The 57,120-nt window shown below is 58.5% G+C and carries 44 protein-coding genes and 4 tRNA genes (1 of these 48 cut by a window edge); 27 read left to right on the forward strand and 21 right to left on the reverse strand.

Features of this window, described 5'->3' with window-relative positions; all coding sequences use genetic code 11:
- The 3 genes in view from HDE75_RS25520 to HDE75_RS25530 are tightly spaced (at most 60 nt apart) and all read right to left on the reverse strand, a layout consistent with a single transcriptional unit that may run on beyond the window.
- A protein-coding gene (locus tag HDE75_RS25520) for a hypothetical protein (RefSeq protein WP_183682590.1) crosses the window boundary here: on the reverse strand, positions 1 to 395 show its 5' portion. 94 nt of this gene lie to the left of the window's left edge; 395 of the gene's 489 nt are visible here — the first part of the coding sequence; its start codon is at positions 393 to 395; the stop codon falls past the left edge of the window.
- A 60-nt stretch (positions 396 to 455) separates the two neighbouring features.
- A complete protein-coding gene (locus tag HDE75_RS25525; protein ID WP_183682593.1) occupies positions 456 to 4,625 on the reverse strand; it encodes a DEAD/DEAH box helicase in 4,170 nt (1,389 codons plus the stop codon).
- A 33-nt stretch (positions 4,626 to 4,658) separates the two neighbouring features.
- Positions 4,659 to 6,608 carry a dipeptidyl-peptidase 5 gene (locus HDE75_RS25530; RefSeq protein ID WP_183682596.1) on the reverse strand — a complete coding sequence of 650 codons (1,950 nt, stop codon included), beginning with the start codon at positions 6,606 to 6,608 and terminating at the stop codon, positions 4,659 to 4,661.
- Positions 6,609 to 6,805: 197 nt separating this feature from the next.
- Between HDE75_RS25530 and hemE the strand changes: the two genes are divergently transcribed.
- Together hemE and HDE75_RS25540 are read left to right on the forward strand one after the other, a co-directional pair.
- The gene (gene hemE / locus HDE75_RS25535) at positions 6,806 to 7,903 is read left to right on the forward strand and encodes a uroporphyrinogen decarboxylase (RefSeq protein ID WP_183682598.1); all 1,098 of its coding nucleotides are present in this window, start codon (positions 6,806 to 6,808) and stop codon (positions 7,901 to 7,903) included.
- 788 nt (positions 7,904 to 8,691) lie between these two features.
- Complete coding sequence (locus HDE75_RS25540; RefSeq protein ID WP_183682601.1) at positions 8,692 to 10,731, forward strand: primosomal protein N'; 2,040 nt, start codon at positions 8,692 to 8,694, stop codon at positions 10,729 to 10,731.
- Here the strand turns inward: HDE75_RS25540 and HDE75_RS25545 are convergent, their stop codons facing one another.
- Entirely contained in the window at positions 10,732 to 11,619 is an 888-nt protein-coding gene (locus HDE75_RS25545) for an ArgP/LysG family DNA-binding transcriptional regulator (protein ID WP_183682604.1), read from the reverse strand.
- Between the two features lie 133 nt (positions 11,620 to 11,752).
- Here HDE75_RS25545 and HDE75_RS25550 point away from each other — a divergent pair, with 133 nt between their 5' ends.
- Both HDE75_RS25550 and HDE75_RS25555 read left to right on the forward strand, forming a co-directional pair.
- Positions 11,753 to 13,201, forward strand: a complete 1,449-nt coding sequence (locus HDE75_RS25550; protein ID WP_183682607.1) for a dihydrolipoyl dehydrogenase — start codon at positions 11,753 to 11,755, stop codon at positions 13,199 to 13,201.
- A 209-nt stretch (positions 13,202 to 13,410) separates the two neighbouring features.
- Positions 13,411 to 14,010, forward strand: coding sequence for an FxDxF family PEP-CTERM protein (locus HDE75_RS25555; RefSeq protein ID WP_183682610.1), 600 nt, complete (start codon positions 13,411 to 13,413; stop codon positions 14,008 to 14,010).
- Between the two features lie 20 nt (positions 14,011 to 14,030).
- Here HDE75_RS25555 and HDE75_RS25560 read toward each other — a convergent pair whose 3' ends face one another.
- Positions 14,031 to 14,516, reverse strand: a complete 486-nt coding sequence (locus tag HDE75_RS25560; RefSeq protein ID WP_183682613.1) for an SRPBCC family protein — start codon at positions 14,514 to 14,516, stop codon at positions 14,031 to 14,033.
- A 209-nt stretch (positions 14,517 to 14,725) separates the two neighbouring features.
- Between HDE75_RS25560 and HDE75_RS25565 the strand changes: the two genes are divergently transcribed.
- A complete protein-coding gene (locus tag HDE75_RS25565) occupies positions 14,726 to 16,786 on the forward strand; it encodes a UvrD-helicase domain-containing protein (protein ID WP_183682615.1) in 2,061 nt (686 codons plus the stop codon).
- 2 nt (positions 16,787 to 16,788) lie between these two features.
- On the opposite strand, the gene HDE75_RS25570 is transcribed toward HDE75_RS25565, so the two are convergent.
- The 3 genes from HDE75_RS25570 to HDE75_RS26625 are packed head-to-tail and all read right to left on the reverse strand — an operon-like array spanning position 16,789 to position 17,548.
- The gene (locus HDE75_RS25570) at positions 16,789 to 17,142 is read right to left on the reverse strand and encodes an addiction module antidote protein (protein WP_183682618.1); all 354 of its coding nucleotides are present in this window, start codon (positions 17,140 to 17,142) and stop codon (positions 16,789 to 16,791) included.
- Positions 17,139 to 17,363, reverse strand: a complete 225-nt coding sequence (locus HDE75_RS26620) for a hypothetical protein (RefSeq protein ID WP_311735164.1) — start codon at positions 17,361 to 17,363, stop codon at positions 17,139 to 17,141. The genes HDE75_RS25570 and HDE75_RS26620 overlap by 4 nt, the downstream gene beginning before the upstream one ends.
- 8 nt (positions 17,364 to 17,371) lie before the next feature.
- The gene (locus HDE75_RS26625) at positions 17,372 to 17,548 is read right to left on the reverse strand and encodes a hypothetical protein (protein WP_221292004.1); all 177 of its coding nucleotides are present in this window, start codon (positions 17,546 to 17,548) and stop codon (positions 17,372 to 17,374) included.
- A 161-nt stretch (positions 17,549 to 17,709) separates the two neighbouring features.
- Here HDE75_RS26625 and HDE75_RS25580 point away from each other — a divergent pair, with 161 nt between their 5' ends.
- The 15 genes from HDE75_RS25580 (at position 17,710) to ahpF (ending at position 34,981) form a co-directional block, all read left to right on the forward strand.
- Complete coding sequence (locus tag HDE75_RS25580) at positions 17,710 to 17,928, forward strand: SlyX family protein (protein ID WP_183682711.1); 219 nt, start codon at positions 17,710 to 17,712, stop codon at positions 17,926 to 17,928.
- Between the two features lie 154 nt (positions 17,929 to 18,082).
- A complete protein-coding gene (locus tag HDE75_RS25585; protein WP_183682621.1) occupies positions 18,083 to 20,242 on the forward strand; it encodes a M3 family metallopeptidase in 2,160 nt (719 codons plus the stop codon).
- Positions 20,243 to 20,493: 251 nt separating this feature from the next.
- The gene (locus HDE75_RS25590) at positions 20,494 to 22,650 is read left to right on the forward strand and encodes a M3 family metallopeptidase (RefSeq protein ID WP_183682624.1); all 2,157 of its coding nucleotides are present in this window, start codon (positions 20,494 to 20,496) and stop codon (positions 22,648 to 22,650) included.
- A gap of 120 nt (positions 22,651 to 22,770) precedes the next feature.
- Positions 22,771 to 22,983 carry a VF530 family protein gene (locus tag HDE75_RS25595; RefSeq protein WP_183682627.1) on the forward strand — a complete coding sequence of 71 codons (213 nt, stop codon included), beginning with the start codon at positions 22,771 to 22,773 and terminating at the stop codon, positions 22,981 to 22,983.
- Between the two features lie 11 nt (positions 22,984 to 22,994).
- Positions 22,995 to 23,282: a DUF4404 family protein gene (locus HDE75_RS25600; protein ID WP_183682630.1), complete on the forward strand. Its 288-nt coding sequence runs from the start codon at positions 22,995 to 22,997 to the stop codon at positions 23,280 to 23,282.
- Between the two features lie 225 nt (positions 23,283 to 23,507).
- Positions 23,508 to 25,763 (forward strand): YgiQ family radical SAM protein, encoded by a 2,256-nt coding sequence (locus HDE75_RS25605; protein ID WP_221292005.1) that lies wholly within the window; start codon positions 23,508 to 23,510, stop codon positions 25,761 to 25,763.
- Between the two features lie 316 nt (positions 25,764 to 26,079).
- Entirely contained in the window at positions 26,080 to 27,039 is a 960-nt protein-coding gene (locus HDE75_RS25610; RefSeq protein ID WP_183682635.1) for a sugar ABC transporter substrate-binding protein, read from the forward strand.
- Positions 27,040 to 27,114: 75 nt separating this feature from the next.
- Positions 27,115 to 28,677 carry a sugar ABC transporter ATP-binding protein gene (locus tag HDE75_RS25615; RefSeq protein WP_183682638.1) on the forward strand — a complete coding sequence of 521 codons (1,563 nt, stop codon included), beginning with the start codon at positions 27,115 to 27,117 and terminating at the stop codon, positions 28,675 to 28,677.
- Between the two features lie 19 nt (positions 28,678 to 28,696).
- Positions 28,697 to 29,668, forward strand: a complete 972-nt coding sequence (locus HDE75_RS25620) for an ABC transporter permease (protein ID WP_183682641.1) — start codon at positions 28,697 to 28,699, stop codon at positions 29,666 to 29,668.
- Positions 29,669 to 29,685: 17 nt separating this feature from the next.
- Positions 29,686 to 30,738: a LacI family DNA-binding transcriptional regulator gene (locus tag HDE75_RS25625; RefSeq protein WP_183682644.1), complete on the forward strand. Its 1,053-nt coding sequence runs from the start codon at positions 29,686 to 29,688 to the stop codon at positions 30,736 to 30,738.
- A complete protein-coding gene (rbsK, locus tag HDE75_RS25630; protein ID WP_183682647.1) occupies positions 30,735 to 31,640 on the forward strand; it encodes a ribokinase in 906 nt (301 codons plus the stop codon). Before HDE75_RS25625 ends, rbsK begins: the two co-directional genes overlap by 4 nt.
- A gap of 9 nt (positions 31,641 to 31,649) precedes the next feature.
- The gene (gene rbsD / locus HDE75_RS25635; RefSeq protein WP_183682649.1) at positions 31,650 to 32,042 is read left to right on the forward strand and encodes a D-ribose pyranase; all 393 of its coding nucleotides are present in this window, start codon (positions 31,650 to 31,652) and stop codon (positions 32,040 to 32,042) included.
- 86 nt (positions 32,043 to 32,128) lie between these two features.
- Entirely contained in the window at positions 32,129 to 32,530 is a 402-nt protein-coding gene (locus tag HDE75_RS25640) for a DUF3597 domain-containing protein (RefSeq protein ID WP_183682654.1), read from the forward strand.
- Positions 32,531 to 32,721: 191 nt separating this feature from the next.
- Complete coding sequence (gene ahpC, locus HDE75_RS25645) at positions 32,722 to 33,285, forward strand: alkyl hydroperoxide reductase subunit C (protein WP_183682657.1); 564 nt, start codon at positions 32,722 to 32,724, stop codon at positions 33,283 to 33,285.
- A gap of 100 nt (positions 33,286 to 33,385) precedes the next feature.
- Entirely contained in the window at positions 33,386 to 34,981 is a 1,596-nt protein-coding gene (ahpF, locus tag HDE75_RS25650; protein WP_183682660.1) for an alkyl hydroperoxide reductase subunit F, read from the forward strand.
- A 58-nt stretch (positions 34,982 to 35,039) separates the two neighbouring features.
- Here the strand turns inward: ahpF and HDE75_RS25655 are convergent, their stop codons facing one another.
- From HDE75_RS25655 to HDE75_RS25690, 8 genes are all read right to left on the reverse strand, one after another.
- Complete coding sequence (locus HDE75_RS25655; protein WP_183682663.1) at positions 35,040 to 35,384, reverse strand: CzcE family metal-binding protein; 345 nt, start codon at positions 35,382 to 35,384, stop codon at positions 35,040 to 35,042.
- Positions 35,385 to 35,508: 124 nt separating this feature from the next.
- Positions 35,509 to 36,135 (reverse strand): ABC transporter ATP-binding protein, encoded by a 627-nt coding sequence (locus HDE75_RS25660; protein WP_183682665.1) that lies wholly within the window; start codon positions 36,133 to 36,135, stop codon positions 35,509 to 35,511.
- Entirely contained in the window at positions 36,126 to 37,229 is a 1,104-nt protein-coding gene (locus HDE75_RS25665; RefSeq protein ID WP_183682669.1) for a hypothetical protein, read from the reverse strand. Before HDE75_RS25665 ends, HDE75_RS25660 begins: the two co-directional genes overlap by 10 nt.
- A 105-nt stretch (positions 37,230 to 37,334) precedes the next feature.
- Positions 37,335 to 37,411, reverse strand: a tRNA-Asp gene (locus HDE75_RS25670).
- A 53-nt stretch (positions 37,412 to 37,464) separates the two neighbouring features.
- Positions 37,465 to 37,540, reverse strand: a tRNA-Val gene (locus HDE75_RS25675).
- A gap of 208 nt (positions 37,541 to 37,748) precedes the next feature.
- Positions 37,749 to 37,825: transfer RNA gene (locus HDE75_RS25680), tRNA-Asp, on the reverse strand.
- Between the two features lie 54 nt (positions 37,826 to 37,879).
- Positions 37,880 to 37,955: transfer RNA gene (locus HDE75_RS25685), tRNA-Val, on the reverse strand.
- 110 nt (positions 37,956 to 38,065) lie between these two features.
- On the reverse strand, positions 38,066 to 40,219 hold the full coding sequence (locus tag HDE75_RS25690; RefSeq protein WP_183682672.1) for a S9 family peptidase: 2,154 nt from the start codon (positions 40,217 to 40,219) through the stop codon (positions 38,066 to 38,068).
- 190 nt (positions 40,220 to 40,409) lie between these two features.
- Between HDE75_RS25690 and dinB the strand changes: the two genes are divergently transcribed.
- Positions 40,410 to 41,609: a DNA polymerase IV gene (gene dinB / locus HDE75_RS25695; protein ID WP_260174408.1), complete on the forward strand. Its 1,200-nt coding sequence runs from the start codon at positions 40,410 to 40,412 to the stop codon at positions 41,607 to 41,609.
- Between the two features lie 129 nt (positions 41,610 to 41,738).
- Positions 41,739 to 42,635 (forward strand): recombination-associated protein RdgC, encoded by an 897-nt coding sequence (locus HDE75_RS25700; RefSeq protein WP_183682674.1) that lies wholly within the window; start codon positions 41,739 to 41,741, stop codon positions 42,633 to 42,635.
- A gap of 113 nt (positions 42,636 to 42,748) precedes the next feature.
- Here HDE75_RS25700 and HDE75_RS26630 read toward each other — a convergent pair whose 3' ends face one another.
- From HDE75_RS26630 to HDE75_RS25715, 3 genes are all read right to left on the reverse strand, one after another.
- A complete protein-coding gene (locus HDE75_RS26630; RefSeq protein ID WP_221292006.1) occupies positions 42,749 to 43,426 on the reverse strand; it encodes a PEP-CTERM sorting domain-containing protein in 678 nt (225 codons plus the stop codon).
- A 442-nt stretch (positions 43,427 to 43,868) separates the two neighbouring features.
- Positions 43,869 to 46,646, reverse strand: coding sequence for a TonB-dependent receptor (locus tag HDE75_RS25710; RefSeq protein WP_183682677.1), 2,778 nt, complete (start codon positions 46,644 to 46,646; stop codon positions 43,869 to 43,871).
- A gap of 574 nt (positions 46,647 to 47,220) precedes the next feature.
- The gene (locus tag HDE75_RS25715) at positions 47,221 to 47,706 is read right to left on the reverse strand and encodes an asparaginase domain-containing protein (protein WP_034781194.1); all 486 of its coding nucleotides are present in this window, start codon (positions 47,704 to 47,706) and stop codon (positions 47,221 to 47,223) included.
- 148 nt (positions 47,707 to 47,854) lie between these two features.
- Between HDE75_RS25715 and HDE75_RS25720 the strand changes: the two genes are divergently transcribed.
- Entirely contained in the window at positions 47,855 to 48,628 is a 774-nt protein-coding gene (locus HDE75_RS25720) for an L-asparaginase (RefSeq protein ID WP_183682680.1), read from the forward strand.
- On the opposite strand, the gene HDE75_RS25725 is transcribed toward HDE75_RS25720, so the two are convergent.
- Positions 48,616 to 49,629, reverse strand: a complete 1,014-nt coding sequence (locus HDE75_RS25725; RefSeq protein WP_183682683.1) for a D-2-hydroxyacid dehydrogenase family protein — start codon at positions 49,627 to 49,629, stop codon at positions 48,616 to 48,618. The genes HDE75_RS25720 and HDE75_RS25725 overlap by 13 nt on opposite strands.
- A gap of 357 nt (positions 49,630 to 49,986) precedes the next feature.
- Here HDE75_RS25725 and HDE75_RS25730 point away from each other — a divergent pair, with 357 nt between their 5' ends.
- Both HDE75_RS25730 and HDE75_RS25735 read left to right on the forward strand, forming a co-directional pair.
- Positions 49,987 to 51,858: a phosphoenolpyruvate carboxykinase (GTP) gene (locus HDE75_RS25730; RefSeq protein ID WP_183682686.1), complete on the forward strand. Its 1,872-nt coding sequence runs from the start codon at positions 49,987 to 49,989 to the stop codon at positions 51,856 to 51,858.
- A gap of 168 nt (positions 51,859 to 52,026) precedes the next feature.
- Entirely contained in the window at positions 52,027 to 52,557 is a 531-nt protein-coding gene (locus HDE75_RS25735; RefSeq protein WP_183682689.1) for a hypothetical protein, read from the forward strand.
- Between the two features lie 84 nt (positions 52,558 to 52,641).
- On the opposite strand, the gene uvrA is transcribed toward HDE75_RS25735, so the two are convergent.
- Positions 52,642 to 55,491 (reverse strand): excinuclease ABC subunit UvrA, encoded by a 2,850-nt coding sequence (gene uvrA / locus HDE75_RS25740; RefSeq protein ID WP_183682692.1) that lies wholly within the window; start codon positions 55,489 to 55,491, stop codon positions 52,642 to 52,644.
- Positions 55,492 to 55,870: 379 nt separating this feature from the next.
- On the opposite strand from uvrA, the gene ssb reads away from it, so the two are divergent.
- Positions 55,871 to 56,377, forward strand: coding sequence for a single-stranded DNA-binding protein (gene ssb / locus HDE75_RS25745; protein WP_183682695.1), 507 nt, complete (start codon positions 55,871 to 55,873; stop codon positions 56,375 to 56,377).
- A 128-nt stretch (positions 56,378 to 56,505) separates the two neighbouring features.
- Positions 56,506 to 57,030 carry a hypothetical protein gene (locus tag HDE75_RS25750; RefSeq protein ID WP_183682698.1) on the forward strand — a complete coding sequence of 175 codons (525 nt, stop codon included), beginning with the start codon at positions 56,506 to 56,508 and terminating at the stop codon, positions 57,028 to 57,030.
- Positions 57,031 to 57,120: the final 90 nt, after the last annotated feature.

Genomic DNA, 57,120 nt, shown 5'->3' on the forward strand with positions numbered 1-57,120 from the left:
ATTTCAGTCTCCTTGGTATAGCGCTGGCTGATGCGTACCGTATAAGAGCGGAACAGCCAGCTCCAGAAATTGCTTTCGTAGCTAGCCTCATCCATGTCGCGCCACTTCACGCCGTGCAGCTTTTTCTTCCACGGCAAGATGCCCGAGGCCAGCCATACGCCTGCTTCGTCGTAATACAGCTGCACGCTGCGGATCACCAGCAGGCGGTAGCCGACGATCAGCGCCGAGCCGATTAGCACCACCAGCGCGGCCCGCGAGTTGTACTTGAAGGCCAGCGGCAGGGCGGCAAAGAAAAGCAGCACGGCCAGCACGAAAGTGCCGGCGTAAGCTGTCCAGGATTTACCGCAAAGAAAAGTGGCGCGCTGGCCGGAAGTGGTGGCGATATAGTCGGTCATGGTGCTGGAAAGAAAAAAGGAAAATCATCATCGCATGGAAGGGGTTTGCCCTTGTGTTTTTTACTTCTTCAGCCCTTCCTGCAACATGCCCAGCATATCGCTGGCCGACATGCGCGCGGCTGCGTCGCTGCCTTCCAATAAACTGTCGGCCAGGTCGCGCTTGTGCTGGTGCAATTCGACGATGCCTTCCTCGATCGTATGTTTCGCTACCAGGCGGTAAATCGTCACCGGGCGCAATTGTCCCATGCGGTGGGCGCGATCCGAGGCCTGGTCTTCCACGGCTGGGTTCCACCACGGGTCCATATGGATCACGTAATCGGCTGCAGTCAGGTTGATGCCCATGCCGCCTGCTTTCAGGCTGATCAGGAAGACTTCGCCTTCGCCCGCCTGGAAGGCATCGACCCGGCGCTTGCGCTCCTGCATGGGCGTGGCGCCATCGAGATACTGATAGCTGACGCCATGCTGTTCCAGATGCTGGCGGATCAGGCTCAGGTGATCGACGAACTGGCTGAACACCAATACCTTGTGGCGGTTTTCCAGCAAGCCCGACAGTAGTTCCGCGAAGGCTGCCAGCTTGCTGCTGGCCAGGCCCAGTTCCGGCGCCACCAGTTGCGGGTTGCAGCAGGCACGGCGCAGCTTCATGATTTCGGCCAGGATCTGGATGGCTTTTTTCGAAGCCGGTCCTTCCACCATGGCCAGCTTTTCCAGCGCTTCGCGGCGCAGCGATTCGTATAGCGCTGTTTCCTGCGGCGACAGTTCCACTTCCAGCACGATTTCCGTGCGTGATGGCAATTCCGACAGCACTTGCGTCTTTGTCCGGCGCAAGATGAACGGTGCGATCAAACGCCGCAAACGCAGGCGCGCACCAGCTGCCGCGCGCTTGTCCTGGTCTTTCTCGATCGGCCCGGCAAAGCGCAGGTTGAACTGGTCCAGCGTACCCAGCAAACCGGGGTTGATGAAGCGGAACAGATTCCACAATTCGCCCAGATGGTTTTCCAGCGGCGTGCCGCTGGCCACCATGCGGAAGTCGCCTTGCAGCGCCATCACCGCTTGCGAGCGCTTGGTGGCCCCATTCTTGATCGCCTGCGCTTCATCGAGCACGATGCTATGCCAGTGCACGCCGGCAAACATGGCCGCCTCCTGTTGCAGCAAGCCATAACTGACCACCACCAGGTCGAAAGCTCCCACATTGTCGAGCATGCCGGCGCGGTCGCCGCTGCCGAACAGTTTGACCTTCAAGGTGGGCGCAAAGCGCTGCGCTTCGCTGATCCAGTTCATGCACACGGAGGTGGGCGCGACCACCAGCGTGGGTCCATTCGGCGCGCGCGCCAGGATCAAGGCCAGCGCCTGCAAAGTCTTGCCCAGGCCCATGTCATCGGCCAGGCAGGCGCCCACGCCCCAGTGCGCCAGGCGCGCCAGCCATGTGAAACCGGCCAGCTGATAGTCGCGCAAGTCCGCCTGCAAGGTGCTGGGCAATTGCGGCTGGTACTCGTCCAGTTCGCGCAGGCGCAGCAAGTGCTCGCGCCACAGCTTGTCGGCTTTCACGCCGCCCGCATCATGGGCCAGCTCTTCCAGCGCGAACGCTGCCAGCGGATGCACGTGTACACCATCGTCGTGGGTTTCGCCATACGCTGCCAGTTCCGATAAACGGCGGTGCAATTCATCGCTGAGGGCCAGGAACTGGTTGTCGCCCAGGGCTACGAAACGGCTTTTGTTGTTCTGCATCAAGTCGAGCAGGGCGCGCAAATCCATCACCTTGTTTTCATCGATCTGCACTTCGCCGCTGGCGGCAAACCAGTCTTTCTCGCTCTTGATGTTCAGGCGCATCTGGCCGCTCTCGATACGCTTGGAGACGCGGAACGATTCTCCTTCGGGCCAGGCCAGCACGATGCCGGCCGGATCCAGTTCCTGCAGTTCCACCAGCAGCTGCAGGCACAGCGAAGGCTGGCCCAGCAGCCACTCGCCGTGCTCTTCCTCGGCCTCTTCCAGCACCAGGCATTTTCCGATCAGCTGGCGCTGCGCTTCGCGTTCCGCATTGAGGTCGCGGCGCGCCTGCACGGCCCGCCCTGCCACGTCGGCAAACACGCTTTCGGCGCCGCTGCCGGGCGCGTAATAGGCGCCATTGTCGAGCAGCGGGCGCACCAGGATTTGCATCTTCAGCCCCTGGCTGTAGGGCAGCAGATGCACGTGCAGGCGCGGGTCGGCCGTGATGACTTCGGCGTCACTGGCGCCGCCGCCAATATCGGATTGCACGGTCACCATCGATGAGATGGCGCTGATCGCCTGCAATACTTGTTTTTCCGCATGCAGCGGCACGGACAAGCCTGTGCCGACGATGGCGCCGATGCGCCGGTGCTCGTCCAGTATGTGCACCACGCGCAGCCGGGTCGGCGTTTCCTTGGACACCACCACGCTGCTGCCATTGTCGGGCAGCGGCGGCTGCAAGCCCAGCCACAGCTGGCCGCCATGCGACTTGATCAAGAGTTCAGGTGCGCCGGCCAGCAATTCCACACGCGTCTCGGGCGCATCGAGCCAGAATACCAGCGGGTGGCCGACCAGCAGCACGGCCGCCTTGTCGGGCTCGATTTCATAGCGGGGCGCCGACGAATAATATTGTTTGAAGGGCGAAATGCTGCCAGCCGCGCGCGCGTCTTGTGGCGACAGGAAATCGATCTCGTTAGCTTCTTCGGCCAGGCGCTTCAAGCCCATGGCGCGGCCCTTGCTCCAGCCGCCGCGGGCATCGCGTTTCTGCTCGCGTACTTCCACTTCCGTGATGCCATGGCGCGCATCGAACGCTACCAGCCACACCAGGCGCGAGATATTGGCCGGCGTTTCAAGTGGGGCGTTTTGCTGCAGATTGATCAGGGCGCTCAGCTGGCGCTGCCAAGCTTCCTGGCGCTCGAACCAGGGCGCCATGTCCGTCAAGCCGTGTTGCGCCCGCTTGGCCGTGGCATAACGCTCCTGTACCGGTTCACCCATCAAGCCCAGCAGGCCGGCTGCTTGCGCCGCGATCAAGTCATAGCCGGCGCTATCGGCGTGCTGCACCAGCGCATGCAACTGGGCTTTGCGCTCGCTCAATTGCGGCAGGGCCAGCCAGTAGTACAGCAAGGCCTGGAACAGTTGCGCCTGCAGCCCCGTTTCCCAATTACGCGTAGGAATGATGTCCGCCTGCATGGTACCGGCGCGCACCTGGCGCAGCATGCTTAGTTGCTGGTAGACCACGCTGTCATGGTTGGGCTGCGCGTGCAGGGCGATATCGAGATAGCTTTCCGCCGCTTTCAAGGCCTTGGCGTCATTGCTGCGCAACAAGGCCAGCACATACAGGTGGCCGCCTATGCCCGTAAAACACAGCTTGCGTTTGCCGCTTTCCTTGCGTAGTCCCTTCAAGGCTGTTTCAAAGCCCGCCATGGCGTGCATGTGTTCGCCGCGCAAGACGGCAATGCTGCTATCGATAAACAGCGCCTGCGGCCCTTGCTGGCCTGCCAGGTATTGTGCTGCACTGTCGAGCTCACCGCACAGCATGGCGTCTTCGGCCAGGGCCAGCGGCAGGGCGGCGGCGATATGGTCGCCCGCGTCGGTCTGGTGTGTGTAATGTGTACGTGCATAGCTGCGGATGGCTTGCGCCGTTGCCGGTTCGCGCGGTGCATGGGCCAGCAGCACGGCCAGGATTTCATCTTGCAGCTGGGGCACGACGAAGGACAACATGTCCGGCTCGAATGGACGGCCGAAAATCTCGATCAGCGGATGCAGTTGCTGCGCTTCATAACAGGCCATGCACGCGGCCAGGATGGCGGCCACCTGGCGTCTCTCGTCATTGCGCAGCAATGCAATGCGCAAACGCGCCACGCCTTGGCGGTAACTGCGCAATTCCACATAACCATCCCAGTTGCGGCGCACGGGATTGATCAGCTCGATAGCCTGGCACAGGTCGCGAAACACCAGGTGTTCGATAGCGGCGTGCATGGCGGGCCAGCGCAGCCTGGCAGCGCAGGCAAAACCGCGTCCCACCACTTCTTCCGCATACGCCAGACGGGCCAGGCGCTGCAGCATGCCGGTGACGACCGCCAGGGTGAATGGCGTGCCGTCCGGTTCGACCACATTGGCGCGCTGCAAATGTTCATACACGGCATGCTTGCCGACCGGCTCGCCAGCGATGGCCAGCAAGGCCAAAATCATTTTGTCGTGCTGTTCCAGCGCGTTAAATTCGGTGAGCAAATGCTGGTCGGTCATGCGGCTTCCGCGTTGGTGTGACGGTGAAAAAAATCAGGCAGGCAGATTATCGATGTGCACAGGCGCCTCGCCGGCAGGCGTGGTCAGTTTCAGCACGCGCTGATAAAAATACAGCTCCGCGTCCAGGGTGCGCACGATGTTTTCTGCCTTGCGGAAACCATGGCCTTCGCCTTCCAATGGCACATAGGCTACCGGCACGCCGCGCGCCTTCAAGGCGTCGACCATCAGCTCGGATTGCTGCGGCGGCACTACCTTGTCATCGAGGCCCTGCAGGAAAATCATGGGACGCGACAATTTATCCGTGTGGTGTATCGGTGAGCGCTCGCGGTACAGCACTTCGGCTTGTGGCTGGGAAGCGATCAGGTAATCGGTATAGCGTGCTTCGAACTTGTGCGAATCGAGGTCCAGCCCCTTCAGGTCGGATACGCCGTAATAGCTGGCGCCCACCTTGAACACATCGTGGAAGGTGAGGGCGCACAGGGTGGTGAACCCGCCCGCGCTGCCACCACGGATGATCAGGCGTTCCGGGTCGGCCAGGCCATGGGCGGTCAGGTAGCGTGCGCCGGCGATGCAGTCTTCTACGTCGACGATGCCCCATTGCCCCTTGAGCGCATCGCGGTATTCGCGGCCGAAACCGCTGCTGCCGCCGTAGTTGACGTCCAGCACGCCGATGCCGCGGCTGGTCCAGTACTGCGTCGCCAGTTTCAAGGTGTTGCTGGCCATGCTGGTCGGGCCGCCATGGCTGATGACGATGACAGGAGGCAAGGTGCCCTCGGGCGCCTGCACGTCCACATTGTGCGGCGGGTAAAAGAAGGCGTGCGCCGTGCGGCCGTGATTGCTGGGGAAACTCAGGCTGCGCGGCACGGACAGGTAGTCGAGCGCAGGCAACTCGGTAATCGACTGGGCCAGCACTTCCAGTTCATTGTTCGACAAGTCGATACGGGCCAGTTCCAGCGCGATGGTAGGGCTGCCACCCAGCAAGGCCACAAAGCCCGGTCCCACGCGCAGTTCGCGGATCTCCTGGTACGGGTGGGCAATGGTTTCCAGCTTGGCGCTGCCTATGGTTAATTGCCCCAGGTGGCTGACCCCTTGCTGGATATAGGTGCAGATGATCTCGTCGGACGACAGGAAACCGTACATGGAGCCGCCGAAGGTCCAGTGCGGCGTGGCAAATTCCGCTTCCATCGGGCACAGCGCCTCGATATCGGCGCCATGCAACCGGTATAGATTCCACCAGCCGCTGCTGTCGGAAACAAAGTGCAGCAAGCCATTCGGCGACCATTCCGGCTGGCAAATCGATTCACGCTCGCCACCGGCGATAAGGCGCGGCGAACCCAGGCTGCCATCGGCGTGCACGTCGGCCAGCCACAGCTCCGTGCCTTGCCACGGCAGGCGCGGATGGTCCCAGCTGATCCAGGCCAGCTGGCTGCCATCGGGCGACAAACGCGGCGCCGCATAAAAATCGTGGCCGCGCGCCAGCACCGTTTCGCTGCCATCAAACTGTACGGCGGCCAGGCTGTTTTCAGGATGGGCGTGGCCTAGCTCGGGATGCTGTTCGCGCACGGCGATCAGGCGGCTGCGCGCATGGTCGACGATGAAGTCGGCATGCCGCGTGGTGCCGCCGGCGCTGAACGCTTCGGGCGCACTGTCGCCGGCCTGGCGATACAGGCGGTTATCGGCAAAATGTGAAAAATACACGGTATCGCCATCGACCACGTAGGCACCGCCGCCATATTCATGCACGCGCGTGCGCACATTGAACGGCACCGGTGTCAATTCATCAACCCGCGCGCCGCGCTGGCGCAGCAAGGTATTACGGCCCGCTTCGCTGGCGCGGCCAGCGAGCCAGTAAACATCGCTGCCATCCGCGCCGCCCAGGGCCAGTTGCGTCAGTGGCGAGGCGCCAGCGGCCACCAGCGCGGCGCTGATCGGCGAAGGCCAGGCGCCGTAAGGGGCGGTCGTACGGGATGGGATCGATGTCATGCAGGCTCCGTGTGGTGGTGGGCGAGAACGCCGCCCGGCGGCGTGGTGCAGCGTGGCGGCGTTCATCATCATAATGGAAGGGACGGGACAGTGAAAGCTATTGTCTATGCGGCAAATGCTGCAAACGAGCACTGGAATCAATGATTCAGCATCGATTGGATGCGATAATACTGCTTCTTCAAGCCCGATTGCCCGCTATGCCACAATTTGCTCCGCTCCAGAACGATACTTTCTTGCGCGCCTTGTTGCGCCAGCCGACCGAGCACACGCCCGTGTGGCTGATGCGCCAGGCGGGCCGCTACCTGCCCGAATACCGCGCCACGCGCGAGCGGGCCGGTTCCTTCCTGGGCCTGGCAAAGAACCCCGATTACGCCACCGAAGTCACCTTGCAGCCCCTGGAGCGCTTTCCGCTCGACGCCGCCATCCTGTTTTCCGACATCCTGACGGTGCCTGATGCGATGGGCCTGGGCCTGTATTTCGCCGATGGCGAAGGCCCCAAGTTCGAGCGTCCGCTGCGCACCGAGCAAGACGTCAAAGCCTTGCAAGTGCCGGACCTGGCCTCGCTCGATTACGTTTTTAATGCCGTCACGCAAATCCGCACGGAATTGAACGGCCGCGTGCCGTTGATCGGTTTTTCCGGTAGCCCATGGACTCTGGCTTGTTATATGGTGGAAGGCGGCGGCTCGAAAGAGTTCCATACCATCAAGAAGATGCTGTACAACCGCCCGGACCTGATGCACCACATCCTGGCGATCAACGCCACCTCGGTGGCGCAATACCTGAATGCGCAGATCGATGCCGGCGCGCAAGCCGTGATGATTTTTGATTCCTGGGGCGGTGCGCTGGCCGATGGCGCCTACCAGGAATTTTCGCTGGCCTATATGCAGCAAGTGGTGGCGCAATTGAAACGCGACAAGGATGGCGTGAAGATTCCCGCCATCGTATTTACCAAGGGTGGTGGCCAGTGGATCGAGCAGATCGCCGACATCGGCGCCGACGCCGTGGGTCTGGACTGGACAGTCAACCTGACACGTGCGCGCCAGCTGGTGGGCCATAAAGTCGGTTTGCAGGGCAACCTCGACCCTGCCATCCTGTTCGCCAGCCCGGACCAGATCCGCGCCGAAGTGGCTAAAGTGCTCAACGCCTTTGGTGCGCCAGCGGAAGGCAACGGCCACGTATTCAACCTGGGCCACGGTATTTCCCAGTTTACGCCGCCGGAATCGGTGGCCGCCATGGTCGAGGCCGTGCACAGCATGAGCCGCGCCATGCGCAGTGGCCAGGCAGTGGCCAAATAAGCAAGCCGTTCAGCACGGGCGCCGGCGGCGCCCGGCGATGCCAAGGCAGGTTTTCCCTCGGGAAGCCTGCTTTTTTATTTGGCACTGCAACATGCAAGGGCGACTTATGCACAATTTTTTTTACTGCGGAAATAATAGGCAGTGAAAAATCCTAGCCCGGGGAGGTGTTGCAAGTGTTTGATTTGTAAGGCGTAATTTTTTATTGTCCGGGCATGTCCGGCGGTATCTGGCAAGGTTGTTCTCCGGGCTAGATGCCTTATTCCTTCCTTGTCCACAAAGTTATCAACAGATTCTGTGGATAAAAAAGAAAAGTATTTTGTTAACCGGCACTTAGCGTCACTGTTAAGGTTTCACTTGAGGTTTATGTTGCATTGCATGATGATTTTGGCAAGCTTTTGCTTTCCATAGTTGCAATCGATTGCCGTCATTATGGCGTAAAAATTTTTAAGAATAGTTCAGTTATGCACAGAAGCCGGCAGAGTCCAGTTATTTTTCCTCTCCGGGGAGTGGATTTTCAAGTGACTGATTTTAAAGGCTTAATTTTTATTTCGTGCCCCCCTTGACGCGGATGAAAATTTTATATCCACATTATTCTGGAAGTTAATTTTGCTTTGTCCACAAAGTTATCCACAGAATTATCTTCAGGCGGCGGGTGGCCTGTTTTTCCCCGGCGCAGCTGCCAGCACGCGTACTTGGGTATTCGATGGATAGACCAAGTATCATGGCCGGCTGGCGCGTGGACCGTGGCATCGCCGTGCGCGATTTTTTTATCAAGATAGGCAAGACTCATGACGCAGGGCATATTCAGGCAGTGCATCCTTCAAATCGCGCTCGATACGCCCCTGAACGCCGTGTTCGACTATCGTTGGCGTAGCGACGGTGATGCGCCGCTGCCGCAGGTGGGCCAGCTGGCGCTGCTGCCGTTTGGCCGCCGCGAAGTGGCCGGACTGATCGTCGGCATCGCCGATAGCACGGATGTGCCCGATGCAAAGCTGAAGGAGGTGCTGGCCGTGCGCTCGCAGCTGGCGCCGCTGTCGCGCGAATGGCTGGCGCTGGCTGCCTTTGCCGCCGATTATTATCAGCGTCCGCTCGGTGAAGTCGCCTTGCCCGGATTGCCGAAAAACTTGCGCGTCCTGACCACCGTGGCGCTGGACCGCGCCATCAAGAAGCTGGCCAAGTTGCCCGACACCCATGACGGCACGCCCTTGAACATGCCGGCCCTGAACCCGGCCCAGCAGGAAGCGGCTGACGCCATCGGTGGCGCGCAGGGGTTCAAGCCGACCTTGCTGTATGGCGTGACGGGCAGCGGCAAGACGGAAGTCTATCTGCAAGCCTGCGCACAGGTGCTGGCGCGCGAAGACGCCGCGCAGATCCTGATCCTGGTGCCGGAAATTAACCTCACGCCCCAGCTGGAAGGCAATATACGCGCACGTTTTCCCGGCGTCATGCTCGCTACCTTGCACAGCAGCCTGTCGGAAGGCGAACGCATGCTGCACTGGCTTGCCGCGCACCAGGGCCAGGCGCGCATCGTGCTGGGCACGCGCCTGGCCGTGCTGGCTTCCTTGCCGAAATTAAAATTGATCGTGATCGACGAAGAACACGATCCTTCCTACAAGCAGCAGGAAGGCTTGCGTTATTCGGCGCGCGATCTGGCCGTGTGGCGCGCCTGGCAATTGCAGATTCCTATCGTGCTTGGTTCGGCCACGCCGTCGCTGGAAAGCTGGCACCACGCGCAGACAGGACGCTACCGCAAGCTGGAATTGCGCGAACGGGCCGTCAAAAATGCCGTCTTGCCACGCGTAAAAGTGCTCGACATGGAGCGCGACAAGCCGAAAGACGGCCTCACGTCGCACCTGGTGGCAGCCCTGAAGTTGCGCATGGAACGCGGCGAGCAATCGCTGCTGTTTTTGAACCGGCGCGGCTACTCTCCCGTGATCTGCTGCGAATCGTGCGGCTGGATCAGCAATTGCACGCGCTGTACCTCGTTCATGGTGCTGCACAAGCCCGAGCACCGTTTACGCTGCCATCATTGCAGCCTGGAATTGCGGATTCCCCGTCATTGCCCTACTTGCGGCAACGTCGATCTGCAGCCGCTGGGACGCGGTACGCAGCGGGTGGAAGAGGGGCTGCAGCAACTGTTTCCCGAAGCGCGCATCCTGCGCATCGACGCCGATTCCACGCGCAAGAAGGGCAGCGCGCAAGAGGCCTTCGACACCGTGCACCGCGGCGAAGTCGATATCCTGATCGGCACGCAAATGGTGGCCAAGGGCCACGATTTTAAAAAACTGACCTTGGTGGGAATTTTGAATCCCGATACGGCCCTGTTTTCACAGGATTACCGGGCCAGCGAGCGTTTGTTTGCGCAGCTGATGCAGGTGGCGGGCCGGGCTGGCCGCGCCGCGCAGACGGAAGGCGGCAGCGTTAGCGAAGTGCTGATACAGACGCGCTATGCGCGCCATCCGCTGTACGACGCCGTGGTCAACCACGATTACGATCATTTCGCCACCAGCCTGCTGGAAGAACGGGCCCAGGCAGCGCTGCCGCCGTATCTGTTCCAGGCCCTGCTGCGCGCCGAAGCGCCGGAACTGGCCACCGCCATCGAGTTCTTGCAGGCGGCCAAGGATTGCATGGTCCATCCGCAGATCACCATCAATGATCCGATTCCGATGAGCATGACGCGCGTCTACAATGTGGACCGTGCCCAGCTGCTATTGGAGTCCGCTTCCCGGCCGGCGCTGCAAGCGTTCCTGAAAGAATGGCTGACGGTGCTGCGGGCCATGAAGACGCGCGTGAAATGGTCGCTGGAAGTCGATCCGCTCGATATTTAATCAGTCCAGATAATCGCGGCCAGCCTTGATGATCTGTTCCGACAGCAACTTGGTAAATGGCGTATCGAGCGCCCAGGCATGCCAGCTCAGGGGCAGGTCCAGCGTACGTCCCGGCAGCAAGTTCACCAGCCTGTCCGTGGCCAGCGCCTGCGCGGCCAGCCGCTGCGGCATCAAGCCATAGGCCAGGTTATTCTGGAGGCAGGCCCGGCGCGCGCTTTCCACCGGCAAGGTGTGATGCGGGAAGGGCTCGCGCATGCCCAGTTGTTCGCTGAGGAAACGCGCCAGCAAGCCATGCTGGCCCACCACGGCTGGCGCCAGCAATACCGCCTCGCGCGAAAAACCATCACCGAACCAGTGCCCCGCAAATACGGGCGTTGCTACGCAGACATACGACAAGGTGCCCAGCGGCGTCACGCTGGTAGCCGCCGCGGCATCGGCTGGCGTGCTGGCCGCCGCCACGCAGCCAAACACGCTACCGTCGCGCACCATTTGCAGGGCGGCATCGCTGTCGGCCAGGCGCACGTCGAGCTGGCAGCGGGGCGGCGCCAGCAGCGCGGGCAAGGTGTCGGGGAACCAGGTAGCCAGGCTGTCGGCATCGATGGCGATGGCGATTTCCGGCATGCTGACGCTATTGCCCAGGTCGATATCGAGCGATGCTTCCATCAATTTCACGTTGCGGTGATGCACGATCAGGCGTTGGCCCAGACCCGTCGGCACGGCCGGCTGGCCACGGATGATCAGCAAGCGCCCGCTGGCGTCTTCCAGCGCCTTGATGCGCTGCGAGACGGCGGACTGGGTGATGCCCAAAGCCAGGGCGGCCTTGTCGAAACTGCCATGGCTGGCAACGGCGTCCAGCACGGCCAGCGCGCGATAATCGAGTGATCCCATTAGCGGTGCTTATAAATTTTGAGAATGATTAGTAATACTAATGCATGTGTTGCCGTAAAGTAAAACCTTATTTTCGGCAAAAGAGTAGTATCGATGCTCGCAAACACACCAACACAGCGGGATGGGCAGAGACATGAAGACGATACAAGTGGATGTGGCCGTGATCGGCGGCGGTACGGCAGGCATGACGGCCCACAGGGCGGCGCGCCTCGATGGCAAGCGTGTGGTGATGATAGAAAGCGGCCCCTACGGCACGACCTGCGCGCGCGTGGGCTGCATGCCCAGTAAATTACTGATCGCCGCCGCTGAAGCGGCACATGCGGTGGCAGCCGCGCCCGCGTTTGGCGTATATCCTGGCCCCGCACGTATCGATGGCAAGCAGGTGATGGCACGCGTGCGTAGCGAGCGCGACCGCTTTGTCGGCTTCGTGCTCGAAGGGGTCGAAGCGATTCCCGATGTTGAAAAACTGCAGGGCCATGCGCGCTTCCTTGCGCCAAACAAATTGCAGGTGGATCAACATACCATCGTCGAAGCGGGCAGCGTGGTGATCGCTACCGGTTCCACGCCCATCGTGCCGCCCGAATGGCAGGTCGCGGGCGAGCGCGTGATCAACAGCGACGCCGTGTTCGACTGGACTGATTTGCCCGCTTCGGTGGCGGTAGTGGGCAGTGGCGTGATCGGCCTGGAACTGGGCCAGGCGCTGGCCCGACTGGGCGTGCGCGTGACGGTGTTTGCGCGCGGGAGCAAGCTGGCGCAATTGACTGATCCGCTGGTCTTGCAGGAAGCAGCCACGGTGCTGGCAAAAGAACTCGACATCCGCTTCCAGACCAGCGTGGCCAAGGTGGAAAAGGCGTCAGACGGCATCGGCGTGCTGGTCACCAGCCGCGATGGCGAGGGGCAGGAAAAAACCGAGTCTTTCGAGTACTTGCTGGCCGCCATCGGGCGTAGCCCGAATGTGCACAATATTGGCCTGGAAAAGGCGCAGATTGAGCTCGACCGTCATGGCATCCCCGTGTATGACAAGCACACCATGCAATGCGGCACTAGTTCGATTTTCATCGCCGGGGATGCCGACAACGAGCTGCCGCTGTTGCCGGAAGCGGCCGACGAGGGGCGCATCGCGGGCGACAATGCAGCGCGTTATCCGCAAGTGACGCCGGGCCTGCGGCGCACGCCGCTGGCGATTGCTTTCAGCGAGCCGCAGATCGCTACCGTGGGCGCCACTTACCAGCAATTGTCGATCAGCCATTCGGGCCACTTTGCCATGGGCAGCGTGTCATTCAGCAACCAGGGCCGCAGCCGCGTGATGCTGCAAAACCAGGGGCTGCTGCGCGTCTACGCGGAGTTCGGCAGCAAGCGTTTCCTGGGCGCCGAGATGATCGGTCCGCGTGCTGAAAACCTCGGTCATTTGCTGGCGTGGGCTTGTCAGGCAGAACTGACGGTACCCGCCATGCTCGACATGCCGTTTTACCACCCCGTCATCGAAGAAGGCGTACGTACTGCGCTGCGCACGCTGGTGGTACATCTCGATACGGAACCTGAGCATGTGGCTGACTGTGCCGATTGCACGCCGGGACCTTGATGATTGCTCGTCGTTTAAGTTTCCAGTGTCGTTGTATTAATGGTAATTTATTTGTGTAAATAGCCAGTGCACAGTTGTTTTTGTTGTCAAAAATACTTACTATTATTTACAGAAATACGATTACCATGGATGGCAAATATCTGCGCGCTTGCGCTAGTTTTCCGTTTTTCAGACATAGGCTATGACTACAATCTCATTGGAGCTTAGCGATGAAAAAACTGATCTGCCTGATAGTGTTGCTGGCCGCTACCGTATCGGCCAAGGCCACTTCGTTTCCCTACCCCGAGTATTATATCTACACAGCATTTAATACCAACCACAGTGGCTTGGGGGCATTAGCCAGCCCGGGCCAGCTCACCGATACGTTTTCCACCAAGTCTGGCCCGGGATGGTTGAATTTCCAGCTTCAGGGTTATGGGACGCTGGACGGCGACGGGAATGGATATACCGATGTTTTCAGCTTGCAGGTCAATGGAGTCACCGTGTTGTCGGGTAGCTGGGACCTGGGTGGCGGTGGCAATAATGTGTTTTACTTTAATCCGTACAATGCCACTGTGAATGCCGTGTCGAACGGCCGTGGCGCAGGTGGCACGGCCGATTTCAGTCTTCCTATCCAGTTCGTTTATGGCACTAATTCGATCACGTTTTCCTACGCGGGCAATGCGCAGGGCCTGGGCGACGAGGGTTGGGGTATCAACGAGGTACAAGTAGCAGTGATACCCGAACCTGAAACCTATGCCATGCTGCTGGCCGGCCTGGGCTTGCTGGGCTTCATGACACGCCGCAAATCAGGCAGGCAAGTTGCCTGATGCAGGCTTAGCTGAGCAAATTAATTGAGCAAATCCGTATCCAGGCGGCCCTCGGCCGCCAGTTCACGCAAGATACGTACCGTATCGATATCCGATTCCTGATAGGCAGAGCGGCGGAATTCATCGTACATGGCGTTGGCCGCATCGGTGGCGGCGTCGTGGCCATCGTCGTACTGGAACCGTACCCACAGGCTTGCTTCATCAGGCATCTCGATCGTCATGACCAGCGACGAAGCGCTGATATCTTTCTGCGCCGCTACTTCATAGCGCACCTGCATCTGCGGCACCAGGATCACCTTGTCTTCGATCACCAGTTCGCCGTAGCGCAGGCGGCGCGAAAAGCCGCTGCCGCCCCGCTCGCTGATCTGGCACTCGTCCAGATGCGGCACGAACAGCTTTGGCGATTCCGCGCGCAGCACCAGGCCGCGCCAGACTTGCTCCAGGCTCAGGGTGTCGATCAGCGGATTGAGTGGATCGTTGATTTCTATCAGGTGTTCAAATTTCATAGGGCTGCCATTTGGTAAGTTGGAACGCAGGGGCGATATAGGCGGAATGGTACTCCAGGCCAGGCTTTGCCGCACAGATGCAATCGGCCAAGATGATGGCAATGCGTTATTTATCAATACCATTGCCCTCTTTTTGGGCGCAGCCCAGACTGCAAATAGCATGCACGAGACTGTTACAATGGGCTGCTGTTCCCTCCGGAAATACCCTGATGTCCAAAGCGCCACAATTCGGTCTTAACGTTCCCCAAAGCGAAGCGGTTACCTATCTCGACGGCCCGTGTCTGGTGCTGGCGGGTGCTGGCTCGGGCAAGACGCGGGTGATCACGCAAAAGATCGCCCACCTGATCGAAGACCGGGGCTACGACCCGCGCACCATCGCTGCGTTGACGTTCACCAACAAGGCAGCGCTGGAAATGCAGGAACGCATCGCCAAACTGTTAAAACAGCCACGGCAAGCCAAGCAATTGACGGTGTCCACTTTCCATTCACTGGGCGTGAAGATTTTGCGCCAGGAAGCCAATGGCGTGGGGCTGAAAGACCGCTTTTCCATCATGGATAGCGACGATTGTTTTTCGCTGGTGCAAGACCTGGCCATCACCACCGATAAACAGATCATCCGCCAGATCCAGACCGCCATGTCGCTGTGGAAAAATGGCTTGATCGACCCGGATACGGCGCTGGCGCAAGCCAAGGATGAGGACGAGGCCAATGCGGCGCGCATCTATCGCAGCTATGTGGCCACCTTGTCCGCCTACCAGGCCGTCGATTTCGATGACTTGATCCGTCTGCCGGTGGAATTGTTCCGCAACAACGGCGCCGTGCGCGACAAGTGGCAGCGCCGCTTGCGCTACCTGCTGGTCGATGAATACCAGGATACGAACACGTGCCAGTATGAACTGGTGAAACTGATGGTGACCGGCATCGGTAAAAAGCCGATGTTTACGGCCGTGGGTGACGACGACCAGGCGATCTATGCCTGGCGCGGCGCCACCGTGGAAAACCTGAAAACGCTGGAGACGGACTTCCCCGATTTGCGCGTCATCAAGCTCGAGCAGAATTACCGCTCCACCATGCGCATCCTGAACGCGGCCAATGCCGTCATCGGCAACAACCCGAAGCTGTTTGAAAAGTCGCTGTGGTCCGAACATGGCCTGGGCGAGCCGATCAAGGTGCTGGGCATGCAGACCGACGAGCAGGAAGCGGAACAGGTCGCCATCATGATTTCGGCCGACCATTTCGAGCGCAAGAACAAATTTTCCGATTACGCGATTCTGTACCGGGGCAACCACCAGGCCCGCATCATCGAGCAGTGTTTGCGCAAGGAACGTATTCCGTACACGATTTCCGGTGGCCAGAGTTTCTTCGACAAGGCCGAGATCAAGGACATCATCAGCTATTTGCGCCTGCTGGCCAATGAAGACGACGACCCGGCTTTTATTCGCGCCGTGACCACGCCGCGCCGTGGTGTGGGCCAATCGACCCTGGAAGTGCTGGGCGCGTTTTCAGGCCAGTGGCAGTGTTCGCTGTTCCAGGCCGTGTTCAAGGGGGGCATCGAAGCCAAGCTGACGGACCGCCAGCTGGGTCCGTTGCGCGATTTCTGCAACTTCATCAATGACCTGGAGTCGCGCGCCAGCCGTCCGGGTCCGGCCGGCAGCGGTGATAACGCGGCTGAAGTGCTGGACGACATGATGAAGGAAATCCATTACGAATCGTATCTCTACGACGCGTTTGAAGAACGGCAGGCGCAAAGCAAATGGCAAAACGTACTGGAATTCGTCAACTGGCTGAAGGATCGTGGCCGTGGCGGCAAGGAGCGTGACGGCGAAGAAAAAAACGTGCTGGAACTGACGCAGATGGTGGCCCTGATGACCATGCTGGAGGGCAAGGATGAAGAGCAGGACGCGGTGCGCATGTCCACCTTGCACGCGTCGAAAGGCCTGGAGTTTCCGCACGTATTTTTGGTCGGCGTGGAAGAGGGCATCTTGCCGCACAAGGGCGATGCCGATGCACCAGCTGAAACGATGGGCGCGCGCATCCAGGAAGAGCGCCGTTTGATGTACGTCGGTATTACGCGCGCCCAGCGCACCTTGCACGTCAGCTGGTGCAAGAAGCGCAAGCGGGCCGGCGAACAAGTCCATTGCGATCCGTCGCGTTTTATCAAGGAAATGGAGCTCGACGTGGGCGACGCCGTGCCGACGGAAGCGGAAGTGATTTCACCGAAGGAGCGATTGGCCCGTATGAAAGCCTTGTTGAATACGCCCAAGGCATAAGCTCAGATTGCCCCGCTCTCATGCTGGGGTTTGGGCACGATGGCAAACTGCATGCCCAGTGCATCGAGCAGGCTGAGGATGGTTTCGAAGCGTGGTTTGCTACCTGCGCGCAAGGCTTTATACGCGCCTTCCCGCGTGATATCGGCTTGCGCAGCCACCTTGCCCATGCCGTAGGCGCGCACCACGTCGCTCATCGCCGCGCGGAACAGATCGGCATTGCCGGTGGCCACGATTTCACTCATGTAGGCGGCCACCGCTTCCTTGCTGCTCAGGTGTTGGGTGGGGTCGAAGGGGGTGAGCCCCAGCGCTTCGAGATCGTCCAGGTCGAAGCTGTCGCTGTTGAGGGAAGAATTCATTTTTTACGCACTCCTGGTGAGTTGCCCGCTGCTGCCTTGTGTTTGCGGATGGCTGCTTGCCGGGCTTTCAGTTCTTTCAGTATCGCCTGGGCTTTTTTGATGTCGCGCTGCTGGCTCGACTTGTCTCCGCCAAGTAGCAGCAAGATCAAGGTTCCCAGATTGGTTTCGTGAAAATACACGCGCCATCCGGGCCCCGTCTGTAAAAAGCGCAATTCGCACACGCCTGCACCTACTGCACTCCAATCGCCTTTTTACCGTGCTGCAAGTTCTTGATGCGGGCGTCGATGGCGGCTGCCGCCACGTCATGCAGCTTATCTTCCCAGCGGCGATATTCGGCGGTCTTGCGCGTGTCGATCAGGGACAGCGCAGGCGGCGCTGCTTCAATTGGAACAGTTGGCGTATCCATTGTAATCGTTTGTTCTCATGCATCAAGCGGTTTTATCCGTGATTGAAGCGAGAATAGCGAACAATGGCAGCCTATTTGCGGTAAAGCGCATGCTGTTTGACCTGCCTCGCAAGTGCGGGCGGTAAAATGCGTCTTTGATGCCAGGAATCATCGTGAGTACTATGGAAAATGCAGAACAGATGGAAGTGCGCTTTGTCGATATCGAAATCAAGCTGGCGCAGCAGGAAGACCTGGTCGAATCCTTGAACCAGATGGTGTATCAGCAAGGGCGCCGCATCGACCAGCTGGAAACCATGCTGCACAAGCTGGGTGAACATGTGCGCGATGGCGCGCAGCAAGCCAATGGCGGAGTGGTCAACGAGCGCCCGCCGCATTATTGAACAGATGTTTTGATACGTAGTAGATGAAAACCGTTCATCAGCGCAGGCTTCGATACCATCGGTAGTTGCGAGTGACGCAAGAGTGTCATGCTGTTATGATTTCAAGTTGGCCCGCGACACAATCGCGGCTCTCTTGCGCTCTTTGAAAGAAGTCATGACCCGTCCAACCCTGCTCGTCATCGCCGCCAGCCTGATGCTGGCGCCAGCCGCTTTTGCCGCCACCAACGCGCCAGTCACTGCCTCGAGCACTGTCGTAGCGGCAGCCTTGCCTGCCTCGAATCCATTTGCGCAAGTGAGCGCGCTGCCCTTCCATTACCCGCCGTTCGACAAGGTGCAGGACGCCGATTACGCACCCGCCTTTACGGCCGGCATGGCTGCGCATCTGGCAGAAATCAATGCCATCGCCAACAATCCCAAGGCAGCCACGTTTGACAACACCATCGTTGCCATGGAACGCTCGGGCCAGTTGCTGGGCCGCGTGCGCACCGTGTTTTCGGTGATGTCCGGTTCCAACACGAATGACACCATCCAGGGCCTGGAACGCGAGCTGGCGCCAAAAATGGCCGCCCACAGCGATGCGATCATGCTCAACGATAAATTGTTCCAGCGCATCAATACCCTGTACGCCAAGCGCGACAAGCTGGGCCTGGATGCGGAATCGAAACGCTTGCTGGAACGCTACCACACCGATTTCGTGCGCGCGGGCGCCAAGCTGTCAGCTGCCGACAAGGACAAGCTGAAATCGTACAACGGCCAGCTGGCGGCCCTGTCGACCAAGTTCGCACAGAATGTGTTGAAAGAATTGAACGCCTCGGCCATCGTGGTCGATACGCGCGAAGAGCTCGATGGCTTGTCGCCAGCGGCGATCGATGTGGCGGCGGGCTTAGCCAAGCAGCGCGGCCTGGAAGGCAAATATGTGATCGCGCTGGTCAACACCACGGGCCAGGCGCCGCTGTCCTTGCTGACCAATCGTGCCTTGCGCGAGCGCATCATGGCCGCGTCGCAAGCGCGCGGCAGCCATGGCGGCGAGTTCGACAACCGGCAAGTGGTGCTGGACCTGGCGCGCCTGCGAGCCGAACGTGCCACCCTGATGGGCTACCCGAACTACGCCGCGTATTCGCTGGAAGACCAGACGGCCAAAACCACCACCGCCGTGAACGCCTTGCTGGGCGAACTGGCCAAGCCGGCCGTCGACAATGCGCGCCGCGAAGCGGGCGATATCCAGAAAGTCATCGATGCGGAAAAAGGCGGCTTCAAGGTCGCCGCCAGCGACTGGGCCTTCTATAGCGACAAGGTGCGCACCGAGCGCTACAGCTTTGACGAGAGCCAGCTGAAACCGTATTTCGAAATGCACAGCGTACTGACCAAGGGCGTTTTCTTTGCCGCCGGCAAGCTGTATGGCTTGACCTTCAAGCAACGCACCGACTTGCCTGTCTACAATGCCGACATGCTGGTCTACGATGTGTTCAACGAAGACGGCACGCAACTGGCCATCTTCACGCTGGACCCTTATGCGCGCGGCAACAAGCGCGGTGGCGCCTGGGCGAATGCCTATGTCAGTCAATCGGCCTTGCTGGGCAACAAGCCGGTGATCGCCAATAACCTGAACATTCCGAAGCCGGAAGCGGGCCAGCCTACCCTGATGACGTTTGACGAAGTCAACACCATGTTCCACGAATTCGGCCATGCGCTGCACGGCATGTTCTCGAACGTGAAATATCCGCGTTTCTCGGGTACCAGCGTGCCGCGCGACTTCGTGGAATACCCATCGCAAGTCAATGAAATGTGGGCCCTGTGGCCGGAAGTGCTGCAAAACTACGCCAAGCACTACCAGACCGGTGCGCCGATTCCTGCTGAATTGCTGGCGAAAATCACGGCAGCCGACAATTTCAACCAGGGTTACAAGACTACCGAATACCTGGCGTCGGCCCTGCTGGACCAGCGCTGGCATCAGCTGACCCCGGCCCAGATCCCGACCGATGTGCTGGCGTTTGAAAAGACGGCCTTGACGGATGCGGGTATCGATTACGCGCCAGCGCCACCGCGCTACCGCACCACGTATTTTTCGCACGCGTTTGCGGGCGGTTATTCGGCCGGTTACTACGCCTATCTGTGGTCGGAAAAACTGGACGCTGATACGGTTGAGTGGTTCAAGGAAAACGGTGGCCTGACGCGCAAGAATGGCGACTGGTTCCGTGCCAAGCTGCTATCGCGCGGCGGCAGCGCCGATGCGCTGGACATCTACCGCAACTTCCGCGGCCGCGATGCACAGATCGAACCGTTGCTGAAACGCCGTGGCCTGAACGTGAAATAAGTAGTAGGTAAATACTTAAGTAAGTGCTTGAATGATAATCTCGGGATGATTTGCCGGGTTTATCAAAAAACGGTCGCTCTTGTCTGGCGGCCGTTTTTATTTGGTAAATCGTTTTCAAAACCGTTGAAAAACGCTCAGTGCAAGCCACTTGCAGCTGTTCAGTGACTCCGATGTTTCATGCTGATATGATTTGACGCTTGGTCCGCAGCACAGTTGTCTGTGGTTCTACCCCGCTCCCAGAGAAAGATTTTATGACCCGTCCTAAATTGCTCGTCATTGCTGCCAGCCTGATGCTGGCTCAAGTTGCCTATGCCGCAACGCCTGCAGCCGCAACGGCGAATGCACCGACCAGCGCCGCGTTTTCGGCCTCGAACCCGTTCTTCAAGGCAAGCCCGCTGCCGTTCCAGATGCCGCAATTTGGTCTGATCAAGAACGAACATTATCTGCCAGCGTTTCTGGAAGGCATGAAGCGCCAGACGGCTGAAGTGAACCACATCGCCAACAATCCCAAGCCAGCCACCTTCGACAATACCATCGTGGCGCTGGAGCGCAGCGGCCAGTTGCTGCACCGCGTGAACAGCATCTTCAGCAATATGGCAGGCGCCAACACGAATGACGAGATCGACAAGATCAACGTGGAAATTTCGCCGAAACTGGCCGCCCACGACGACAGCATCCACCTGAACGCCAAGCTGTTTGCGCGTATCGAAGCCCTGTACGACCAGCGCGACAAGCTGGGCCTGGACGCTGAATCGGTACGCCTGCTGGAACGCTACCATACCGACTTCGTCCGCGCCGGCGCCAAGCTGTCGGCGGCCGACCAGGAAAAGCTGAAAGCCTATAACGGCGAACTGGCTGCCCTGCAAACCACCTTCCTGCAAAACGTCTTGAAAGAAGCCAACGCCAAGGGCCTGGTCGTCGATACCCGCGCTGAACTGGACGGCATGACGGCCAGCGACATCGATACGGCTGCCGCCGAAGCGAAAAAACGCGGCCTCGATGGCAAATTTGTGATCGCGCTGACCAACACCTCGGGCCAGGCGCCATTGGCTGTGCTGACCAACCGCAATACCCGCACTCGCTTGATGCAAGCCTCGCTGAACCGTGGCATCCAGGGCGGCGAATTCGACAACCGCGGCGTGGTCCTGAAACTGGCCAAGCTGCGCGCCGACCGTGCCGCTTTGCTGGGCTACCCGAACTATGCTGCCTACTCGCTGGAAGATGAAACCATCAAGAACACGCAGACCGTCAACACCCTGCTGTCCGAACTGGCCAAGCCAGCCGTTGCCAATGCGCACCGCGAAGCAGCCGATCTGCAAAAACTGGTCGACGCCGACAAGGGCGGTTTCCAGGTTGAAGCGCAAGACTGGGCGATCTACACGGACAAGCTTCGCGCCGAGCGTTTCCACTTTGATGAAAATCAGCTGAAGCCATATCTGGAACTGAACAACGTGCTGACCAACGGCGTGTTCTTCGCTGCCAACAAGCTGTACGGCATTACTTTCAAGGAACGCAAGGATTTGCCGGTCTACAACCCGGACGTGCGCGTGTATGACGTATTCGACGCCAACGGCAAGCCGCTGGCCATCTTCCTGGAAGACTTCTATGCGCGCGGCAACAAGCAAGGCGGCGCCTGGATGAATGAATATGTGTCGCAATCGAGCTTGCTGGGCACCCACCCGGTAATCGCCAACCAGCTGAACATTCCAAAACCACCGGCTGGCCAGCCTACCTTGCTGACCTTCGATGAAGTGACCACCATGTTCCACGAATTCGGCCATGCGCTGCACGGCATGTTCTCGAACGTGAAATACCCATACTTCTCCGGTACCAACGTGCCGCGCGACTTCGTGGAATATCCATCGCAATTCAATGAAACCTGGGCTGTGTGGCCAGAAGTACTGCAAAACTACGCCAAGCATTACCAGACTGGCGCGCCGATGCCGCAAGACTTGCTCGACAAGGTCAAGGCTGCGAAGAAATTCAACCAGGGCTTCATGACGACGGAATACATCGCTGCAGCCTTGCTGGATCAGCGCTGGCACCAGCTGAGCCCGTCGCAAATCCCGACCGACGTGGTGGCGTTTGAAGCAGCTGCCCTGAAAGACGCGGGCGTCGATTTCCCGCCGGTGCCACCGCGCTACCGCACGACGTATTTCTCGCACAGCTTCAATGGCGAATATTCGGCTGCGTACTACGCTTACCTGTGGTCCGAAAAACTGGACGCCGATACGGCTGAGTGGTTCAAGGAAAACGGCGGCCTGACGCGCAAGAACGGCGACTGGTTCCGTAGCCAGCTGTTGTCGCGCGGCGGCAGCGTCGATGCGCTGCAGTTGTACCGCAACTTCCGCGGCCGTGACGCCAAGATCGAACCGCTGCTGGAAAGCCGTGGCTTGAACACCAAGTAAGCAGATTCATCGTTACGCTTGCGCTGCGTTGTCCAGCGCTCGCAAGCGTAACGTACCAGGACGCCAAAATTGGGTAAGATGCATAGTAGCTAGTAAGCAGACAGGTAGCAGAGAGAAAACATGAGTCAGCAAGATTTGAATGGCGTCACCCTGGAAGCCATCGTGACGCGCCTGCAAGCCCATTATGGCTGGGATGGCCTGGGCAAGCGGATCGATATCAATTGCTTTATCAGCGATCCCAGCATCAAGTCTAGCCTGAAGTTTTTACGCAAGACGCCGTGGGCCAGGAGCAAGGTAGAACAGTTGTACCTGGACACGCAATTTACCGACTGACAGGAAGAGACATGGACAGCAAACTCAAGGAATCGTTACAACAGCTGCACTCGAGCATCGAGACCGGCGGCCCCGTCGATGAAGAATTGCATGGTTTGCTGCAGAAACTCGATGGCGACATCCAGCTGCTGCTGGCAAAACGCGCGGCGCAGGAACAACTGGCCGGCCTGGAAGAGTCGACCACCTACGGCCTGGCCGAACGCAGCCAGGAATTGTCGGCCAAGTTTGCCGTGAAGCATCCGAAGCTGGAACCAGCCTTGCGTGAGCTGGGTGAAATTCTGGCTAACATGGGCATTTGAGCACCTTGTCAAAAAAGCCTGGGTCTGACGCGATATGTCAGACTCATGCTCCCAAGTAATTGAAAATAAAACGTTTTTTTCGCTGAAATACGACAGTGAAAATCCGGTCGCCAGGCTGGATGTAGTCAATTCCGGTACAATCCGTACCCTATGAGCTCCCCTACCAATTTATTTGCGACCGTTCCCAAGCGGTCTGCCCGCGCTGCCGTTGCGCCATTCTTACCCATGTCACGCGCCGAAATGGATGCGCTGGGCTGGGATGTGTGCGACATCGTCCTCGTCACCGGCGACGCCTATATCGACCATCCCAGCTTCGGCATGGCCCTGGTCGGCCGCCTGCTCGAAGCGCAGGGTTACCGTGTGGGCATCATCAGCCAGCCCGACTGGCTGTCGGCCGACGCCTTCCGCGTGCTGGGCAAGCCACGTCTGTATTACGGCATTACCGCTGGCAATATGGATTCCATGGTCAACCAGTACACGGCCGACCGCAAGATCCGCTCCGACGATGCCTACACGGCCAATGGGGAACCGAATAAACGCCCGGACCGCGCCGTCACCGTGTACGCCCAGCGCGCGCGTGAAGCGTATCCGGACGTGCCCATCGTCATCGGCAGCATCGAGGCATCGCTGCGCCGCATCGCCCATTACGATTACTGGTCGGACAAGGTCCGCCGTTCCGTCTTGCCCGATTCCAAGGCCGATTTGCTGATCTTCGGCAATGCCGAGCGCGCACTGGTCGACTTGACCCACCGTCTGGCCGCTGGCGAACACATCAAGGATATCCGCGACTTGCGCGGTACGGCTTTCATGGTGCCGTCCGGCTGGCTGCCTGGCGACGACTGGGGCGTGCACAATTCCACCCGCGTGGACGTGCCCGGCAAGATCGACCCGCACTACAGCCCGTATGCGATGGTGCAGGAAGACAAGGCCGCCTGCGCCACGGAAAACGCCTCCAAGTCGGCTGAAGTGATCAAGCCTATCCGCATCATGAGCCGCGAAGAGCGCCTGGCGATGGCCAAGGAAAAACATAACAAGACGGTGGTGCGCCTGCCAGCCTATGATGTCGTCAAGGATGACCCCGTGATGTATGCGCACGCTTCGCGCGTGTTCCATCTGGAATCGAATCCCGGCAATGCGCGCGCCATGGTGCAGGCGCATGGTGAACGTGACGTGTGGCTCAATCCGCCGCCGCTGCCGCTGGCCATGGATGAGATGGATGGCGTGTACGACATGAATTACGCGCGCGCCCCGCACCCAAGCTACGGCAAGGCGCATATCCCGGCCTGGGAAATGATCCGTTTTTCCGTCAACATCATGCGCGGCTGCTTCGGTGGCTGCACCTTCTGCTCGATCACCGAGCATGAAGGCCGCATCATCCAGAGCCGTTCGGAACCATCGATCCTGCGCGAAATCGAGCATATCCGCGATAAAACCAAAGGTTTTACAGGTACCATTTCCGATATGGGCGGTCCGACCGCGAATATGTACCGCCTGGCATGCAAGGACAAAGAGATCGAGGTTTCCTGCCGTCGATTGTCCTGCGTGTATCCATCGATCTGCGTCAACCTGGGTACCGACCATAGCAAGCTGATTTCGCTGTACCGCAAGGCGCGCGCGATTCCTGGCATCAAAAAAGTCTTGATCAGCTCAGGCTTGCGCTACGACCTGGCCGTGCGTTCGCCAGAGTACGTCAAGGAACTGGTCACGCACCACGTCGGTGGCCTCTTGAAGATTGCGCCCGAGCACACGGAAGAGGGCACTTTGTCGAAGATGATGAAGCCCGGCATCGGCGCCTATGATGAATTCAAGGAAATGTTCGATCGTTTCTCGCTGGAAGCAGGCAAGAAGCAATACCTGATCCCGTACTTTATCGCCGCCCATCCGGGCACGACTGACCTGGACATGCTGAACCTGGCCCTGTGGTTGAAGAAAAACAATTTCAAGCTGGACCAGGTGCAAACCTTCATGCCGACGCCGATGGCCATGGCCACCACCATGTATCACTCGCGCAAGAATCCGCTGCGCAAGGTAACAAACGATTCGGAAGCGGTGGAAACAGCACGCAGCGGCAAGATCCGCCGCACCCATAAAGCCTTCCTGCGCTACCAGGACCCGGCCAACTGGCCTATCCTGCGCGAAGCGCTGGTCAACATGGGGCGTGGCGATTTGATCGGCAATGGCGACAAGCATTTGATCCCCGCCTGGACTTCGTCCGAAGCGGGCGGCCTGGCTGCCGGCGAACGCAGCCGCCAGACGCATGGCGCCGGCACGCCGGACAAGTTCAAGGTGACGCCAGGCAAGAACCGTATCGCCCTGGGTGGTACGGCAGCCGCACCGAAGGCCACGGCCGTCGAATCGAAAGTGCGGCCATCGATCCTGTCGACCATCAAGACCAAGGCGAAGCCTGCCGCCGCGCCTGTTGGCCGTGGTAGCAAGCCGCCAGCCAAGGGCGGCACTCCTGCCCGCAGCGGCCGCCGATAAGCGGTCTGATCCTCACCAAACCCGGCCCTGCGCCGGGTTTTTTATTGGCCAACGATCAGCATGATGCTTGACCTTGCAATATGTATTTTGGATTGATCAGTCCAAAAAAATCCAAAGATGGCTATACTAGAGAAAATCATCTTTGGCCTGGTCTAATTGTTTCTACAGGGTATTTTTGCTGCACCGCACCGTCGGTTTCGCTTGCACTCGAATAGAGCATTGAGGCACTATTTGTGTCGCGCAAACGTTTGCGCGACGTGAAATTCCAAAAAAGCACCGCTTTGACGTGCTAAGCCCACAAACTCTGGAGACTGTCATGACATCCCGTATTCGCCTGAAAATGATTGCTGCCGCTGCTCTCGTCTGCGTCCTGCCTGCCTTGCCGGCGATGGCGCAGACGGCGGCCAAACCGAAGGTTGCGCTGGTGATGAAGTCGCTCGCCAATGAATTCTTCCTGACCATGGAAGATGGCGCCAAGGCGCATCAGAAAGCCCACGCGGCGCAGTACGATCTGCTGTCGAACGGCATCAAGGATGAAACAGACACCTCCAGCCAGATCAAGCTGGTCGAGCAAATGATCGTCTCGCGCGTCAACGCGCTGGTGATCGCGCCGGCCGATTCGAAAGCGCTGGTGCCGGTGCTGAAAAAAGCCATCGACGCCGGCATCATCGTCGTCAATATCGACAATAAGCTCGACGCTGGCGCCCTGAAAGAAAAAGGCATCTCGGTGCCATTCGTGGGCCCGGATAACCGCAAGGCCGCGAAGGCCGTGGGCGACTACCTGGCCAAGCAAATCAAGAAGGGCGACCCGGTCGGCATCATCGAAGGCGTGTCCACTACCTATAACGCGCAGCAACGCACCCTCGGTTACCAGGACGCCATGACGGCTGCCGGCGCCAAAGTGGTCAGCCTGCAATCTGGCCAATGGGAAATCGCCCCTGCCAATACGGTGGCCGCCGCCATGCTGAACGCCAATCCGAATATCAAGGCTTTGCTGTGCGGTAACGACAACATGGCCATCGGCGCGATTGCCGCCATCAAGGCCGCCGGCAAGACCGGCAAGGTATTGGTCGTAGGCTACGACAACATCAACGCGATCAAACCGATGCTGGCCGATGGCCGCGTGCTGGCCACCGCTGACCAGTTCGGCTCGCAGCAAGCTGCCTTTGCCATCGACGCCGTGCTGAAAGCATTGAAAGAGAAAAAGAAACAATCGGAACTGGGCGGCACCATCGAAACCAAGGTGGAGCTGGTGACCAAGGGCACGAAGTCCTGATCGTTTGATCCCGCCGGGGCCAGCGCCATCGTAATGCGAGCGCCGGCCCCGTTTGTCCTTTTACGCGGAGCCCCCATGCCCACCGATATTTCTCCGGCGCAGTCTGACGCCATTCCTCTGCTCACGCTCGATAACATCGGCAAGTCCTATGTCGGCCCCGTGCTGGGCGGCGTGGCCCTGCGTTTTTCCCCTGGCCAGGTGCTGGCGCTGACCGGTGAAAACGGCGCGGGCAAGAGCACCTTGTCGAAAATCATCTGCGGCCTGGAGCCGGCCACCACGGGCAGCATGCTGCTCGATGGCAAACCGTACCAGCCGGCCACGCGCGGTGTGGCCGAGGCGCTGGGCATCCGCATGGTGATGCAGGAATTAAATTTGATTCCCACCCTGTCGATCGCGGAAAACCTGTACCTGAAAAACCTGCCGCAGCGTTTCGGCTGGATCGACCGTGGCCGCCTGGAGCGCGATGCGCGCGAGCAGATGGAAAAAGTGGGCCTGGGCGGCCTCGACCCGTGGACCCTGGTGGGCGAACTGGGCATAGGCCACCAGCAAATGATCGAGATCGCGCGCAACCTGATCGGCTCCTGCCGTTTGCTGGTGCTCGATGAACCGACCGCCATGCTGACGCACCGCGAAGTCGAACTGCTGTTCCTGCAGATTGAACGCCTGAAAGCAGAAGGCGTGGCAATCATTTATATTTCGCACCGCCTGGAAGAGCTCAAGCGCGTGGCCGATCGCATTGCCGTGCTGCGCGATGGCCAGCTGGTGTGCGACGACGCTATTACCGATTATTCCGCTGCCGACCTGGTCAGCCTGATGGTGGGCCGCTCGGCCGACGATGCGGTGGACCTGAGTGGCCGCGTCATCGGCGCACCGCTGCTGCGCGTGCGGGGTCTGGCGCGTGGCAATGTGGTGCACCCTACCTCGTTCGAGGTGCGTTCTGGTGAAATTCTCGGCATCGCAGGCCTGATCGGTTCGGGCCGCACGGAATTGCTGCGCCTGATCTTTGGCGCTGACCGCGCCGACGCGGGCCAGGTATTCCTCGGCGACAGCGAAATCCCCGCCGCCTTGGGCTCGCCGCAGGCCGCCGTCAAGGCTGGCATTGCCATGATCACGGAAGACCGCAAGGGCCAGGGTTTGCTGCTGCGCCAGTCGATCGCCGTCAACACCACCCTGGCCTCGCTCGATACCGTCAGCAGCGCCGGCTGGCTCAACGAATCGGCAGAAGCGGTGGTGGCCGACGACTACATCGACCAGCTCGGCGTGCGTTCGCGCAACAGCGCACAAACGGTGGCGGAACTGTCGGGCGGTAACCAGCAAAAAGTGGTGATCGCCCGCTGGCTGTACCGCGACTGCCCCGTGATGCTGTTCGACGAACCCACGCGCGGCATCGATATCGGCGCCAAGTTTGATATTTATCAGGTGCTGGCCGAACAGGCGCGCCAGGGCAAGGGCCTGGTGATCGTCTCCAGCGATTTGCGCGAACTGATGCTGATCTGCGACCGTATCGCCGTGATGAGCGCGGGCAAGATCGTCGAAACCTTCGAACGCGGCGCCTGGAGCCAGGATGCGCTGCTGTCGGCTGCCTTCTCCGGTTATTTGAATTCCTCTTCTTCTGACAACCCCGCCGCTGCGGCATGATGCCGCCGGAAAGATTCCCATGACGACTACTTCCTCCCCTAGCTATCTGCAGCGCAGCCTGGCCGACCTGAAAAACTATGCGGGCCTGATCGGCGCGCTGGTGGCCATGTGTGTACTGTTCTCGTTTGCCAGCGAAAACTTCTTTACCCTGGCCACCCTCAGCACCTTGTCCAACGATATTCCTACTTTGGTGGTGATGGCAGTCGGCATGACCTTTGTCTTGATTATCGGCGGCATTGATCTGTCGGTCGGCTCCGTGATGGCGCTGGCTGCATCGGTACTGTCGCTGGCGACCGTGCACTGGGGCTGGCCCGTGTGGAGCTCGGCCCTGCTGGGCATGCTGGTGGCGGCCGTCTGCGGCTCCATCACGGGCTTGATTTCTGTCGGCTGGCGCATCCCCTCGTTTATCGTTTCCCTGGGCGTGCTGGAAATGGCGCGCGGCATGGCGTATCAAGTGACCAATTCTCGCACCGAATATATCGGTAGCGCGGTTGACGGCATCAGCTCGCCGATTCTGTTTGGCTTGTCGCCTGCCTTTATCGCCTCGATTGCCATCGTCGTCATCGGCCACCTGGTGCTCACGCGCACCGTGCTGGGACGCCACTGGATAGGCATCGGCACCAATGAAGAAGCCGTGCGTTTGTCCGGCATCAACCCGAAACCATCGAAAGTGTTGGTGTTCGCCTTGATGGGCCTGCTTGCTGGTGTCGGTGCGCTGTTCCAGGTGTCGCGCCTGGAAGCGGCCGATCCGAATGGCGGCGTGGGCATGGAATTGCAAGTGATCGCCGCCGTGGTGATCGGCGGCACCAGCCTGATGGGCGGCCGTGGTTCCGTCATCAGCACCTTTATCGGCGTGTTGATCATTTCCGTGCTGGAAGCGGGCCTCGCGCAAGTGGGCGTCTCCGAGCCGGTCAAGCGTATCATCACGGGCCTGGTGATCGTCGCAGCCGTGGTACTCGATACGTATCGCCGCCGTGGCGAACGCGCGTAGTCGAATCTTAGGAGTCCATGGCAACCATCAAACAAGTGGCGCAGGCGGCCGGTGTATCGTTTACCACTGTGTCGCACGTCCTCAACAATACGCGCCCCGTCAGCGACGAGGCGCGCGCCGCTGTGCTTGCGGCGGCCGAGCAATTGCATTACGTGCCCAGCGCGCTGGCGCGTTCCCTGCGCAGCCGCAGCACCGGCACCATTGGCTTGATCATTACCAACAACACGAATCCGTACTTCTCGGAAGTAGCGCGCGGCATCGAAGACAGCTGTTATGCGGCCGGCTACAGCGTGATCCTGTGCAATTCCGATGACGACCCCGTCAAGCAGCGCGAATACCTGAACGTGCTGTTGACCAAGCGCTGCGACGGTCTCATCCTGTCTGCCCTGGCTGATAGCGATGGCGCCTTGCTGCGCAAGATGAAAGTACCGGCCGTGCTGCTGGACCGCGCACCGAACGATTTGTCGATCGATGCGGTGGCGGTCGATAACCACGCCGGCGGCGTGCTGGCCGCGCGCCACTTGCTGGCGCTGGGACGGCGCCGCATCGCCTGCATCGCCGGCCCCCGTGAAGTGACGATTTCCAATGAACGCATCGCCGGCGCGCGTGCCGCGATGCAAGACGCTGGCGTACCGTTGCCCGATGCGCTATGCCGCCATGCCGATTTCACCAGCGCCGGCGGTTATGCGGCCGCGCTGGACTTGCTGGCGCTGCCGGCCGGCCAGCGTCCGGACGCTGTATTTTGCTGTAATGACTTGATGGCCATCGGCGTGCTGCGCGCGGCCGCCGAACGGGGCATCAGCGTACCGGGCCAGCTGGCGGTGGTCGGTTTTGATGATATCGACCTGGCCAGTTTCGTGTATCCGGCGCTCACCAGCGTGGCGCAAAACACGCGCGAACTGGGCCGCGTTACGGCGGACTTTTTGCTGGCGCGCATCGCCGAACCGGGCTTGCCGCGCCAGCAGCGCAGTATGGCGCCCATGCTGCAGGTGCGCGGTTCCAGCGTTGCAACTGCTGCAGCGGCTGACTCTTTAAATGAAACAACTGAATTGACAGGACAAACACCATGATCGTGGTTATCGGCAGTATCAATATGGACCTGGTCTTGCGCGTGCCGCGCATGCCGCTTCCCGGCGAAACCCTGACAGGTGGCGCGTTCCGTACCATTCCTGGCGGCAAGGGCGCCAATCAGGCCGTCGCTTGCGCCCGCCTGAGCGGCAAAGTGGAAGCCGGTGGCCAGCAAGTGGCCATGATCGGCTGCCTGGGCGACGACGCTTTTGGCACGACCTTGCGCGCAGCACTACGCAGCGACGGCATCATCGATAGCCATATCACCACCTTGCCGGGCGTGGCCTCGGGCATCGCCTCGATCCTGGTCGATGACAATGGCCAGAACAGCATCGTGATCGCCGGTGGCGCGAACGATTTGCTGAGTCCGGCGCACATTGATGCAGCGAAAGAACTGATCGCCCAGGCCGGCATCGTGGTGCTGCAGCTGGAAACGCCAATGGCTACCGTGGAACACGCGATCAAGCTGGCCCGCTCCTTGGGCAAGACGGTGGTGCTCAACCCGGCGCCGGCCGCGCAAGTGCCGGCTGGCTTGCTGGAACAGGTTGATTATCTGATCCCGAATGAAATCGAGGCGGCCATGCTGACCGGCGTCGACAGCAGTGACGCCAGCACCCTGGCGCGCGCCTTGCAAAAGCAGGGCAGCGACAACGTCATCATTACGCTCGGCTCCAAGGGCGTTCACGCCGCCCTGTATGGCGGCGATTATGACTTCCCGGCCGAAGTCGTCAAGGCAGTCGACACCACCGCCGCTGGCGACACCTTTATTGGCGGTTTTGTGGCCGGCCTGGCCTCGGGCCTGGATGAGGCTGAAGCGATCGCCCAGGGCCAGCGTGCGGCCGCCTGGAGTGTCACCAAGCCCGGCGCGCAGACGTCGATTCCTTACTTGCACGAATTATTTTAATTTTCAGCCATGAAGAAATCACCGCTGCTCAATATCGCCCTGTCGCAACTGATCGCTTCGCTAGGCCATGGCGACATGGTCGTCATCGGCGACGCCGGCTTGCCGTCGCAGCCGGGCGTGCTCCTGATCGACTTGGCCCTGACGCGTGGTGTGCCAGGTTTCATCGAGACAGTGCACACCGTGCTCAGTGAAATGCAGGTGGAATACCACGTGCTGGCAGAAGAGTTGCCGCAGCACAATCCTGCGATTGCCGCCCAAGTGGCGGCCTTGCACCTGCCCGATGCGCGCCGGCTGTCGCATGAAGAGTTCAAGCAGCTGAGCAAGCGCGCGCGCGCCATCGTGCGTACGGGGGAATGCACGCCGTACGCCAACGTGATTCTGGTGGCCGGCGTGGTGTTTTAAAGCTTGTCCCCAGGGCGGCGCCTAGCGTCCGCCCCGGAATAGCGCCATCTGCCACAATGGGCCTCCTTTTCCTATGGAGGTGCACCATGAGTATTCTCGGCAATATCTTCAACAAAATATTCCACCGCACGCCAGACGCTGCCGCCACGCCGGCTGCAACCCCGGCAGCGGCGCCTGCTGCGCCAGCGGCCGCTCCGGCGGCAGCACCGGCCCCAGCACCCGTTGCTATCACCGAAGTCGATGTGGAAGTGGTGTTGAATGGCCTGGCGCAAAAGAACGCGCAGCAACTCAATTGGCGTACATCGATCGTCGATCTCTTGAAGTTGCTTGACCTCGACAGCAGCCTGGCCGCACGCAAGGAACTGGCCGGTGAACTGCATTTCACTGGCGACACCAATGACTCGGCGTCCATGAATATCTGGCTGCACAAGCAAGTCATGATCAAGCTGGCCGCCAACGGCGGTAAAGTGCCCGCCGATCTTCAGTAGTAAGTCTTCTCATTGCAGCGGGCCGGCGCGCCCGCTGCTATCCAATTTTCCCGGAACAGCGATAATATCGCTATCCCTATGCGGTAGCGATAGTCAAAAAGTATCAAAACTATTGTTACAATCAATTTTGCATATGGAAGAAAAATCCGTACACTAGCATTTATCGATTCACAACCCACGAGGAAACTACAATGTCTCTGATCAATACCCAAGTTAAACCATTCAAAGCAACCGCTTACCAAAATGGCAAATTCATCGATTTGACCGAAGAGTCCTTGAAAGGCAAGTGGTCCGTATTCGTGTTCTACCCAGCCGACTTCACTTTCGTTTGCCCAACCGAACTGGAAGACCTGGCCGACAACTACGCTGAATTCCAAAAACTGGGCGTTGAAGTTTACGGTATCTCGACCGACACCCACTTTGCTCACAAAGCATGGCACGACACCTCGGACGCGATCAAGAAAGTGCAATACCCACTGATCGGCGACCCAACCACCGTGTTGTCGCGTAACTTCGAAGTGCTGATCGAAGAAGAAGGCCTGGCACTGCGCGGCACCTTCGTGATCAATCCAGACGGCTTCATCAAAGTGCTGGAAGTGCATGACAACGGCATCGGCCGTGACGCTTCGGAACTGCTGCGCAAAGTGAAGGCAGCACAATACGTTGCCGCTCACCCAGGTGAAGTTTGCCCAGCTAAATGGACCGAAGGCGCAGCTACCCTGACCCCATCGCTGGACCTGGTCGGCAAGATCTAAGTCGTAAGTAATCAGTAGTGCATGCCGGACCGGCTGGTCCGTTCCGGCATCAGTTACCCGCAGTAGTGTTACTGCAGAATAATAAGGAAGGAAGTCGATCATGTTAGATGCCACTCTCAAAACCCAGTTGAAAGCCTATTTGGAAAAGGTCGTGCAGCCGATTGAGATCGTCGCGTCTCTCGATGACAGTGCCAAGGCCCGTGAAATGCAGGAACTGCTCCAGGAAATTACCCTGTTGAGCGAGCGCATTACGCTGGTGGAGCGCCGCGACGACCAGGAACGCACGCCGTCGTTCAGTATCAACCGCCCAGGCACCGATATCGGCGTACGCTTCGCCGGCATCCCGCTGGGCCATGAATTTACCTCGCTGGTGCTGGCGCTGCTGCAAGTGGGCGGCCACACCATCAAATTCGACGATGCCGTGATCGAGCAGATCCGCAACCTCGAAGGCGATTACGAATTTGAAACGTTTATTTCGCTGAGCTGCCATAACTGCCCGGAAGTGGTGCAGGCGCTCAACGCCATGTCGGTGATTAACCCGCGCATCAAGGTCACCACCATCGATGGCGGCGTGTTCCCGAAAGAAGTCGAAGCGCGCCAGATCATGGCTGTGCCGATGATGTTCCTGAACGGTGAACACTTTGGCCAGGGCCGCACCAATGTCGAGGAAATCCTCGCCAAGCTGGACAAGAACGCCGGCGTACGCCAGGCGGCAGCGTTGAGCAAGAAAGACGTGTTCGACGTGCTGATCGTCGGCGGCGGCCCTGCCGGTGCGGCAGCAGCCATCTACGCTGCCCGCAAAGGCATCAAGACGGGCGTGCTAGCCGAGCGTTTCGGCGGCCAGGTACTCGATACCATGGCGATCGAAAACTTTATTTCGATTAAGGAAACCGATGGCCCTAAATTTGCCGTGGCGCTGGAACAGCACGTCAAGCAATACGAAGTGGACATCATGAATACCCAGCGCGCCGCCAAGCTGACGCCGGGCAAGCTGATTGAAATCGAAACGGCCAGCGGCGCCGTGCTGAAAAGCAAAACCGTCATCCTGGCTACCGGCGCCCGCTGGCGCGAAATCAATGTGCCGGGCGAGAAGGAATACCGCAATCGTGGTGTTGCCTACTGCCCGCACTGCGACGGTCCTTTGTTCAAGGGCAAGCGCGTTTCCGTGATCGGCGGCGGCAACTCCGGTGTGGAAGCGGCGATCGACCTGGCTGGCCTGGTCAAGCACGTGACCCTGATCGAATACGGCGATCAACTGCGTGCCGATGAAGTGCTGCAACGCAAGCTGCGCAGCTTGCCGAACGTGACCGTGATCATGTCGGCGCAAACCACCGAGATCCACGGCGACGGCAAGATCGTCAATGGCCTGAGCTACAAGGACCGGGTCAGCGGCGAAGCGAAGAAAGTGGAACTGGAAGGCGTGTTCGTGCAGATCGGCCTGGTGCCGAACACCGAATGGCTGAAAGGCACCTTGTCGCTGTCGCGTCACGGTGAAATCGAAGTCGATGCCCGTGGCCAGACCTCGATCCCCGGCGTGTTCGCTGCCGGCGACGTGACGACCGTGCCGTACAAGCAAATCATCATCGCCACCGGCGAAGGCGCCAAGGCTGCCCTGTCCGCCTTTGACCACCTGATCCGCTCGGGCGACGATGAAGTGGTAGAAGAATCGGCCGCGAAAGAAGCGCTGACCGCTTAAGTTTTTTGCGCTGGAACAAACCGGAATGGCTGCAAGGCTATTCCGGTTTTTTTACGTCTCAGCTACCGGTGTACAGGGGATCGCTGGCCACATACACCAGGATATCTTCGGTGGACATCTCCTTCGGTGCGATCTCGGCCAGGGCGAAGACGGTGGTATTGCTGTAGGTTTGCACGTTCCAGCTGAAGCGCTGTTGGCCGATGACGATGGTGACCGTTTCTCCACGGGTGACGTTGATGGTTTTCTCGCCGGGTGCGACGGTGATGGTGCGCGTGGCGTTGTCTTGGCTGGCGGGGCTGCCATAGTCGGCGGCGGCACTGGTCGGGCCGGTGGCGTACGCGTTGGCGCCGAATGCCAGGCTCAGGCTCAAGACGGCGATAGTCGCGCCAGGGAATCTCAACATGCTCTTCTCCAAGATAGATCGATGCAGGGTTGCACCGCTACGCCGTATCGCCAGGATCGCCAGCGTGGCGCAGACGGCATCGTACCCTGTTCTGTGGCTAGACGGCAAAGCCTGGGTATAAAAGCTACAGTTCCAAGGTCGCCGCCAGCGGCACTTGCGGTTCCAGATGGCTGGTCAGCACGATGCATTGGCGGGCCAGGCGCTGCGGTTCGGACAGGCGCTGGCGCAAATAAGCCATGGCGCTGGCGTCGAGGCCGTTGAACGGTTCGTCGATCAGCAGCAAGCGCACGGGCAGGGCTAACGCAAGTGCCAGCTGCAATTTTTTATGCTGGCCCAGGGACAGGGCGGTGATGCTTTGCTGTAAGGTCGACGTCATGGCAAACGCGCTTAGTTCATCATTCAGTAATGCCTTGTCGCTGCCCGGATACAGGGCCAGGTGCAGGTCGAGAAATTCGTGTACCTGCAGCCAGGGCAGGGCCGGCGTGTCGCCGCCGCAATAGAAAACCTGGGCACGGTAGGCCAGCGGCTGGAAGCTGCTATCGAGTTCGTCCAGGCGGATGGTTCCGCGCGCGGGCTGCAGGGCGCCGCCCGCCAGTTTCAGCAAGGTGGTCTTGCCAGCGCCATTGGCGCCGCGCAGCCAGGTGATGCCGGGACCGAACTGCCGGCTGAAGCGCTGGAAGACGCTATGCGTGGCGAAAAAAAAATCGAGCTGCTCGATATGCAGCACGGGAGAAGAAAGATTCAATTCCATAATTCGCTTCCGATAGCGCTCAAGGCAAGGATGGAGAAGACGACCAGCGCGACCCTGCCCCGTGCCGTCAGGCGGGGCAAGCCTGCGATGGCCAGCAGGCAAATCGCAGAGACGACGGCATACACCAGTGGCACGCGGCGCTGCAAGGCGCTCGCATCGGCCCAGTGCAATACAAGGCCGGCGCCCAGCAGCACGGCCAGGCCGGGCAGCACACCGAAGGCACAGGCCAGCACGGTCAACGGTTTGCTGGCAATGGGCCAGGCGTCCAGCGATGGGCGCAACATCGCGATTTGTTCGCGCACAGCCTTGTCGCCGCGGTCCGTCAAAATGACCAGGCTGGCGCTGGCCAGCAGGCCCAGCAAGGGGCCGGGCACGACCGGCACGCGCAGCAGCCAGGCCAGCATGCTGGCGACAGTCCCGGCCAGCAGCAGGCTTTGCTGCATACCGGTCACATTCTCATTGCGCCAGAACGGCAGCCAGAACAAACGCCGCCACAGGAACACGGTGCGCCAGCGCGGCGTGTGGGGCACATATACGCTCGTCGTTTGCTCCTGCGCCTGTTGCACGGGCCGTGGCGCACGCATGCGCAAGCTCAATATGCAAGTCGATAACAGCCAGGCCAGCAGCCAGACGGCCAGGTTGATGGCGATGCCTGGCGCCAGGACGGCGTGCAGCCAGGCCGGCGACTGCACCAGCCACACGATGATCGAAATGGCATAGGCAATACCCAGCGGTAGCATCAGCATGCCGGCTACCAACGCATCGGCTGACCAGCGCAGGCGCGGCGCCACGGGCAGCTGGCGCAGCCAGGCCGCGATGGGACCGGGCAACAAGCGCTTGCGCAGCAGCCAGGCGGGCAGGCTGGTCAGCAGTATCTGGGCGCTCAGCAGACCCAGCGCTGTCGGCCAGGGCAGGGTGGGCGCCATCAAGCCAGGCAGGGCCATTACGCTGAGCAGGCCCAGCAAGACTGGCCCGGCCAGCAGCACGAAGATTTCCACAGAACTGGTCAGACTGGCGATAAATTGCAGCAGCGCATGATGCGCCAGGCGCATGCGCAGGGCGAGATAGGGATGGGTACTGCGAGGCAAGCGCATCGTGGGGATCTGGGTAGGCGGAGTGGGCAGATTCTAGCAGTGAATTTCCAGCCCTGAAATGGGAAAAGCCCTTCGGTTCAGAGAACCAAAGGGCCTTTCTTTTATTGGCGGAGCGGACGGGACTCGAACCCGCGACCCCCGACGTGACAGGCCGGTATTCTAACCAACTGAACTACCACTCCAAGCTCGTATGATCTGTATTGCTGATCCATGAAGCACTGGATAATTTTCTGTTTGGTGGGTGCTGAGAGGCTCGAACTCCCGACCTACGCCTTGTAAGGGCGCCGCTCTACCAACTGAGCTAAGCACCCGCTATATCCCAGAAAACTATCCCGACGTTTGTCACCACGTCTGGAAGAGGCATCATTATAGGTAGCCTCTGCCGCTTCTGCAACTGTTACGACATGGTTTTTTGCAAAAAACTGCCATTTTTTTCAGGATGGGGTATCGAGGTGGATTTTTCGGGCCTGAAATGGGAAAAGCCCTCTGCTTCCAGGAAGCAAAGGGCTTTTCTTTTATTGGCGGAGCGGACGGGACTCGAACCCGCGACCCCCGACGTGACAGGCCGGTATTCTAACCAACTGAACTACCACTCCAAGCTCGTATGATCTGTATTGCTGATCCATGAAGCACTGGACAGTTTTCTGATTTGGTGGGTGCTGAGAGGCTCGAACTCCCGACCTACGCCTTGTAAGGGCGCCGCTCTACCAACTGAGCTAAGCACCCAATGCTTGACTCAGAAAACTATCCTGACGTTTGTCACCACGTCTGGAAGAGGCGCTATTATAGGACGACGAAAATCCTGATGCAAGCGCTTTTTTCCATTTAGTGCCAATTTATTCTGTAATGCCCCATTGCGACAGCATCCAGGCCGTATTGAAAGCCCCTTCCGCAATCGCGTCATAGCGGCCCGACGCGCCGCCGTGGCCAGCGCCCATATTCGTTTTCAGCAACAAGGGATGGTTGTCGGTCTTGTAGGCGCGCAGCTTGGCCACGTACTTGGCCGGTTCCCAGTACATCACTTGGCTATCGTTCAAGCCCGTCGTCACCAGCATGGCTGGGTAGTTCTTGCGAGCAATGTTGTCATACGGCGAGTAGCTGAGCATGTAGTCGTAGGCCGCCTTTTCATTCGGGTTGCCCCATTCCAGGTATTCGCCGGTGGTCAGCGGCAGACTGGCGTCCATCATGGTGTTCATCACGTCGACAAACGGTACGGCCGCGTGCACCGCGTGGAACAGTTCCGGGCGCATGTTGACGACGGCGCCCATCAGCAAGCCGCCGGCGCTGCCGCCCTGGATGATCAGGCGGTTCGGGCTGGTCCATTTTTCGCGCACCAGGTAGTCGGCGCTGTCGATGAAGTCATTAAAAGTGTTTTTCTTCTTCATCAGCATGCCGTCTTCATGCCAGGCTTCGCCCATGTCGGTGCCGCCACGGATATGCGCCTGCACATAGATCACGCCACGGTCCAGCAGGCTGAGGCGGGCGATCGAGAAACCAGCTTCCGTGGAAATGCCGTAGGAACCATACGAGTACAGCAGCAGCGGGGCGGAACCGTCGAGCTTGACGCCTTTCTTGTAGACCACCCACAGTGGCACTTGCACGCCATCGCGCGCTGTCACCCACAGGCGTTGGGTGGTGTAGCGGGAAGCATCATAACCGCCGACGACTTCCTGCTGTTTCAGCACCGTGCGCTTGCCGTCTTTCATCGACACATCGATGACGGTCGGTGGCGTGACGGGCGATTGATACGACATGCGAAATTGCGTGGCGTTAAATTCTGGCGTGCCAGCCGGGTTGGCCAGGTAGACCGGGTCGTCGAATTGCACGGTTTTCCAGTGCTTGCTGGCGAAATCGTAGATGCGCGCGCGGTTCAGAGCGCGCGATTTTTCCATCACCACCAGATAGTTTTGGAACACATCGAGCGATTTGATGACGGCATTCTTGTCATGCGGCACCAGCTCCTTCCAGTTCTTGGATTGGGGCGCTGACAGCGGCGCGCTGACGATGCGGAAGTTCTTGGCATTCTTGTTGGTCAGGATGTACAGCAGGCCATCGCGGTGTTCGACGCTGTAGCGGTGGCCTTTTTCACGCGGCAAGACCGATTTGAAGACGCCGTTCGGCTGGTCGGTTGGCAGCAAAGAGATTTCGCTGGTATCGGTGCTGCCGGCGCGCAGCACAAAGAACTTCTTGTCTTGCGTGCGGCCCACGTTGATGGAGAATTGTTCCACTGCTTCGTGGTAAACCTCTTGCGGCGTGCCGCCCAGGGCCAGGCGGAACAGGCGGTCCGAACGCTTGGTGGTAGCGTCTTCCTGTACCAGCAGCAAGGTGGCGTTGTCCGCCGCCCAGGCCAGCGAAGTAACGCGCGGCATGCTGTCGGTCAGCAATTGGCCCGTCTTCAAATCCTTGATATGCAATTCGTACTGGCGAAAGCCCGTGGTGTCGGTGGTGTAGGCGAGCAATTGCTCATTCGGGCTGACGGAAAAGGCGCGCACCGAAAAGAATTTCTGGCCTTCGGCTAACTTGTTCTGGTCCAGCAGGATTTCTTCGGCCGCTTGCGCATCATAGGCGCCATTGGCGCCCACGGGGCGGCGGCAATTGATCGCATACTGCTTGCCCGCCTCGGTGCGCGTGTAATAGTAGAAGTTGCCAATACGCACAGGCACGGACAAGTCCACTTCCTGTATGCGGCCCTTGATTTCCGCAAAGACCTTGTCGGCCAGCGGCTGTATCGGCGCCGTGACGGCTGCCGTGTAGGCATTTTCCGCATTCAGGTAGTCGATGACGGCAGGATCGGTTTTCTTTTGCAGCCAGCGGTAATCATCGGTCACGACGGTGCCGTGGCGGGTTTCCTGCCAGGCTGTCTTGGCAGCGACAGGCGCAACAGGTGCGACGGGGGCATCGGCAGCTTGCGCTACACCCGATAGCAGCAAGGCAGGCAAGATGGTCGAACAAAGGGACAAGCGACGCATGGCGTGATGGGCAATAGACAAGTCAACTCCTTTTTAGTGTTGTGCCAAGATTTTAATCTTGTCATTGAGAAAAGCAACCGTTGATCCCCGTCATGGCCCTGAGTGCCGTTCGTTTCAACTTGCATCCTGCCGCATTTCAGGTAATACTGTATGCATACACAGTATCTTGCCGCAACCGTCTGCAGGCAGGCTTAACCGCCGCGAGGTGTCCTTGACCACATCTGTTTCTTCATCTGCCGATGCGCGTTGCGGGGACGCCCGCCGCTGGATAGCCCACCTGGATATGGATGCGTTTTTTGCGTCCGTCGAATTGCTGAAATATCCGGAATTGCGCGGCCAGCCCGTCGTGATCGGTGGTGGCCGCTTGCAGCAACCGGTGCTGCAGGCCGATGGCACGCGGCAATATGCGCGCATGCGCGATTACGTGGGGCGCGGCGTGGTCACCACATCCACCTATGAAGCGCGGGCCTTTGGCGTGTTTTCTGCGATGGGCATCATGAAGGCGGCCAAGCTAGCGCCGGACAGCATTTTATTGCCGGCCGATTTCGAGGCGTATCGCGAGTATTCGGCGCGCTTCAAGCAAGCCGTAGCCAATATCGCGCCCGTGATTCAAAACGTGGGCATCGACGAGATTTATATCGACCTCACCGAATATGGCGAACAAGCGCCTGCCATGGCCGCCCGCCTGAAAGCGGCCGTGTTCGAGGCGACAGGATTGTCGTGCTCGATCGGTCTGGCGCCGAACAAACTGCTGGCGAAAATATGCTCCGACCTGGAAAAACCGAATGGCTTGACCATCTTGCATCCCGACGATGTGGCCACCCGCGTCTGGCCCTTGCCGGCAAAAAAAATCAATGGCATCGGTCCCAAGGCCACCGCCAAGCTGGAAGCGCTGGGCATAGTCACCATCGGCGAACTGGCGCAAGCGGACACGGGCATGCTGCGCACGCAGTTCGGCGACCTGTACACGAGCTGGCTGTGCCAGGCGGCGCAGGGCATCGATGAACGGCCCGTGCAGACCAGCCGCGAAACCAAGTCCGTCAGCCGCGAGACGACGTTCGAGCGCGATCTGCAGGTGGTGCGCGACCGCGCCATCCTGTCGGAAAAACTGGAAAGCCTGTGCACGCGGGTGGCGGGCGACCTGGACAAGCAGGCGCTGGCGGGGCGCACGGTGGGCATCAAGCTGCGCTTCGAAGATTTCAGCACGGTGACGCGCGACATCACCTTGCCCAGCGCGACGGCAGAGGCCAGCGCCATCCTGCGCGCCAGCCGCGATTGTTTAAAGCGGGTGCCGTTCGAGAAAAAAATCCGCCTGCTGGGCGTGCGCATCTCGACCTTGTGCGATCCTGCCCTGCAAATACAGCAAGCGCGGCAAGTCCCTGCGCAGGCGGAGCTGTTCCCCGCCCTGTAGCGGCATCGCCCCATTTTATTGATTGCGAAAAAAGCACCGCGCCCGACCGCGCCTTTGACGGCATCGCCATGTCAAAAGTGTAGAATGGCGTTCCCCTGGCACTACTGAAACAAACGGAAGACAAAAACTATGTGGTTCAAGAATCTTCAGATTTACCGCCTGCCCGCTCCTTGGGCTTATACGCCAGAACAACTGGAAGAGGCATTGGCCTCGAACAAATTTACGCCGGCGACCAGCATGGATCTGATGCGCCAGGGCTGGGATACGCCACGCCCTAACGGTGGCCTGGTTCACGTAGTGAACAAGCAGATGCTGATCTTGCTGGGAACAGAAAAGAAACTGTTGCCCGCCACCGTGATCAACCAGGTGGCCAAGGCCCGCGCTGCTGAAATGGAAGAAGCGCAAGGCTTTGCACCAGGCAAGAAAGCCATGAAGGAATTGAAGGAACGCGTGGCCGACGAACTGCTGCCGCGCGCCTTCAGCATTCGCAGCAATGTGTGGACCTGGATCGACCCCGTCAATGGCTGGTTGGTGGTCGATGCGGCCAGCCCGGCCAAGGCTGACGAAGTGATCAAGCTGCTGCTGAAAGCGGTCGACAAATTGCCGCTGGAAAGCCTGCGCGTGCAGCGCTCGCCAGTGGCGGTAATGACCGAATGGCTGCAAGCGGACGACGCGCCTGCCGGTTTCACGGTGGACATGGATACGGAATTGCGGGCCACCGGCGAAAGCAAGGCCACCGTGCGCTATGTGCGCCACACGCTGGAAGCGGACGATGTACGCCGCCATATCGCGGCCGGCAAGCAATGCACGCGCCTGGCCATGACCTGGAATGACAAGATATCGTTCGTGCTGACCGAATCGCTGGCCATCAAGAGCGTCAAGCCGCTGGACGTGATCAAGGAAACCGAATCGAGCACCAAGAACGATGAAGAGCGTTTCGATGGCGACCTGATGCTGATGACGGGCGAGCTGAGTAAACTCATGGCCGACGTGGTTGAAGCACTCGGCGGCGAAGCGACCGCTTAAGTTTCCAGTTCAACACGGTCAGTCCTGACGGCCCGGTGGCAGTATGCACCGGGCCGTTTTTGCAATAAAAAGCCCGCTGGTAGCGGTCTGGTCTCAAGACTACAAATTGAAAATCAAGCAGCGTGCTGGCCTGATTTCCTGCGGCGTGCTACGAAGCCCAGCAGACCCAGGCCGGCCAGCAGCATGGCGTAGGTTCCCGGTTCAGGCACTGCCGCCACCGGTGAAACGAAGTTGCCGGTAAAGGTAGAATAATTGCCGTTTTGATTGCTGGCAGATTCTGCCGTTGCAGCGCCGAAGCCGAAATAAGTGGTCAGGCCGACGGTGTTATTGCCAACGGCAACATTGCTCAAGGTAATGCTGAAGTTCGCCGTCGAGCCTGGCGTGTACACGGATTGGGTATTTTGACCCCACCAAGTGTACGCGGCGTAACCTTCTGGCGCTACCAGATTTTGTGTACCGTTGCCAGCCAGGTCCAGTTGCGCGCCGCTGCCTTGCGACCAGAAGCCTGGCGCACCGTTGTAAGGAGCGGGGGCGGTGGAGCTGACCAGGCTGGCCGTGACTGGTACGAAGATCGTAAAGCCATCGAGGCCGGTCTGGCCACCGATACCCTGATTATTATTGAGCACGCTGTAATCGAAAGTCCAGGTATTCACACCTGCGGCGCTGACCGATGTCGTGACCGTGTACTCATTGCTGAGCGTATTGACTGCCTGGGCGGCGCCACTCAGCGCAAACGCGGCGGTAACTGCTGCCAGTTGAAAAATTTTTGCAGCCGATGCGTGCTTGGTCATGATGGATTCCCGAAGAGGATTGAGTCGATGAGCAAAATATAGCACTGAAGCATAGGAAAAAATTGTAATTATGAACAAATACATTGCTTTTTTACTTCTTTAATTTCCTATTGGAAATTAAACAGTATTTTGTTTATTCTTATATCAATATTGCCATGTGTTTTGTTGCTGCACTGCGACGTTGCTGTAGCGTAATAACCTTGGACAAGGTGCGGTCGCCTTTGAAGTTTCCCCTTAGTGCCAGATTGAAGGTACGCGGCTAGGCATAGAAATTCCCGTCATCCGTGTGGCCATCGTACGCATGTATTTCTGATTGAAAAAGCTCACTGACAGGACGACGTGGCTTCGAGAAAAATAATCACAGCAAGCCAGCTTGAGAAATAAAAAAGGGCCTTGCGTTTGCAAGGCCCTTCGCCAGTCAGTTCAGATTAACAAGGTCAAATTAGAACTTCATTTGGCCGGTAACGTAGAACGAACGCATCATTGGATCAGCGTAGCGTGGGTCGAAGCCAACCTGGTGGCCCGACGAAGCGCGCAGCGACAGAGGTGGTTCACGGTCAAACAGGTTTTTGATACCAGCGCGTATCGTGGTTTGCTTATTAAAGGCGAAACGTGCTTGCCAGTCGAACGTGGTGTATGACGGCACTTCCAGGCGCAAGACTTCGTTTTTTCCCGTACCCAGATTACGCACGTTTGCCGCAGCATCGGTGTAGCCGTTACGGTAGTTCACAATCACGGTGTTGCTCAGACGGCCAGTATCCAAGGTCGTCGTCAGCTTCATCAGATTGCGGAACGTGACTTCGTTGGTGTCGCCAAAGAAGTTCATGTTGCTGGTGAAAACATTATCGCTGCCTGCTACGGTGTAGTTGGCGTGCAACATATGCGTACCGCTCAGTTGAGTGGTCAGCTTGCCGAAGTCAAACTTGTGGTTGGTCGACAGATCCCAGTCGATACCACGGTATTCCTTCTTGCCGATGTTTACTTGCAGTTTTTTGAAAGCATAGTAGGTATTGCCGGTCGACGGTTCGGTGTAGGTCGTGAAGCTCGAGGCATACTTCGTCGGGTCGGCAAATGCCTGGTCTTCGGTGATTTCCGAGACGGCATTGCGCAGTTTCACATCCCACAGGTCGGCACCAAACGAGAAGGCTGCGCTCGGTTCGATACGGAAGCCCAGTGTGAACTGTTTCGATTTTTCCGACTGCAGGTTTGGATTACCTTCCGATACCGCATTGTATTGGATCGCTTCTGCGCGGCAGTATGCGGTGCCTGGATATGGGCAAGCGAATGACTTGGCGGTAAAGCCTGCGTTCACCAGTGGCTGGGCCAGGTCCAGCATGCTTGGCGCCTTGAAGCCGGTACCGTAAGAACCACGGATCAGTACGGTTTGTACCGGCTGCCAGCGTGCCGAAACCTTGTAGGTGTTGGCGCTGTCTTTTTTGCCGACAGTTTTGTGCGCCAGCTTGTCATCAATCGCTTTTACCGCATCGTAACGGCCGCCGACAGTCATTTCAAACGACTTGGTCAGCGGTGCCAACAATTCGACGAACGCACCGTAGGTGTCGCGGCTCATATCGTATGCTGGCGAGGTGTTAAAGCTGTAAATGTCTTTGGTGGTGCCATTGCTGTCTGGCGACTGCTCATAGCGGTAGGTGCGGTAGTCACCACCTACACCCAGGCTGGCTTTGCCGCCTGGCAAATCGAACAGTTCACGCGAACCATGTGTGTCGACGCCACGCATGGTGGTCGATGCCGTGCGGATCGAGCCGATGAATTGCGCGGCCGCGATTTGCGATTGCAGCGAGGCTGCCTGTTGCGTTGCAAACGGGTTGAAAGCCGGGTTGGCGATGAGGTCCTGGAACGCCTGGTTCTTGGCGTAGCCGCCCGTGTAGCGCTCGTCGATCGCGTTTTGCGACCAGGTCAGGCCACTTTCGAAGTTCCATGCGCCCAGTTCGCCTTCCAGGCCCACAACCATGTGTTTGGTTTGGGTGATGGTATTGCTTGCGCGCAGGCCAAAATCCGTGCTGCGGTAGTTGGCGGTGATCGACTTGATATCGGCCTGTTGCGCAGGCGTCAGGTATGGCTGAATGTACGTTGCATAAGCGGCTGCATTGTTGAAGACCAGTTCATCCTTGCCGGTTTTCGGGTTGTTTACCGTTTGCGCGATCGAGATCGGAATCGGATTGGCAGCGATACGCGCAGTCAGGTCGTAGCGCGAATAAGCCACTTCGGCAAACGCGTTCAGGTTGTCGTTGAGCTTGTACGTGCCTTTGGTGAACAGACTGTCGCGTTTCGATTGCGGCACGATTTCTACGGTCGAACCGGTGTCGAAGCCGCAAGCGCGTGCGTTGCTGGTGGTAACGTAAGAATTGCTAGGGCAAGCACCGTTTTGCAGCAGGTACGGTGAAAAAGCCGTCGATGCGCTTTTAGGGTTGTTGTAGGCAACAGTGGCGCCAGCTGGGGAAGCCGAAGTGCTAGTGCGATCCCACAGGTAATTGTTACCATTGCGGGAAAATTTCACATATGACGTATCGGCGAACGAGCGGTCAACTGCTTTCAGCGTCGACTGTTCGTCGTGACGGTACGATACCAGCACGTTGAAACGGTCTTCTTCCAGGTTGCCGAAACCATAGGTAACGTTGGCATTCCAAGCGTTGCCGCCTTTTTCTTCCGGGCCGCCGTAGGTGAATTCGACGTTGCCGCCTTGCTGGTTTTTCTTCAGGATGAAGTTGACCACGCCGGCGATTGCATCCGAGCCGTACAGGGCCGAAGCGCCATCGGTCAGGATCTCGACGCGCTCAACCGCGCTCATCGGAATGGCGTTCAGGTTGACGGTGGTCCCCGAACCTTGTGGCGCGATACGGCGGCCATTCAACAGCACTAGCGTGTAGGTTTCGCCAATGCCGTGCAGCGATGCACTGGTATTGCCACCCGAATTCGAACCAGCGGCGACTGCGCCGATGGTAAAACCTTGCATGGCAGGTAGAGCCTGGATCAGGTCGGCTACGGAAGTCGCGCCCGATTTGGCGATCGCTTCTTGCGACAGGCGTTGCACTGGCAACGCGCCTTCAACGGCGATACGTTTGATCGACGAGCCGGTAATTTCAACTTTTTGAATTTGTTCTTCGGCAGCCATCGCGTGGCCAGCCATGAATGCGGTGCCTGCCAGGACAGTCATCGCGAGGCGTACGGAACGTACGCCAATTTTGATTTGTAAAGCCATTGCTGCATTACTCCGATAGTAGTTATTTTAGTGGCAACGATGAACAACATGCGAGCGCCAACCAGATCACCGTGGGTAGGTGATTAGTTGGTATGAGGCAAACAAAAATCCAGTTATCAAAAAACACAGGAATTTGAGCAATAGTGATATGGTATTGCCAAAAAAACATAACTCGCTCATCGAGGCAAGTATTATGTAACGTGACACAAAAAAAATGCACGTTACTGGTGCGTAATTTGTGGATTAATTGAAAATAATAAATATTATTCAGTAATTAATTGAATATATAAACGAAATGAATTGTTTTTCTTTCAAATGGGAAATTTCGAATGGTGTTTTTTTACAACAGTTTGTTAAATAAGCATCGCGATGACGCTTGGATAATGATTTTTATTGCAATATTTTTCTTGTCTCAGTGTAGTCACTTAGCTTGAAATTTGTTTTTTTGCATAGGAATCGTGGCGTGTTTTTACTCAAATTTTTGATAAATAGTCGACGATAGACGTAAAAAAACCCGCCGTAGCGGGTTTCTATTGCAGTGTTTTTAGGGGGCGTCTGGTATTTTTCGCGCTAGTTATAGAGGCTGGAAAACGCCGGCTGCGCGGTTTTTTTGCACATTGTCCCAAGCAAAAATCTGGCCATTCATTGCCACATAAACACCGGCAGGCAAGGTTTGTGCCACGCCGCAGGCAAAGCCCAGGTTGAACAGGGCGTCGGAGTTATCGATTTCATAGGGAATCATGGCGCCCGTCAAAATCACCGTTTGCTGCAGGTTCGCCGCGCCCAGCACTTGCGCCGTTTCGCGCATAGTATCGGTGCCGTGGATGATGACGATGGCTTTTTCCTGCGCGGCGCGGCACGAGGCCAGCACGCGTTGACGGTCTGCATCCTGCATGTCGAGCGAGTCGAGCAGCGGCAATTGTTCCAGCGCCACGGGCGCCGTCATGCGCGCACGGGCGATGGCAGCCGGCAAATGACTGTCGGAAAAGCCCAGGGTGCCGTTCAATTCGTTATAGTGTTTGTCGAAAGTGCCGCCAGTGGCGAGTATGCGCAAAGTCATGATGTGGTCACGATGTCAGTGGAGAATGACGCGCATGATAGCGTGAATAGCGGACCTGAGGCGAATGGAGCTTGTTGCGGCGCCTGGAAAATTCGGCCATCTGTGAGTACACTTGATTCTTTGCCTCGCCTACCGGCTGGACCCCCGTATGAAAGCGCTCGCTCCCGGCACCGTCATTTTTCACCGTCACCGCGGTTACGGCGTGATCACGTCCGTCAATTTGCTGACGGGGTGGATCGCCGCCCGTTTCGGCAGCGAGGCGCGCACTCTGGACTTGAATCTGTCGACCGACGACGTGCAATTTGCCGATGGCGAAGCTATCCTGTTCCGCCGCGCCCCGCCAGACCGCATGCCCCATGCGCGCCTGATGGCCATGGTGCGCGAACTACACCGCGCCGGTTATCAAAAACTGTATCTGTATGCCTGGCCGAAACCGTCCGGCCTGCACTGGCGCTGGCATTTGTTTACGGGCCCGCGCGACTGGATGCAGAGGCCGTGGCGTGAAGGCTGGTATGGCTCGGGCGCCGATTACAACGTCAATCCCGTGATGGGCTGGGGCGATACGCCAGGTGCTTCTACAGGCGAGCTGATTGATGCACTGGCCCGTTTCGATCCGCAAGGACTGGCCCAGGCCCTGGGCCGCGATGAAGACCACGCAGCCTGGTTTGCACAAGTGTGCGACGCCTTGTTGCCCAACTATATGTATAGCCTGGACATGCAGCGCCCCGATGGCGGCCCCTTGCAAGACATGCCGCCCGTACCTGTTATTGGCGTGCGTGCCGGCCTGGCGCCGTATGCGGGCCCCACCTTGCCCTGGCCACCGGGCTGGGCCGGCTTGTGGACGGGCACCCACGTGCTGCCCGCACCAGCCATCAGCATCACGGGCGAACCCGATTTGCTGAAGGGTTTTCAGCGCTCCTGAGGCTGCTGGCGCGCGTGTTGCAGCACCTCGGGATTAAGCAGACGCGTGCATTGCCCCTGTTCAAAATCGACGATATTTTGCAGTGCATAACGGAAATATAGCTCATAGCTGTCGCGCTCGACATAGCCCAGGTGCGGCGTGGCCAGCACATTCGGCAATTTCAGCAAGGGCGAGGTGGGCGGCAGTGGCTCATTCGTAAAGACATCGAGTGCCGCCGCGCCCGGGCGGCCTGTCGGTAGTGCCGCTTCCAGCGCGCCTGTTTCCACCAGTTCGGCGCGGCTGGTATTGACGAACAATGCCGTCGGCTTCATGCGCGCCAAGTCTTCTTTGGTCACCAGTCCACGCGTCTTGTCGGACAGGCGAAGATGCAGGCTGAGTACATCAGCCTGTGCAAAGAATGCTTCGCGCGATTGGGCTGCTGTATCGCCGGCCGCTACCGCTGCCGCACGGCTGGCCTCGCTACCCCAGACCAGGATGTTCATGCCGAAGGCGCGGCCATAGCCGGCGATCAATTGGCCGATCTTGCCATAACCCCAGATGGCCAGGGTGCGTCCCTTGAGTACCGTGCCCAGGGTGTTCAGTGCAGGTTCGATCGACGAGGTTTGCCACAAGCCCTCTTTCAGGTGCTCTGCGTACGGCAAGATCTTGCGCTGCGCCGCCATGATCAGCGCCCACGTCAGTTCAGCCGGCGCCGTCGGCGAACCGACACCTTCCGCAATCGCAATGCCCAGTTCCGTGGCGGCTGCCACATCGATATGGCCGGCTACCTTGCCTGTCTGTGACAACAGCTTCAGATTCGGCAGTTTCGATAGCAGCGCGCGGTTGAAACTGCTGCGTTCACGTATCAGCACCAGCGCATCGAATTGGGCCAGGCGGATCGCCAGCTGGCCCAGTCCGCGCGCCGTATTATTGAAGACCTTGACCTCATGCCCATCGACTAATTTGAAACAATCGAGTGTACGTACAGCATCCTGATAATCATCGAGTATGGCTATTTTCATGGTAGATGGCAGATTTTATGAAAGATTTGGTAGGGAAATAACACGATACGGAAAATGCTGAATAGCCTACTACATTAGTCAAGCTATCTTCCTACATTTTTGCGAGAATAGCTGTTTTGCGGGTGTACAATCGCCGGCACTTTTAATGATTCCTGATCTGTCATCAGGCGCAATACCGTTGCAGCCGCCTTGGGGCATGATCAAGGAAACAGCCGCTGGCGCCTGCGCCGCGGCCGACACGACACCAGAGCCCGCCGGCGTGATCTACCCGCCCGCAGTGAGCCGCAGCCACCTCTCAACGATGCTGCTTGTCTTGCCGGAACGACCAGAATTTCTTTTATTGGTATTGGAGGTAACATGAATCAGCCCGTCATGAGTGGTGTCGCCGCACTCAACGTCCCAGCTTACATCAAACAACAGAAGCTTATCAATTGGGTAGCAGATATTGCTGCGCTGACCAAGCCGGAGCGTATCTACTGGTGTGATGGCTCGCAGGAAGAGTACGAGCGCCTGTGCGCCGAGATGGTAGCCAGCGGCACCATGAAAAAGCTGAACGCTGAAAAGCGACCGAATTCCTACCTGGCATGTTCCGACCCCAGCGACGTGGCCCGCGTCGAAGACCGCACGTATATTTGCTCGGCCACCAAAGAAGCGGCCGGCCCGACCAATAACTGGACCGAGCCTGGCGAAATGCGCCACACCCTGAACGGCCTGTTCGATGGCTGCATGCGCGGGCGCACCATGTATGTCGTGCCATTCTCGATGGGCCCGCTGGGCTCGCCGATCGCCCATATCGGCGTGGAACTGTCCGACTCGCCTTACGTCGCCGTCAACATGAAGATCATGACCCGCATGGGCCGTGCCGTGTATGACGTGCTGGGCACGGATGGCGAATTCGTGCCGTGCGTACACAGCGTGGGCGCACCTCTGGAAGCTGGTCAGCAAGACGTGAAATGGCCATGCAACAGCACCAAGTACATCGTGCATTTCCCTGAAACCCGTGAAATCTGGTCCTTCGGTTCCGGTTACGGTGGTAATGCGCTGCTGGGCAAGAAATGCTTCGCGCTGCGCATCGCCTCGAACATGGGCCATCAGGAAGCGCAAGCATCCAATGACAATCCGGGCTGGTTGGCCGAACACATGCTGATCCTGGGTGTGGAATCGCCGGAGGGCAAGAAGCATTACGTGGCGGCAGCGTTCCCTTCGGCTTGCGGCAAGACTAACTTCGCCATGCTGATCCCGCCTGCCAGTTTTAACGGCTGGAAAGTAACTACCATCGGTGACGATATCGCCTGGATCAAGCCGGGTGCCGATGGCCGTTTGTACGCCATCAATCCGGAAGCCGGTTACTTCGGCGTGGCGCCGGGCACCAACGAAAAAACCAATTTCAATTGCATGGCCTCCATGCGCGACAACACCATCTTCACTAACGTGGCGCTGACCGACGATGGCGACGTGTGGTGGGAAGGCTTGACCAAGGAAGCCCCGAGCCACCTGATCGACTGGCAAGGCAAGGATTGGACGCCAGCGTCCGGCACCAAGGCCGCCCATCCGAACGCGCGCTTTACTGTTGCAGCCACGCAAAACCCAGTGATCGATGCGGCCTGGGACGACCCGGCCGGCGTGCCGATCTCGGCCTTCATCTTCGGCGGCCGCCGCTCTACCACCGTACCGCTGGTGACCGAGGCGCGCAACTGGGTCGAAGGCGTCTACATGGCAGCGACCATGGGTTCCGAAACGACAGCCGCGGCCGTAGGCCAGATGGGCATCGTGCGTCGTGATCCATTTGCAATGTTGCCATTTATTGGCTATAACATGAGCGATTATTTCCAGCACTGGCTGGACATGGGCGTCAAAGTGGGCAAAGTGAATGCGGCAGCCCTGCCAAAAATTTACTGCGTGAACTGGTTCCGTACCGATGAAGCAGGCAAATTTGTCTGGCCTGGTTTTGGCGACAATATGCGCGTGCTGAAATGGATGCTGGAGCGTATCGAAGGCAAGGCGGGCGGCGTGGAAAACCTGTTCGGCACCACGCCGCAATATGGCGACCTGAACTGGGATGGCTTGCCATTCACGCAGCAACAGTTCGACACCATCACCTCGATCGACAAGGCCGCTTGGGTGGAAGAGTTGAAATTACATGCAGAGTTGTTTGAAAAACTCGCGTATCATCTGCCGCAAGAATTGGCAGATCATAAGGCCGCGCTGGAGCAGCGCCTGGCTGACTAAGGAGTAATGTGGGGGAGAAACACGCCGGCAAAGACCGGCGTGCGATAAATGACACGCTGGCAATGACTGGCGTGCGTTAAAAAAGAGGAACGGCGTGGATTGCATGAGCAGTCCACGCCGTTTTTTAATTCTATTTGAGAATGTAATGCCTACCTTGAATGGCAGAAAATGAATAAAGTCTTATCGGGAATAATCGCCTTGGTCACAACTTTACTCGCTGGCAGCGCTCACGCAGATCATTTCCACGACTGTGAGCGGCCAGACTATGCCAAACAGTATGCGACCAAGTTTGGCGATAAATTGGATGATGGTGTAAAGCGTGCCGATACGTTGATGCGGGCACATCAGAAAAAAGTGTCGCTGATGAGATCCGCTTTGATACAGGCCGGCGTATGGTCAGAAAACGATGCCGATATTTTCATGAAAAATATCATGCAGGCAGACGAGGGACGGGCGCTGGAAATGGAGCGAAGAAGCGTGGGCGAACGCCTGGATGCCGTGATGTCATCGCCAGCCTGGAAATCCGCGATCAGTGCGCCAGCATCGACAGTGGATCATGGCATCTGTCTACATGGGCCGCGCGTACTGGAAGAAACCGAACTTGTTTTTCGGACGATGGAAAAGGTGTTTCAGTATAAGGAAGCGCAGATCGCCTTGATGGCCAGCGAAAAAAATGTGGCCTTGCCTGTGCTGGATTGAGCACTTTTTCCCGACCATCAACGCCATGCTGAAACGGCGCGCATTGCATAGGCAATCCGCGCCGTTTTTCATGGGCTTGCAGAATTACTGTTTGAGCAGCGGCCCCAGGTATTTACCCGTCACGCTGGCCGCATTCAGGGCCACGTCTTCCGGCGTGCCGGTAGCGATGATTTGCCCGCCGCCAGCGCCGCCCTCAGGGCCCAGGTCGACGATCCAGTCGGCCGTCTTGATCACGTCCAGGTTATGCTCGATGATCACCAGGGTATTGCCCTGGTCGCGCAGGCGGTGGATGACTTTCAGCAGCAGGTCGATATCGTGGAAGTGCAAGCCGGTGGTCGGTTCATCGAGGATGTACAGGGTGCGGCCCGTGTCGCGCTTGGACAGCTCCAGCGACAGTTTCACGCGCTGCGCTTCGCCGCCCGACAAGGTGGTAGCGCTCTGGCCCAGCTTGATATAACCGAGACCCACGTCCAGCAGGGTTTGCAGCTTGCGCGCGATCAATGGCACTGGCTTGAAGAAGGTGTGCGCATCTTCCACCGTCATGTCCAGCACTTCCGTGATGTTCTTGCCCTTGTATTGTACTTCCAGCGTTTCGCGGTTGTAGCGCTTGCCGTGGCAGACATCGCAGGGCACATACACGTCGGGCAAGAAATGCATCTCGACCTTGATCACGCCATCGCCCTGGCACGCTTCGCAGCGGCCACCCTTGACGTTGAACGAGAAACGCCCGGCGCTGTAGCCACGTTCCTTGGCCGTCGGCACGGTCGAGAATAAATCGCGGATAGGCGTAAACAAGCCCGTGTAGGTGGCAGGGTTCGAACGTGGCGTGCGGCCGATCGGCGCCTGGTCGACGGAAATGACCTTGTCGAAATGTTCCAGGCCACTGATGGACTGGTGCGGCGCCGGTTCCGTTTGCGAACCATATAAATGGCGCGACAGGGCCGGGTACAGGGTATCGTTGACCAGCGACGATTTGCCTGAACCGGACACGCCCGTGACGCAAGTCATCAAACCCACTGGCAAGCTCAAGGACACGTTTTTCAGGTTGTTGCCGGTCGCGCCAGTAATCACCAGCTGCTTTTCCGGATTGCTGGCGTGGCGCTTGGCTGGCACGGCGATTTTCATCTTGCCGTTCAGGTACTGCGCCGTCAGCGATTTCTTGTTCTTCAGGATGTCTTGCAAAGTGCCTTCGGCAATGATTTCACCACCGTGCACACCCGCACCGATCCCCATGTCGACGATGTAGTCGGCCGTGCGGATGGCGTCTTCGTCGTGCTCGACCACCAGCACGCTATTGCCGATATCGCGCAAGTGTTTCAAGGTTTCGATTAAACGGTCATTGTCGCGCTGATGCAAACCGATCGACGGTTCATCGAGCACATACATGACGCCGGTCAAACCGGAGCCAATTTGCGAAGCAAGACGGATGCGTTGTGCTTCGCCGCCCGACAAGGTATCGGCGCTGCGGTCCAGCGACAGATAATCGAGGCCCACATTGTTAAGGAATTTCAGGCGCGAAATAATCTCTTTCACCACCCGGTCGGCGATCTCTTTCTTGGCGCCCGTCAGCTTCAGTTTTTCAAAGAATTCCAGCGTCTCGCGCAGCGGTTTTTCCGCTACTTCATAAATCGCCCGCTGCTGTTTGCCGGTACCCACTTTGACGAAGCGCGCTTCCACGCGCAGGCGCGCGCCGTGGCAGGACGGGCATTGTTTTTCATTGATGAACTTGGCCAGTTCTTCCTTGACGGCCATCGAGTCCGTTTCGCGGTAGCGGCGCTGCAGATTGTTGACTACGCCTTCAAACGTGTGTTCCTTGATGACGGTACGGCCGCGCTCGTTCACATAGGTAAATGGGATCGTCTGCTTGCCCGAGCCGTACAGCACCACTTGCTGCGAATTCAAGTCCAGCTGCTCGAATGGCATATCCAGGTCGAACTCGTAAAAGGCGGCCAGGTTCGATAGCATCTGGAAGTAAAACTGGTTGCGGCGGTCCCAGCCCTTGACGGCGCCCGAGGCCAGCGACAAGTTAGGGAACGCGACGATGCGTTTCGGGTCAAAGAATTCTATGTGGCCCAGGCCGTCGCATTCAGGGCAGGCGCCCATCGGGTTGTTGAACGAGAACAGACGCGGTTCCAGTTCCTGCAGCGAATAACCGCACACATTACAGGCAAACTTGTTGGAATACACGTGTTCCTTGGCCGTATCCATTTCATAGGCGATGGCGCGGCCATCAGCCAGGCGCAGAGCCGTTTCGAAACTTTCCGCCAGACGCTGTTTGATCTCGCCATTCACTTTCACGCGGTCGATCACCACATCGATCGTGTGTTTTTCCGTCTTCTTTAATTTCGGGAGGTCATCGACTTCATATATCTTCGCCTCATGCGTGCCGCTCTGTACGCGAAAACGCACAAACCCTTGGGCTTGCATCTGCTCGAACAAGTCCACATGTTCGCCCTTGCGGTTGGCTACTACGGGCGCCAGTATCATCAACTTGGTGTCTTCCGGCATGGCCAGCACGGCGTCGACCATTTGCGACACGGACTGGGCCGCCAGCGCGTTTTCCGGGTGATCGGGGCAATACGGCGTCCCCACGCGCGCATACAGCAGGCGCAAATAATCGTGGATTTCCGTGACCGTGCCCACCGTCGAACGCGGATTGTGCGAGGTGGCTTTCTGTTCGATGGAAATGGCTGGCGACAGGCCTTCGATCAAGTCCACGTCCGGCTTTTCCATCAGCTGCAAAAATTGGCGCGCGTAGGCTGACAGCGATTCGACATAGCGGCGCTGCCCTTCTGCGTACAGCGTATCGAAGGCCAGCGAGGATTTGCCGGAGCCGGACAGGCCGGTAATCACGATCAGCTTATTGCGCGGCAAATCGAGACTGATATTCTTGAGGTTATGCGTGCGAGCGCCGCGAATGCGGATCTGTTCCATGTGATTGCCTTGCTTTCAGTATATGGTGCGGCCAGCGTAGTGCGGGTAAGCGCGGATGGGAGCCACAAGGGGTCAACCTGTTACTATAGCCGGGTTTTGATCTGCATGCCTGAGGCGCCCACAGGGGAATTTCGTCAGCCCTGTTGTACGCCCCGACAAAGATTGATATGGATGCGTGCAGACGTTTAAACACTGTATATAATACCAGTATTCAAGTTTCTTGTTTTCACCTGCCGTGAAAAAAACAGGCTGCCGCACGCTAGCTGACGCGTCCAGAAAGCGAGTGCCTTGCGTCGCCTGGTGGCTTATAATTCTCGTTTAGCAAAAAATCCAACGCACGGGAATTCCGGCTCCCGCTGCAGTTCATCAGGAGTTATTCATGGCATCAGTCAACAAAGTCATCATCGTCGGCAATCTGGGCCGTGACCCGGAAATCCGCTACATGCCGAGCGGCGACGCGATCGCCAACATCGCCGTGGCCACTTCGTACAAATCGAAGGACCGCAACACGGGCGAGCAAAAAGAAGTGACAGAGTGGCACCGTATCTCGTTTTTCGGCCGCCTGGCTGAAATCGTCGGCCAATACCTGAAAAAAGGTTCCTCCGTCTACGTCGAAGGCCGTCTGCAAACACGCAAATATACGGACAAGGACGGCGTCGAGAAATACGCAACCGACATCGTCGCCGAACAAATGCAAATGCTGGGCGGCCGTTCCGGCATGGGCGGCGATGCTGGCGGCGACGACAGCTACGGCGGTGGCGGCGGCTACGAAGCCCCAGCCCCACGCCAGGCCCCAGCCCCCCGTCCAGCCCCGGCCCCCGCCCCCCGCCCGGCACCAAAGCCAGCGCCGAACTTCTCGGATATGGATGACGATATTCCGTTCTAGCGAGAACTTTTAGTAGGTTGTAATTAACTAGCCCGTATGCCTTTAGCTACGGGCTTTTTTTTATTTGCATTTATTTTTGTTTCTGATAACGTAGTTTACGTCGGAACTTTTTAAGGTGTAAATAGCTGATGCCCTATTCAGTCGAAACTTCCGTCTTTTCGACCGGCGAGCGCTTCGTGCACCTCATCGACTCGGACACACAGCTCCCGCACTTTGAGACGACGGTCTTCAACATGAAGATGCTGCGTGGAAGGCGGTTAGCTTCTGCTACGATTGAGCAGGCTCTACGAGCGATCAAGATTTTCCTGCTGTTCTGTGACATGCGGGACATTTCGCTTTCGATACGTATGCAGCAGGGTTTTTCGCTTAGTACGGACGAGGTCGATGATTTGCTGCGACTTTGTCGGTTACCGCTGGCCGCTATCGAGACGATGGTACAGGTATCCAATGTCGGGAGTGACAGTTGCTCATCAAAGCGGCTTAAATTGTTTCCCGGCCCCAAATCGGAGGCTGAAGTAGGGAGTGATTGGATCAGCAATCGTATTATTTACATTCGTGATTATCTTTCCTGGTTAACGGATGCGCAGCGTAGTCGATTTTCACTTGACCATGCACACTATTTGTCGTTGACCGAACAACGCCACACTGTGTAGTGGTTTAATGTACCCGGACACTGATTTAGGCGAGAATGCTCGCCATGGAGAGGTGTTTGATGAGCAAGCAAAGACGTACGTTTTCCCCTG

It is taken from the genome of Janthinobacterium silvisoli (genome assembly GCF_014200725.1).
Classification (GTDB): domain Bacteria; phylum Pseudomonadota; class Gammaproteobacteria; order Burkholderiales; family Burkholderiaceae_D; genus Janthinobacterium.

What these genes read in the sequence shown, in the direction of transcription:
- HDE75_RS25525 (WP_183682593.1), bottom strand. Translation starts at nt 4,625, where the DNA reads ATGACCGACCAGCATTTGCTCACCGAATTTAACGCGCTGGAACAGCAC.
- HDE75_RS25530 (WP_183682596.1), bottom strand. Translation starts at nt 6,608, where the DNA reads ATGACATCGATCCCATCCCGTACGACCGCCCCTTACGGCGCCTGGCCT.
- hemE (WP_183682598.1), top strand. Translation starts at nt 6,806, where the DNA reads ATGCCACAATTTGCTCCGCTCCAGAACGATACTTTCTTGCGCGCCTTG.
- HDE75_RS25540 (WP_183682601.1), top strand. Translation starts at nt 8,692, where the DNA reads ATGACGCAGGGCATATTCAGGCAGTGCATCCTTCAAATCGCGCTCGAT.
- HDE75_RS25545 (WP_183682604.1), bottom strand. Translation starts at nt 11,619, where the DNA reads ATGGGATCACTCGATTATCGCGCGCTGGCCGTGCTGGACGCCGTTGCC.
- HDE75_RS25550 (WP_183682607.1), top strand. Translation starts at nt 11,753, where the DNA reads ATGAAGACGATACAAGTGGATGTGGCCGTGATCGGCGGCGGTACGGCA.
- HDE75_RS25555 (WP_183682610.1), top strand. Translation starts at nt 13,411, where the DNA reads ATGAAAAAACTGATCTGCCTGATAGTGTTGCTGGCCGCTACCGTATCG.
- HDE75_RS25560 (WP_183682613.1), bottom strand. Translation starts at nt 14,516, where the DNA reads ATGAAATTTGAACACCTGATAGAAATCAACGATCCACTCAATCCGCTG.
- HDE75_RS25565 (WP_183682615.1), top strand. Translation starts at nt 14,726, where the DNA reads ATGTCCAAAGCGCCACAATTCGGTCTTAACGTTCCCCAAAGCGAAGCG.
- HDE75_RS25570 (WP_183682618.1), bottom strand. Translation starts at nt 17,142, where the DNA reads ATGAATTCTTCCCTCAACAGCGACAGCTTCGACCTGGACGATCTCGAA.
- HDE75_RS26625 (WP_221292004.1), bottom strand. Translation starts at nt 17,548, where the DNA reads ATGGATACGCCAACTGTTCCAATTGAAGCAGCGCCGCCTGCGCTGTCC.
- HDE75_RS25580 (WP_183682711.1), top strand. Translation starts at nt 17,710, where the DNA reads ATGGAAAATGCAGAACAGATGGAAGTGCGCTTTGTCGATATCGAAATC.
- HDE75_RS25585 (WP_183682621.1), top strand. Translation starts at nt 18,083, where the DNA reads ATGACCCGTCCAACCCTGCTCGTCATCGCCGCCAGCCTGATGCTGGCG.
- HDE75_RS25590 (WP_183682624.1), top strand. Translation starts at nt 20,494, where the DNA reads ATGACCCGTCCTAAATTGCTCGTCATTGCTGCCAGCCTGATGCTGGCT.
- HDE75_RS25595 (WP_183682627.1), top strand. Translation starts at nt 22,771, where the DNA reads ATGAGTCAGCAAGATTTGAATGGCGTCACCCTGGAAGCCATCGTGACG.
- HDE75_RS25600 (WP_183682630.1), top strand. Translation starts at nt 22,995, where the DNA reads ATGGACAGCAAACTCAAGGAATCGTTACAACAGCTGCACTCGAGCATC.
- HDE75_RS25605 (WP_221292005.1), top strand. Translation starts at nt 23,508, where the DNA reads ATGTCACGCGCCGAAATGGATGCGCTGGGCTGGGATGTGTGCGACATC.
- HDE75_RS25610 (WP_183682635.1), top strand. Translation starts at nt 26,080, where the DNA reads ATGACATCCCGTATTCGCCTGAAAATGATTGCTGCCGCTGCTCTCGTC.
- HDE75_RS25615 (WP_183682638.1), top strand. Translation starts at nt 27,115, where the DNA reads ATGCCCACCGATATTTCTCCGGCGCAGTCTGACGCCATTCCTCTGCTC.
- HDE75_RS25620 (WP_183682641.1), top strand. Translation starts at nt 28,697, where the DNA reads ATGACGACTACTTCCTCCCCTAGCTATCTGCAGCGCAGCCTGGCCGAC.
- HDE75_RS25625 (WP_183682644.1), top strand. Translation starts at nt 29,686, where the DNA reads ATGGCAACCATCAAACAAGTGGCGCAGGCGGCCGGTGTATCGTTTACC.
- rbsK (WP_183682647.1), top strand. Translation starts at nt 30,735, where the DNA reads ATGATCGTGGTTATCGGCAGTATCAATATGGACCTGGTCTTGCGCGTG.
- rbsD (WP_183682649.1), top strand. Translation starts at nt 31,650, where the DNA reads ATGAAGAAATCACCGCTGCTCAATATCGCCCTGTCGCAACTGATCGCT.
- HDE75_RS25640 (WP_183682654.1), top strand. Translation starts at nt 32,129, where the DNA reads ATGAGTATTCTCGGCAATATCTTCAACAAAATATTCCACCGCACGCCA.
- ahpC (WP_183682657.1), top strand. Translation starts at nt 32,722, where the DNA reads ATGTCTCTGATCAATACCCAAGTTAAACCATTCAAAGCAACCGCTTAC.
- ahpF (WP_183682660.1), top strand. Translation starts at nt 33,386, where the DNA reads ATGTTAGATGCCACTCTCAAAACCCAGTTGAAAGCCTATTTGGAAAAG.
- HDE75_RS25655 (WP_183682663.1), bottom strand. Translation starts at nt 35,384, where the DNA reads ATGTTGAGATTCCCTGGCGCGACTATCGCCGTCTTGAGCCTGAGCCTG.
- HDE75_RS25660 (WP_183682665.1), bottom strand. Translation starts at nt 36,135, where the DNA reads ATGGAATTGAATCTTTCTTCTCCCGTGCTGCATATCGAGCAGCTCGAT.
- HDE75_RS25665 (WP_183682669.1), bottom strand. Translation starts at nt 37,229, where the DNA reads ATGCGCTTGCCTCGCAGTACCCATCCCTATCTCGCCCTGCGCATGCGC.
- HDE75_RS25700 (WP_183682674.1), top strand. Translation starts at nt 41,739, where the DNA reads ATGTGGTTCAAGAATCTTCAGATTTACCGCCTGCCCGCTCCTTGGGCT.
- HDE75_RS26630 (WP_221292006.1), bottom strand. Translation starts at nt 43,426, where the DNA reads ATGACCAAGCACGCATCGGCTGCAAAAATTTTTCAACTGGCAGCAGTT.
- HDE75_RS25710 (WP_183682677.1), bottom strand. Translation starts at nt 46,646, where the DNA reads ATGGCTTTACAAATCAAAATTGGCGTACGTTCCGTACGCCTCGCGATG.
- HDE75_RS25715 (WP_034781194.1), bottom strand. Translation starts at nt 47,706, where the DNA reads ATGACTTTGCGCATACTCGCCACTGGCGGCACTTTCGACAAACACTAT.
- HDE75_RS25720 (WP_183682680.1), top strand. Translation starts at nt 47,855, where the DNA reads ATGAAAGCGCTCGCTCCCGGCACCGTCATTTTTCACCGTCACCGCGGT.
- HDE75_RS25725 (WP_183682683.1), bottom strand. Translation starts at nt 49,629, where the DNA reads ATGAAAATAGCCATACTCGATGATTATCAGGATGCTGTACGTACACTC.
- HDE75_RS25730 (WP_183682686.1), top strand. Translation starts at nt 49,987, where the DNA reads ATGAATCAGCCCGTCATGAGTGGTGTCGCCGCACTCAACGTCCCAGCT.
- HDE75_RS25735 (WP_183682689.1), top strand. Translation starts at nt 52,027, where the DNA reads ATGAATAAAGTCTTATCGGGAATAATCGCCTTGGTCACAACTTTACTC.
- uvrA (WP_183682692.1), bottom strand. Translation starts at nt 55,491, where the DNA reads ATGGAACAGATCCGCATTCGCGGCGCTCGCACGCATAACCTCAAGAAT.
- ssb (WP_183682695.1), top strand. Translation starts at nt 55,871, where the DNA reads ATGGCATCAGTCAACAAAGTCATCATCGTCGGCAATCTGGGCCGTGAC.
- HDE75_RS25750 (WP_183682698.1), top strand. Translation starts at nt 56,506, where the DNA reads ATGCCCTATTCAGTCGAAACTTCCGTCTTTTCGACCGGCGAGCGCTTC.